Source organism: Massilia frigida (assembly GCF_011682175.1).
GTDB lineage: Bacteria > Pseudomonadota > Gammaproteobacteria > Burkholderiales > Burkholderiaceae_D > Telluria_A > Telluria_A frigida.
The window spans coordinates 1-57,671 of sequence record NZ_WHJG01000038.1 but is presented as its reverse complement, the minus strand read 5'-3'; the positions used below and the strand labels follow the sequence as shown (position 1 = coordinate 57,671).

Here is a 57,671-nt window from a genome sequence, read left to right as displayed (position 1 = left end):
ACGAAGCCCTGCGCTATTTGCAGGGGCGCGAACCGGGCACTGCCGCCGCGCCCGGCGATGGCTTGCCGGCATGGTCGAGCCGGGCCGATCCGGTCGGCGCCGCCTGCCAGCGCAATGTGATCGCCACCATCGGCCACGCCGCCTTCATCGACGACCGCCATGTGCCCGGCAACACCCGGACTGACGGCAACGATGCCGCGCGCGCCGCCGACACCTTCGGGCCGGTTCGCTTCGACGTCATGCAGGCCACCCGCCGCGTGGGCGACATGGAAGCCGACCGCAGCGGCGCTTTCGGCAATGGCACGCCCAGGCCGGACTTGAGCGGGCTCGACCTGCGCAACGACGGCCCCGACGGCGCGGGCAGCCTGTATCTGGCAGGCGCGGCCTACTGGGCGCACACCAACCCGATCCGGCGCGACAAGCCGGTCACGGTCAGCAGCATCGCGCTAGAACTCGGCGCTGCATCGGGCAAGGCGGCGGGCAAGGACGCCAGCGCGCTTTACCTGGCCGCCAAATACGGCGCCTTCAACGACCGCAACGACGATGGCAATCCCTTCATCACCAGCGGCGAGCGGCACGACAATACCGAATGGAGCGCCGACGGCAGCAGTCCGGCGGGCTTTTTTGCCGCCAGGGACGCGCAGGCGATCGGTCCCGCCATCGACGCCCTGTTCGCCGCTGCCGGCGCAAGTGGCGGCGCGACGCCAGGCGCCGCCGTCGCCAGCCCGGTAAGCAAGGGACGCAGCTACATCCTCCAGGCCAGCCATGATCTGGCGACCGGTAGCGGCAGCCTGCAACGCCACGCGCTAGCCATCGGCAAGGGCGGCGAGCCGGCCATCGCGCCGGCCCCGGACTGGGACGCATCCGACCTGCTGGGCGGGAATGCCGGCGCGGTTCCGCCGCTGCCGCCCTTGAACCCGGCGGCGCGCAAGATCTACACGCTGGACTACCGGCCGGACAAGACGGTCACGATTCCTTTTGAATGGCCCAGCCTTCCGCAGGAATCGCGCACGCTGCTCGACGTTCCCCTTGCCGGTGGCGCGGCGGACGGACTGGGCGAAGCGCGCACCGCCTTCCTGCGCGGCGAACGCGGCAGGGAAGCAGGGCGCCCGGGCGGCGTGTTCCGTCGCCGCGCGGGCGTGCTCGGCGACATCGTTCACAGCGTGCCCTTGCTGGTCGGCCCGCCGCCGGCATCGCGTTCCGACCCGGCGTATGCCGATTTCCACCGGCGCCACCAGGCGCGGCGCAGCGTGGCCTACGTCGGTGCCAACGACGGCATGCTGCACGCCTTCGACGCGGCCAGCGGCGCCGAACTGTTCGCCTACGTGCCCAATGCGCTATTGCCGGCGCTGCCGCTGCTCGCCAGTCCGGGCTACCGCCACCGGCCTTATGTCGACGCCAGCGCCGGTAGCGGCGAAGCGCTGGTGGACGGGCGCTGGCGTACCATTCTCGCGTCCGGCATGGGCATGGGCGCGCGCGGTGTGTTTGCGCTCGATATCTCCGACCCGTCCGCCTTCCAGGCCGGCCTGGGCGCGCTGTGGGAGTTTACCGAGCGCGACGACCCGGCCATGGGCCACGTGGCCGCGCCGCCGCTGGTCGCGCGCTTTCGCACCGCCGTCAGGGAGGGCGTGCCCCAGTACCGCGACTTTGTCGTCGTGGCCAGCGGCGTCAACAACGGCAGCGCCGATGGCGACGGTGCGCTGTTCCTGCTCGCGCCCGACAAGCCGGCCTCGCAGCGCTGGCGGCGCGGCGTCAATTACTACCGCTTCGACGCCCCGGCGTCCGACCCGGCACTGGCCAACGCGCTGTCGCCCCCGGCGCTGGCCATGGCGGGCGACGCCAGTGTGCGCCACGCCTACGCTGGCGACTTGCAGGGGCGGCTGTGGCGTGTCGATTTCAGCGGGCCGGCGCCATGGGGCTCGGCCGTCTCGCCCCTGTTCGACGCGCGCGACGCGGGTGGCCGGCGCCAGCCCATCGCGCACGCGCCCCGCGTTGTGTTCGCTCCCGGCGGCGGCTACCTGGTCCTGTTCGGCACCGGCAAATTCCTCGAACTGGCCGATACCCAGCGCAGCAGTTTCCTGCCGCAATCGTTTTACGCCGTGCACGATGTTGCTGGCAAGCCGTCTCCGCCGCTGTCGCGCGCCCGGCTTGTGCCGCGCACCCTGACCGGCACGGCGCGCTACGCGGTCACGGGCGCGCATGCCGAGCTGGGCGGGCCGGCCGCTGCCCTGGGCTGGTTTTTCGATTTCCCCCAGACCGCGCTGGACGGCGAACGGGTCGCCGGCAGCCCGCTGTCCAGGGCTGGAACGCTGATCGTCGACACCTTGCTGCCCGGCGCCGACCTGTGCACCGCGCCAGCGTCGCGCAGCTATGTGATCGACGCGCTGAGCGGCTTCGCCATCGGCGCCGACGGCCTGGCCCGCTCCGGGGAAAGCACGGGCGAGCGCTACACCGCCCTGGCCGGCGTGGCGCCGATGATGATTGTAATGAGCGCCAGCACGGGCGTGCGCACGGCCACCGGACGCGCCGAGGCGGCCCACACCTACGCCATCGTGCGTGCGCAGGAAGGCGGCAAGGCTGCGCCGGCGCAGCAGGTCGTCGTCCGGTTCCCGTCGCGCCGCCTGGGCTGGCGCGAAATACCCAACTGGCAAGACCTGCACGACGCGAGCAAGAAAAAATAATCACTTGAGCGAAGGGAGTCGGCTATGAAACGCAGTCAAGGCTTTACCCTGATCGAAACGATGATCGTGATGACGATCGTCGTCGTACTGGCCGCGCTGGCCTATCCCGGCTACCAGGACTTCATCATCAAGGCGCGCCGCGCCGAAGCCCAGGCGGTCCTGCTGGAACTGATGCAAAAGCAGGAGCGCTATTTCACCCAGCACAACCGCTACCTGGCGTTCTCGGCCGACGCCGGCAACCCGGAGCAGGGATACTTCAAGTGGTGGTCCGGCGGCAGCGCCAAGTCCAGCGCCTACGAGTTGCGCGGGCACGCCTGCGAGGGACAGCCGATTACGCGCTGCATCATCATCGAAGCCATTCCCGGCACCGACCGGGTCGACTCCACCTTCCGCGATGGCGATTGCAAAACCTTGACGCTCAGCAGCATGGGCGAACACACGGCCAGCGGCAGCGCCGCTGGCTGCTGGCCATGAACCATGCCCGGGCGGGCCGCGTGCCTGCCTTCTCGCTGGTCGAGCTGATGACGGTGCTGTGCATCGCCGCCATCGTGCTCGCCGTCGTCATGCCGGACATGCGCGCGCTGCTGCGCCACTACCGGCTCAACGCGGCGGTGAACGACCTCGCCGGCGCCATCGGCCTGACCCGCACGCAAGCCATGGCGCGCGGCCAGCGCGTCATGCTGGCGCCGGCCGATCCTGGCGGCGCCGACTGGAGCCTGGGCTGGGTAACATTTGTCGACCGCGACGCCGACCGCCGTCCCGGCGCCGCCGACGAACTGATTTCCATGCACGGCCCGGTCGGTAACGGCATCGTGGTCAGCGCCGTGTTCAGCAGCCAGAAATTGCCTGACTACCTGGCCTACAACCCTGCCGGACGCAGTTGCAGCGCGGCCAGCAGCGCCGCCGCGCGCTGGGGAACGCTCTCGCTGTTCCAGGACGGGCAGACGCGCCGCATCAAGATCAATATGCTCGGCCGCGCCCGCGTGTGCGACCCCGCGCGCGATGGCGCCGACTGCGCCGGCGAAGAGGAGGGGCCTTAGCCAGTTCCGGTCGGCCAGCGTTGCCACCAGTGCGCCCAGCGTTGCCACCAGTGCGCCCAGCGTTGCCACCAGTGCACCCGGCGTTGCCACCAGTGCGCCCAGCGTTGCCACCAGTGCACCCGGCGTTGCCGCCGGTGCACCCAGCGTTGCCGCCAGTGCACCCGGCGGGCGGGAATGCCTGTCTTGGCGTAAAATCTCGGTCAGCCATTTACGCTGGGATATCCGTGCAACTACTTACCGATTCTGCCGCCATGACACTGGCCCTCGACTGGGCTGCCAAAGGGCTGTACACGACCTCGCCCAATCCGAGGGTCGGCTGCGTCATCGTGCGCGACGGCGTGGTGATCGGCGCCGGGCACACGCAACCGGCAGGCCAGGCCCACGCCGAAATCGAGGCCCTGCGCGACGCCGAGGCCCGTGACCACGACGTGCGCGGCGCCACCGCTTACGTCACCCTGGAACCGTGCAACCATTACGGGCGCACCCCGCCATGCTCCGACGCCCTGGTGCGGGCCGGCCTGGGCCGCGTGGTCGCCGCCATGGTCGACCCCAATCCCCTGGTCGCGGGCCAGGGGCTGGCCAAGCTGGCTGCCGCCGGTATCGCCGTCAGTGCCGGCTTGCATGAGGCCGAAGCGCGCGAACTCAATGTCGGCTTCCTGTCGCGCATGCAGCGCGGCGTTCCCTGGGTCCGCCTCAAGACCGCCGCCAGCCTCGACGGCATGACCGCCCTGCACAATGGCGCCAGCCAATGGATTACCGGACCCGAGGCGCGTGCCGACGGCCACGCCTGGCGCGCGCGCGCCTGCGCCATTCTCACCGGCATCGGCACCGTCAAGGCCGACGACCCGCAACTGACCGTGCGCGGCGTCGATACACCGCGCCAGCCGCGCCGCATCATCGTCGATAGCCGGCTCGAGATCGATCCCGCCGCCCGCGTGCTGGCCGGCGCCCCCTGCTGGATCGTGGCCGCCGTGCCCGATCCCGCCCGGGAAGCCGTGCTGCGCGCCGCCGGCCACGACGTCATCCTGCTGCCCAACGAAGCCGGCAAGGTCGACCTGCCGCCCCTGATGCGCGAACTGGGCCGGCGCGACATCAACGAACTGCACGTCGAAGCCGGCGCCAAGCTGGGCGGATCGATGATCCGCGAGGGCTGCGTCGACGAATTGCTCGTCTACCTGGCGCCGAGCCTGCTCGGCGAAGCCCAGGGCATGTTCGCGCTGCCCGCCTTGAGCAGCCTCGACCAGCAACAACGCCTGCGCTTTCATAACGTTCACCCGCTGGGCGAGGATCTGCGCATCCTCGCCCGCTTTACCCACACCAAGGAATAGACCAGCATGTTTACAGGAATCGTCGCCGCCGTCGGCAAGATCAGCTCCGTCCAGGCACTCGAAGGCGGCCTTGAGGCGGGCGTCCGGCTCGACATCGATGCCGGCGGCCTGCCGCTGGCCGATGTCGCCCTGGGCGACTCGATCGCCATCAACGGCGCTTGCATGACCGTGGTCGCCAAGACAGATGCCGCCTTCAGCGTCGACGTCTCGCGCGAAAGCCTCAACTGCACGGTCGGCCTCGACGCGCCCGGCGAAGTCAACCTCGAAAAAGCGCTGACCCTGGCCGAGCGCCTGGGCGGCCACCTGGTGTCGGGCCACGTCGACGGACTGGGGCAGGTACACCGCTTCGAGGCCGTGGGCGAATCGTGGGAACTGGTCATCGACGCCCCGCACGACCTGGCCAAATTCCTCGCCTTCAAGGGCTCGGTCGTCATCAACGGCGTCTCGCTCACGGTCAACCGGGTGGAAGACCTGGATGCCGCATCGGGCAAGCTGTGCCGTTTCTCGATCAACCTGATTCCGCACACGATTTCCGCCACTACGCTCAAGCATTTGCGTGCAGGCAGCAAGGTCAACCTGGAAATCGACCTGATCGCCCGCTACGTCGAGCGCATGCTGTCGGTCGGCAAGGCCTGACCGGCCTCACTCCCGGCGGCCGGCCCACGCGGCCGCGCCGCTTCCGCTTCGTTCAACCGCGCTCCAGCGCAACCAAAAGCCGCCGATGACAATTACCCTGCGAGCTGTAACTGAAGACAATTTCGATGCCATCATCGAGCTGCCCTTGCTCCCGCAGCAGCAAGACTACCTCGCCAGCAACGCCTATTCGATCGCGCAAGCAAGCTTCTACCGCGACAGCTTCTTCACGCGCGCCATCTATCTCGACGACAAGCCGATCGGATTCCTGATGTACGTGTCGCTGGCGGACGATGGCCAGCCGGGCGCATACGCGATCTACCGCTTCATGGTCGACAGCGGCGAACAGGGCAAAGGCTACGGACGGCGCGCCATTGGCCTGGTGCTCGACGAAATCCGCAGCCGTCCGGATGCGACAGTGATCCAGATTTGCTACTGGCCGACCAATCCGACGGCAAAGAACTTCTACGCCAGCCTGGGTTTCGTCGAAACCGGGCTGGACGAGGAGGGCGAAATGTATGCCGAAATCCGCCTCGACGGCGCCGCCCCGCCCGCCGTGTAAGTCCAGCCGCTGTCAGGTCTGGCATGCGGGCACGGTGCCAGTCGATCCAGTCGTTCACACACAAAAGCACGCCCATGGCACACCTGCACACAGTCCTGTTCTCCGCCATGCTGGCCAGCGCTCCCGCCCTGGCCGCCGAACCTGCCGCCCTGCGCGACTATCGCGGCCTGGCCATCAGCGCTGACGGCAAGCGCATCGCCGCCCTCGAATCGCTCGACCCGGGCGGCCTGCCGCTGCGCCCGCACGCCATCGTGGTCGTGCGCGACGCCGCCAGCGGCGCCATCCTGGCCCAGTACGACCCCTGCGCCACTTGCACCTACGACCATCCCGCCTGGTCGCCCGACCGCCAATCGCTGGCCTTCATCAGCGCCGACGCCAGGGCCGGCAGCGCCACCGTCTACGTCGCCGGCGCCGCGGGCGCCATGCCGGTCGCCTCGCTCAAGGGCGTGGCCAGCAGCGTGCGCTGGTCGCCGGACGGCAAACTGCTTTCGCTGCTGGCCACCCCGGGCGCGAAAAAGCTCGCCGGTGCGGTCGAAGCGGGTGCGCGCCAGATCGGCGAAATCGGCACGCAGGACGACGCCCAGCGCCTCGCCCTTGTTGCCGCGCACGGCGGCGAACTGGCCATGCTCTCTCCGTCCGACAGCTACATTTACGAATACGACTGGACCCCGGACGGCAAAGGCTTCGCCGTCACCAGCGCCAAGGGCAACGGCGACAACAACTGGTGGGTTGCCACCTTGGGTCACGTGGACGCCGCCAGCGGCGCACTGCGCGTGCTGGCCGCCCCCAGGATGCAAATGACGATCCCGCGCGTCTCGCCCGACGGGCGCAGCGTGGCTTTCATCGGAGGCCTCATGAGCGACTTCGGCGCGGTCGGCGGCGACGTCTATACCGTGCCGCTGACGGGCGGCGAGCCGCACAACGTCACCCCGCGCTTCGCCGGCTCCTTCAACGGGCTGGCCTGGCAGGGCAGGCAGCTGCTCGCCTCGGCGCTGGTCGGCAGCGCGCACGCGGTGCTGGGCATCGACCCGGCCAAACGCAGCACGCGCACCCTGTGGTCGGGCGCCGTCGGCGCGGCCGGCGCGCGCCAGGGACGCTTCGTCTTCAGCGCCGATGGCGCCATCGCCGCCTCCGTGCATGAAGACTTCACACGCGCGCCGCGCATCGTCGCCGGACGCCTGCCGCAGCTGGCCGCCATCACGCGCGACAACGACGCCTTCGCGCCACAGGTGCGCGCCACCAGCGTCGAATGGAGCAACGAGGGCTTCAACATGCAGGGCTGGCTGCTCGCGCCGCTGGCGACCGAGCCGGGTAAAAAATATCCGATGGTGGTGCAGGTGCATGGCGGACCCGCATCGGCCGCCTCGCCGCGCTTCGTCTCCGACGGCGAACAAGCCAACCCGTTGCTGCGCGACCTGGCGCGCAAGGGCTACTACGTGTTCCTGCCCAATCCGCGCGGCAGCTTTGGCCAGGGCATGGCCTTCAGCAGCGCCAACAAGCGCGATTTCGGCGGCGGCGACTGGCGCGACATCCTGGCCGGCGTCGACGCCGTGCTGAAGCTGGCGCCGGTGGACGCCGGCCGCCTTGGCTTGATGGGACACTCCTACGGCGGCTTCATGACCATGTGGGGCGTCACCCACAGCGACCGCTTCAAGGCTGCGGTGGCCGGCGCCGGCATCGCCAACTGGATCAGCTACTACGGCCAGAACGGTATCGACCAGTGGATGATTCCCTTCTTCGGCGCCTCGGCCTACGACGACCCGGCCGCGTACCGGGCCGCCTCGCCGATCGAATCGATCAAGGCCGCCAAAACCCCCACCTTGCTGTACGTGGGCGAGCGCGACGTCGAAACGCCGGCGGTGCAATCGATGGAGTTCTGGCACGGCTTGCGCGCCATGGGCACGCCGACCGCGCTGGTGATCTACGATGGCGAAGGCCACGCGATCCGCAAGCCCGCCCACCAGCGCGACCAGCGCGCCCGCACGGTGGCGTGGTTCGAGCGCTATCTCAAGTAAGGAGCTGCGCCCGGCGCATCATTTTTCCGGATACAGCACCAGCTGCACGTAATTGTTCATGTCGAAGTAGCGCCGCGCGGCCTGCTTCAACTGTTCCGGCGTGATCGCCTCCACCTTGGTCGGATACGCCAGGATCTCGTGCGGATCGCTGCCCTGCAGCTCGGCCGTTTGCAGGCGGTTGATCCAGTAACCATTCTCGCGCAGCGATTTCTGGTGGTTTTGCAGCCAGTTCTGCTTGACCTTGTTCAAGTCCGCCAGGTCCGGCCCTTGCTCCTTCATGCGCGCAATCTCGGCCATCGCGGCGGCGATCACCTTGTCCACATTGGCCGGCCCGGTCGGCAGCGCGGCCGTGATCAGGTAATTCTCGTACGGGTATTTGCTCAAGCTGCCGCTCATGCCGCCGCCGTAAATCAGGGCCAGCTTCTCGCGCAGGATGTCGGTGATGCGGATGTTGATCACTTCCAGCATCGCCTGGAAGCGCATCGCTTCGTCGTCCGAGTACGGCGCCTCGCCGCTGAAGTTGAGCGATACGCTGCTCTTCGCTTCCGAGCCGCTGCGCACTTCCTTCTTCACCACCCCGCGCACCGGACGCACGCCGGCATCCTTGTAGCCGATCTCGATATCGCCCACCGGCAGTGCGCCCAGGTAAGTGGCCAGCAGCGGCTTGACCTTGGCCATGTCGAAACTGCCCACGAAAATGAAGGTCATGTCCTTGGCGCTGAAAAAGCGCGCGCGGTAGACCGCCAGCGCGCGCTCCAGATCGAGCTTGTCGAAGTCGCCCGGGCGCGCCGTGCGGCCCACGCGCGGATTGTCCTGGTACAGGGTGCTCACCAGCGTGTCGCGAAACACCGACTCCGGCTGCGCCATCGCATTGCGCGCCGCTTCCACCTGCTTGCCGATGAAGGACTTGTACAGGCCCTCGTCGCGCCGCACGCCCGTCATGCGCAGATACACCAGTTGCAGCATGGTTTCCATGTCGTCGTTGGCGGTGCTGCCGGTAATGCCGTCCACATGGTTCCCCAGCGTGACGTTGACCGTGGCGGTCTTGCCCGCCAAAACCTTCTGCAGGTCGAGCGGCGAATGGTCTTTCAGCCCCATCGTGCCCACCACCGCATTCGCGTAGCGCGCGTTGATGATGTCGGCCTCGCCGAACTGGGTCTGGCCGCCGAAGCGCGCCGCGCTCATCACCACCTCGTCGTTGCGAAAGTCGGTCGGCTTGAGGATCACTTTCACGCCGTTCGACAACGTCAGTTTGGTCAACCCCAGCGCCTTGTCTTCGCTCTGCGCGACGATGCTGCCACCGGCTGGCGGCTTGTCCATCAGCTCCGTGGCCAGCGTCTTTTGCTCCAGCGCGCTCACCGTCACTTTTTCGGCCGCCGCCACCGCCGCCAGCAGCTGGGCGCTGGTCGGCGCCGGCGAGTCGTCCTTGGCGCTGCCCATGTACACCACCAGCTTGGCCGAGGCGGCCGGAATGGTGGCGCGCGCGTAGCGGTTCATGTCGTCGAGGGTAATCGCCGGCAGCAGCTCGCGCACGTAGGCGTATTCGTTCTCGATGCCGGGGATGCTTTCCTGTTCGAGGAAATTGCGCACGTATTCGCTGACGTAGCTGCCCGAATCGGTCTTGTCACGTTCGTTGTAGGCCAGTTCGTAGTGGCGCATCATGTTCTTGCGCGCGCGCTCGAATTCCTGGGCACTGAAGCCGAACTGGCGCGTGCGCGCGTTTTCCTGCACCAGCGCCTCGATCGCCGGCGTGGCGCCGCCCTTGCCGAGCGAGGCGACGGCATTGAACGAGTTGTAGCGCGGTGTGAGCTTGCCCACCGAGCTGCTGCCGGCCATGAATGGCGGGTCGGCCTGCTGCGCCAGTTCCTGCATGCGCTGGCCCAGCATGCCGGTAAACAGCGCCTCGACCAGCTTTTCGCGGTAGGCTCCGAAGGTGCCCTTGTCGATCGCTTCCTTCACCGGATAGCGGATCAGCAGCGCATTGGCCGTCGCTTCCTTGTCGGTCACGACCAGCGCCTCGGTGTGGGCGCGCGTGGGAATGGCGGCGTAGGTGCGCGCGCGTGCCCTGGCCGGATTTTTCAGCTGTCCGAAATGCCGCTCGATGCGCCGCTGTGCGTCAAGCGGGTCGATGTCGCCCACCACCACCACCGCCATCAGGTCGGGCCGGTACCAGTCCTTGTAGAAGCGCCGGATGGCCTCATGCTTGAAGTGCTTGATGATGCGTTCCTGCCCGATCGGCAGGCGCCTGGCGTACAGCGAGCCGTTGTACAGCTTCGGCATCAGCACCTTGTTCATGCGGTCGTTGGCGCCTTTTCCGAGCCGCAGTTCTTCCAGGATGATGCCGCGCTCCTTGTCGATGTCGGCCGCGTTCATGGTCAAGCCGCCGGCCCAGTCCTGCAACACCAGGAAGCCCTTGTCGATGTTGTCGCGGTTGTCGGTGGGGATGGGCAGGATGTACACTGTTTCGTCGAAGCTGGTGTAGGCATTCAGGTCGGCGCCGAACTTGACCCCGATCGATTGCAGGTACGAGACCAGTTCGTGCTTCTTGAAATTGGTCGAGCCGTTGAAGGCCATGTGTTCGGTGAAGTGGGCCAGGCCTTGCTGGTCTTCGTCTTCCAGGATCGAGCCGGCCTTGACGACCAGCCGCAGTTCGAGTTTTTTCGCCGGCTTGGCGTTGTTCTGGATGTAGTAAGTCAGTCCGTTGGCCAGCTTGCCCACCTTGACCTGCGGCCCTACCGGTATCGCGTCGCCCGGCTTGATCGCGGCCTGGGCGCCGAAGACGCACACCATCAGGAGGGTCGCCGCACAAGCGGATCGAACGAAATACTTGGTCATTAGCGTCTCTGCAATGTTTTCTGGTAGAGCGCGGATTCTACTCCTTTGGCGCGTCGGCTACCGACCCGGGTAGCGACCCGGGTAGCGACGCGGGTAGCGTCAGGCGCGCGTCCGACGCCATCAGCGTCGCCATCGCGTTGGCGGCCAGCGGACGGCTGAACAGGTAGCCCTGGACCTGGTCGCAGCCGATGCGCTGCAAGAACGCCAGCTGCTCGACTGTCTCCACGCCTTCGGCCACCACGGTCAGCGACAGGCCGTGCGCCAGCGCGATGGTGGCCTGGGCGATGGCGGCGCTGCGCGGGTCGCTGATGATATTGCGGACAAAACTCTGGTCGATCTTCAGCTTGTCGAGCATGAAGCGCGACAGGTAGCCGAGCGAGGAATAGCCGGTGCCGAAGTCATCGAGCGAAATCGACACGCCCATGCCGGTCAGCTCGGCCAGCTGGATTTCGGCCGCTTCGCTGTCGCGCATCATGACGCTTTCGGTCAGTTCGATTTCCAGGTACTGCGGCGCCAGGCCGCTCTCGCGCAGCGCCTCGCGCACCACGGACGGCACCGTGCCGGCGGTGAACTGGTGCGCCGAGACGTTGACCGCCACCTTGAGCGGGGGCAGGCCGGCGTCCTGCCAGGCCCTGTTCTGCATGCAGGCTTCGCGGATCACCCAGTTCCCGATCGGCAGGATCAGGCCCGTGTCCTCGGCCAGCGCAATGAAGTCGCCCGGCCCGACCTGGCCCAGTTCCGGGCTGTTCCAGCGCAGCAGCGCTTCCATGCTGCACATGCGGCCGCTGCCCAGCGCCACCTGCGGCTGGTAGTGCAGCGACAGTTCCTTGCGTTCGATGGCGCGCCGCAGGTGCGTTTCCAGCGCCATCCAGCGCAGCGCGTGGGCGTTCATCTCGCCCTTGAAGAAGCGAAAGCCGTTGCGTCCCGCATCCTTCATGTGCGACAGCGCCACGTCGGCCGCTTTCAGCAGCTCGCTCGGGTTGGCGCCGTCGCGCGGGTAGATGCTGATGCCCACGCTGGTGGTGACGATCAGTTCATGGCCGTCGGCCTGGAACGGCAGCGCGATCTCGTCGATCAGGCGCCGTACCGCCACGATGATGGCGTCCGAGTCCAGGCATTCGGTCAGCAGCAGCACGAATTCGTCGCTGCCCAGGTGCGCCAGCGCGTCGGCGGGACCGGCCAGCATGCCGGCGCGGCGTGCCACTTCGCGCAGCAGGGCGTCGCCGGCTTCGTGTCCCAGGCTGTCGTTGATGCGTTGCAGGCGGTCGATATTAAACAGCAGCAGGGCGATCTGGCGGTCGCCGTGGCGCGCCGAGGCGATCGCCTGCTGCATGCGCTCGACCAGCACCGCGCGGTTCGGCAGCAGGGTCAAGGGATCGTGGTTGCTCAGGAAGTCGACCTGGTGGTGCGCAGCCTTGAGCGCGCTGATGTCGCTCGATACCGACACATACGCGTCGACCACGCCGCCGGCCCCGCGCACGGCATTGATGCTGATCCGCTCCGGGTACACCTGGCCATTCTTGCGGCGGTTGGTGATTTCGCCGCGCCACTGGCCGCTGGCGCTCAAGCTGGCCCAGATGGCGCGGTAAAAGGCGCTGTCGTGGCGGCCCGATTGCAGCAGGCTCGGATTGCGCCCTATTACTTCGGCTTCGCTGTAGCCGGTAATGTGCTCGAACGCCGGATTGACCGCGATGATGCAGGCCTGCGCATCGGTCATCATGATGCTCTCTTGCGTGCTCTCCAAAATGCGGGCCGACAGGCGCAAACGCTGTTCGCTGTCGCGCAGGGCGCGGTCGGCCTGCACGCGCGCGGCCGCTTCCAGCTGCAGCTGGGCGGCGTGGCGCTGCACCACTTCGTACAGGCCGAGATTTTCGTAGGCCACCGCCAGCTGGGCGCCGAGGGTCACGCCGATGCGTTCATCTTCGTGGCTGAACGGGGCCGCTCCGCGCGCGCGGGCGCAGTACATCCAGCCGTACAGGTGGTTGCGGTCGCGGATCGCCAGGCCCAGGAAGCCGTCCACCGCCGGATGGCCATCGGGCAGCGCCGCGCCGTCCTGCAGGCGCAGCGCCAGGTGCTGGTACAGCAGGGCGCCGGGCAACTGGCGCGGATCGAGCGCGCGCCCGGCCAGCCGCGCGCTGTCGACCCCGCGCGCGGCCAGGTGGCGCACCCGCTGTTCGCCGCTGTCGAGCAGGCACACGGCCACGCAGGCGCAATCGAGGATGGTGGCCGCCGCTTGCAGGAACACGCCGATCATGGCGTCCGCATTGCGCTCGCCCGTCAGGCGCAAGCTCATGTCTTCCATGGCGCCGAGACGCGCGGCCAGGCTGCGCAAGCCGCTCATGCGCTCCCCCAGCAGGGCGCCCAGGTCGGCGCCCAGGGCCGCATCGGTGGCGCCATGGCGCTGCAAGACGGCGCCCAGCGCCTGGCGCGCCGACACCAGCGCGTCGTCGAGGCTGCTGCCCATGTCCTCGGCCAGGCCTGGCGCGCCGTCATCGGGCGGCGCGGCCGCTTGCCGCACGCCGGCGCCGGCGGCCAGTCCCAGTTCACCGTGTACCGCCGCCAGGATGTCTTCCGGGTCGGCCGGCTTGGCCAGTACCCGCGTCACGCCGCAGCTGCGCGCCAGCGCGGTCGTTTCGCTCACGGCGTAGATGGCCGAATAAAAAATCACGCGGGTGGCGGCCAGTTCCGGGTCGGCGCGCAGCTGCTGCACGAATTCGTAGCCGTCCATGGCCGGCATCAGGATATCGGTGATGATCAGGTCGGGCCGCTCGGCGCGCACCTGGGCCAGCGCGTGCGCGCCGTCGTAGGCTTCGAGCAGGCGGTGGCCGGTGTGGCCGAGCAGGGCGCTCAGGTAGCGCCGGTTCGACGGCCGGTCGTCGACGATCAGGATCGTGGACATGCGCCTGGCTCCGGGTGCCGGGATGGGGCGGGATGAGAGTGAACAGGTGCTGGCATCGAGGGCTCCGGGCATCGCTCCGGCATGCAAAAGCACGGAAGACGAGGCCTGCTGTGATGATAATGCAGGTCGGCGCGCACTCTGCGGATTTGTTTCGCAATACGCGGTAAAACGTGACATTTGCTTATCATTCACGCCATATTGTTGTCTTGCAGCAACAAATCGGAGCATGCCCGGCTTGCGCCGCCGCGCCTGTTCGGAATCTTCCCAAGCTTAGGGCGGTTTAAGTCGGGTAAATCCTTTAAAATAGCGGATTACGCTCCAGCAGCCTGTCGCCCCAGAGGATCTTTCATGTCTATCTCCAGTACCCCCGAAATCGTTGAAGAATTGCGCGCAGGACGCATGGTCATCCTGGTCGATGAAGAAGACCGCGAGAATGAGGGGGACCTGGTGCTGGCGGCTGATTTCGTGACGCCCGAGGCCATCAATTTCATGGTCAAGCATGCGCGCGGCCTGGTCTGCCTGACCCTGACCGAAGAGCGCTGCAAGCAGCTCAACCTGTCGATGATGACGTCGAGCAACGGTACTTTTTACGGCACCAACTTCACGGTCTCGATCGAAGCGGCCGAAGGCGTGACCACCGGCATTTCGGCGGCCGACCGCGCCAAGACCATCCAGGTGGCGGTGGCCAAGCACGCCAGCCCGGCCGATATCGTCCAGCCGGGCCACATTTTCCCGCTCAAGGCCCAGCGCGGCGGCGTACTGATGCGCGCCGGCCACACCGAAGCCGGCTGCGACCTGACCGAGATGGCCGGCCTGACCCCGGCCTCGGTGATCTGCGAAATCCTCAAGGATGACGGCACCATGGCGCGCCTGCCCGACCTGCTGGAGTTCGCCAAGGAACACAAGCTGAAAATCGGCACCATTGCCGACCTGATCCACTACCGCGGCCAGAACGAGTGCCTGGTCGAACGCATCGCCGAGCGCACCATGCAGACCGCGTATGGCCAATTCCGCCTGATCGCCTTCCGCGACAAGCCGAGCGGCTCGGCCCACCTGGCCATGGTGCATGGCGACCTGGCCCCGAACCTGGACGCGCTGGTGCGCGTGCACCAGCCGGTCTCCATCCTCGACCTGCTCGACAGCGAAGCGACCACCCACTCGTGGACCATGGCGTCGTCGATGCAGGCGATCAAGCAAGCCGACCGTGGCGTCATGGTGCTGCTCAACTGCGGCGAGACGGCCGAACAGCTGTTCGCCCAGTTCGCGGCGCTCGACGCCGGCGCCAAGCCAACCGGGCGCGCCGCCAGCATGGACTTGCGCACCTACGGCATCGGCGCCCAGATCCTCAAGGACCTGGGTGTCGGCAAGATGGAATTGCTGGCCAGTCCGCGCAAAATGCCATCCATGACCGGTTTCGACCTGGAAGTGACCGGCTATCGCGCCCGGCCGGACGGCCAGCCGAACGGCGAGCCGAACGGCGAGCCGTCCGCCAAAGCGGCCGCCTGAAGCGGTACACTCTCATTCAATCACACATATAAAAGGGGTCTGCCATGACCGTAGGAACTTATGAAAGCAATCTGACCGGTGCAGGCCTGCGGGTTGGCATCGTCCAGGCGCGTTTTAACGCCGATGTGGGCCATGGCTTGCTGTCGGCTTGCCTGGCTGAACTGAAACACCTGGGCGTGAGCGACGAAGACGTGCTGCACGTGACCGTGCCGGGCGCGCTGGAAATTCCGCTGGCGTTGCAAAAGATGGCTGAAACCCAGCAGTTCGACGCCCTGGTCGCGCTCGGCGCGGTCATTCGCGGCGAAACGTATCACTTCGAGCTGGTCTCGAACGAATCGGGCGCCGGAATCACCCGCGTCGGCCTCGACTTCGGCATCGCCATCGCCAACGCCGTGCTGACCACCGAAAATGACGAGCAGGCCGAAGCGCGCATGGCGGAAAAGGGTGCCGAAGCGGCGCGCTGCGCCGTCGAGATGGCCAATCTGCTGATCGCGCTCGAAGAGCTGCAAGCCGACGAAGATTGAATTGTCCCTCCCAGAACACGTAGTTAAGAACAAACGGTAATAAGAAGGTAAGAACACCATGACAGAGAAAACCTTGCACGCCAACCCCAGCAAGAACCGCACGCCGCGTCACCGGGCGCGCGAGTTCGCCTTGCAGGGCTTGTATCAATGGCTGCTGAACAATGAAGACGCCACCACGGTCGTGACCAATATCCGGGCGGCGCACGGCTTTGAAAAAGCCGACGCCGACCATTTTGCGGTCTTGCTGTACGGCGCGATCAAGGATTCGGTGGCCCTGCGCGAAGCGTTTGCGCCCCTGATCGACCGTGGCGTGGCCGAGCTGTCCCCGATCGAGCACGCGGTGCTGCTGATCGGCGCGTTCGAGCTGAAGAACAACCTGGATATTCCTTATCGCGTTGTCATCAACGAGGCGGTCGAGCTGACCAAGTCGTTCGGCGGTATCGACGGGCACAAGTATGTGAATGGCGTGCTCGACAAGCTGGCGCCGAAACTGCGCGCCGACGAAGTCGCGGGCGACACGCGCCGCTGATCGCCGCTCCCCGCCATTGGCGCAAGCGGCCTCCCGCTCAGGCGGGAACCGGCAGCAGCCCGGCTGGACGGCGCCGTTTCGCCTTCAGCGGCAAGCGCACGCAAAAAAGCCCGATCCTGGTATCGGGCTTTTTTGCGTCCCCATCGGCTGGTACATGGCAATCGGTACAGCAAGATGCTGTGCTCCCCCAGTTCGGCCGTACCGCGCGCTTGCCCGTGCGCGGCCAGCAATTCCGGCCGGGGTGGCCAGCACGGCGTCGCGCCACCCGGACATAAAAAAGCCCGCTGCTTGCAGCGGGCTTTTTTACATCGCTCTCTATATATGGTCAGTCGATCACAAACCGGCGATCTGTTCCTGCGACGCTTTTTCGGCCATCACCGGCTTCGGTGCCACCGGCGAGGTAAAGGTCGGCACTTTCTTGCCGCTGGCAACCAGCTTGAGCTTCTGATACTCGTTCATCACGCGCGAGCCATAACCCTGGTCGGTTTCAAAGGCGGCGGCGCCCACGTAGGTCTTCAGGCCGGCTTCCACCGAACCGCCGCGTTTCACGTATTCCTTGAGGATCAGCGAGCCGACGCGGATATTCGCCACGGGATTGAGCGCAGCCTTGGTGCCGCCCATGTCCTGGAACTTCTCATGGTGAATCTTCGACATCACCTGCATCAAGCCTTGCGCGCCCACCGGGCTCTCGGCAAAGGGATTGAGGCCCGATTCGATCGCCATTACCGCGAGGATCAGCAGCGGATCGAGCTTGATTTCGCGCGCCGTCGAATAGGCGGTCGACACCAGCATATTGGCAGCATCGCCAGCCACGCGGTAGCGCTTGGACAGCCAGGTGGTGACGAACTCCTGTTGCTTGCGGTTCGCTTTGGCCGCCTTTTCGTCGAGCGCCAGGATCGGCGGCTCGTCGGGCGCCAGCACGGCGGGCGCTGGTGCCGGCGCGGGCGCCGTCATCAGGGCCGACAGGGCGGGTGCCTGCAGCGGTGCGCGCGTGATGGCGGGCGCCGGCTTGTTGGGCGCTGCCAGCAATTGCGACGCTTCGTGCGCCAGTTCCGGGCGCAGATAGAGCAAGGCCATCATGGCCAGTGCGGAAACACCGAAAAACGTCAGTGTGTGTTGCATTGTAGTCAAGAGACCACGCGCCGTTTTACTCACGGAAGACCACGTGAATGGCTGGCTGGCCATGGTTTGGGCGAGCTTTGCTGTCGCCCCGTTGAAACGATGTATCATCGAATTCCCCTTTGTCGCGGAAAAAGCCATCCCGGCACCGCGCGTTAGCGCAGCGGGCAGACTCATGCCGTGCATCAGAAATATCGTCTATCGCCGCCGCGTGGGCGCGCGATTAACGCCGTCATTGCTCGCTTCAGCTGGTCGTTCCCTGTGGTATTGGACCAGTAGCTAAACAACTTTTTCGGGGGAGAAGGCAGACGCCTATTGAAAACACTCCTTAAAATGTCATTGGGGCCCCGACCCCGTGAAGTTATGAGACAGGCTAGAATCGTGTCCGTGGACAGTGCCCGCTCATCAAGTAGGGCGAATTGTAGAAGCGGGTATATACTAAGTCAATACTAACACAAACGTTCTATATTACTTTTAGATCTAGCTTTTTGTGCTGCATCGCAGCAAAGTCCTATGAAATCAACCACTTGGCATGGCTAATTGAACAACCATGCTTACATGAAAAAAAGAATTTAAAACAGATGAATTACGTAGACTTGCGCGATTTCATGTCGAAAATGCAAGAAATGGGCGAATTAAAGCGCATTTCGATGCCGGTTTCACCTTATTTGGAGATGACGGAGGTGTGCGACCGCGCTTTGCGGGCTGCCGGACCGGCCATTTTGTTTGAAAAACCGACCGGCCACACGATTCCGGTCCTCGGCAACCTGTTCGGTACGCCGCGCCGCGTGGCGCTCGGCATGGGCGCCGACGATGTGAGCGAGCTGCGCAAGATCGGCCATGTCCTGGCCCGCCTCAAGGAACCGGAACCGCCCAAGGGCTTCAAGGACTTGATGGGGCTCGGTTCCCTGGTCAAGGCTGTGTGGGACATGTCGCCCAAGGAAGTGCGCGGCGCCGCCTGCCACGATATCGTCTGGGAAGGCGCCGACGTCGACCTGGCGCGCCTGCCGATCCAGCATTGCTGGCCGGGCGACATCGCGCCCCTGATCACCTGGGGCCTGGTGATCACCAAGGGCCCGAACAAGAAGCGCCAGAACCTGGGCATCTACCGCCAGCAGGTGATCGGGCCGAACAAGGTCATCATGCGCTGGCTGGCGCACCGCGGCGGCGCGCTCGACTTCCGCGAACATGGCATCGCCACCAAGGGCCAGCCGTATCCGGTGGCGGTGGCGCTGGGCGCCGACCCGGCCACCATTCTCGGCGCGGTCACGCCGGTGCCGGACAGCCTGTCCGAATACCAGTTCGCCGGCCTGCTGCGCGGCAGCCGCACGGTGCTGACCAAGGCGATCGGCAGCGAACTGCGCGTGCCGGCCTCGGCCGAGATCGTGCTGGAAGGGCATATTTACGCCGATCCGAACCATCCGACTGGCTACGAGCACGCGCTGGAAGGGCCGTTTGGCGACCATACTGGTTACTATAATGAGCAGGACAGTTTTCCGGTGTTTACCATCGACCGCATCACCATGCGGCGCGATCCCGTTTACCACTCCACGTATACAGGCAAGCCGCCCGACGAGCCGGCCGTGCTTGGGGTGGCGCTCAATGAAGTGTTCATTCCGCTATTGCAGAAGCAGTTCAGCGAGATCACCGACTTTTATCTGCCGCCCGAAGGCTGCAGCTACCGCATGGCCGTGGTGCAGATGAAAAAGCAGTACGCCGGCCACGCCAAGCGCGTGATGTTCGGCGTGTGGAGCTTCCTGCGCCAGTTCATGTATACCAAGTTCATCGTGGTGGTGGACGAGGACGTCAACATCCGCGACTGGAAAGAGGTGATCTGGGCGATCACGACGCGGGTCGATCCGATGCGCGACACGCTGCTGGTCGACAACACCCCGATCGATTACCTCGACTTTGCCTCGCCGGTCAGTGGGCTGGGCAGCAAGATGGGCATCGACGCCACCAATAAATGGCCGGGCGAGACCAATCGCGAGTGGGGTACGACGATCAGCATGACGCCGGAGGTGAAGGCGCGCGTCGATTCGATCTGGCAGGAGCTGGGTATTTAGGAGAAAACAGCACTGTTCCCCTGGCGCCGCGGTCGCCGGCCAGCTCGACCCGGCCGGCTGCGGATAACAACAATAGGACCGTGGAGCCACGAGCATGCGGCAGTTCGAGGCGGTCGTCGACTTTGGCGGCATCGTGGTGTTCGACGACAAGGGCTTGCAAGCCCACGTCGGCAGCATCGCCGAGGGCGACAATCTGTACCGGCGCTTCACGGCCACCGGCGATGGCGACAAGGTGGTGGAGCAGGGCATCGTGATGCCAATTATTGGCATCAACGACAGTTCCTACCGGGTACTGGTGCGCATGGACGTGGACGCGTCCGCCGTTCCTGACCAACTGATCATCGTGAGGAACGCGTCGTTTCCGCTGCGGGTGACGGGCCGCCTCATCATTGCGGACCTGGCTGTGTTCCTGGAGTGGTATCCGGAAGAGGGCTGGCAGCGCATCGATGTACCGCAGGGATGCTACGCGGCCGCGGTCAACGGTTGTCGCAAGGTGGAACATCATGTGGTGGTCGACTTTGGCTTCGAAATCGTCCTCACGCCGACCGACCCGCTTGCGCCTATGACGGCATCGCTGCGGCAAAGCATGCAGGTGCTCGAACTGCCGGGATGAGCCTGCAAGCTGTTCCCCACAAATTCTCCCGGTCGGTTATAATTGTCGCTGGCGGGCCCCTGCGCATTGTGGCATGGCTAACCTGGTCAGGTCGGGAACGAAGCAGCCACGGCCGTTAACCATAAGTGCCGCAGATCAGGCTCGCCTCTTTCGATCTCCCTGTTGTCCAGTCTCCGTCCTACCTTCCCCCAGCACAGTCGCAGCCCGTCCGCACAAGCGGTGCTTTCGCATTCGCGCGCGCTCTTGCTACAATGGCCTTTTCGGGGAGCGGGAATCCCCGCCGCGTTCGCTATCTACGGTAAAATTCAGCATGTCCTATCAAGTCCTCGCCCGCAAATACCGTCCCAAGAATTTCGACACGCTCGTCGGCCAGGAGCACGTGGTGCGCGCGCTGACGCACGCCCTGCAAACCGGCCGCCTGCACCACGCCTATCTGTTCACCGGCACCCGCGGTGTCGGCAAGACGACCCTGTCGCGCATCCTGGCCAAATCGCTCAATTGCATCGGCCCTGACGGCAACGGCGGCATCACTGCCGACCCGTGCGGCGTGTGCGATGCCTGCACCGCCATCGATGCCGGCCGCTTCGTCGACTATATAGAGATGGACGCCGCGTCCAACCGTGGCGTCGACGAAATGGCGCAACTGCTGGAGCAGGCCGTGTACGCCCCCTCGAACGCGCGCTTCAAGGTCTACATGATCGACGAGGTGCACATGCTGACCAACCACGCCTTCAACTCCATGTTGAAGACGCTGGAAGAGCCGCCCGAGCACGTCAAGTTCATCCTGGCGACCACCGATCCGCAAAAAATTCCCGTCACCGTGCTGTCGCGCTGCCTGCAATTCAATCTCAAGCAGATGCCGCCGGGGCATATCATCAGCCACCTCGATAACATCCTCGGCCAGGAAGGCATCAGCTTCGAGCAGCCGGCCCTGCGCCTGCTGGCCCAGGGCGCGCACGGCTCGATGCGCGACGCGCTCTCGCTGACCGACCAGGCCATCGCCTACGCGGCCGGCGAAGTCACGCTCGACGCGGTGCAGGGCATGCTCGGCGCGCTCGACCAGACTTACCTGGTACGCCTGCTCGACGCCCTGCTGGCACAAGACGGCGCCGACCTGATGGCGGTGGCCGACGAAATGGCCAGCCGCAGCCTGTCGTACAACGGGGCGCTGCAAGACCTGGGCACCTTGCTGCACCGGATCGCGCTGGCGCAAAGCGTGCCGTCTGCCGTACCCGAAGACTTGCCCGAACTGGCCGACATCCTGCGCCTGGCGGCGGCCTTCGACGCCCAGGAAGTGCAGCTGTATTACCAGATCGCCGTTCACGGCCGCAACGAGATCGGCCTCGCGCCCGACGAATACGCCGGCTTCACCATGACGCTGTTGCGCATGCTCGCTTTCCGCCCCGGTAACGGCGGCGCCGAGGGTGCGCCGCCGGCAGCTTCCGGCGCGGCCCGTTCGGCTACGCCGGCGCGTGCCGCCGCTGCTGCCGCCGCCGCGCCGGCACGCGCCGCCTCGGCGGCCGTCGCCAGCCACGCCGTGGCCAGTGCGCCGCCACCGGCGCCACGCATGCCGCCACCGCCAGCGCCGCCCGTGCAGGCTGCGGCGCCGGCCGCCAACGTGCCGGCCATGAACTCGGCGCGTGCCGCCATCAACGCCGCGCTGGAAGCGGCGCGTTCGGCCAGCCGTGGCCAGACCTCGTCGCCGCGCCGTCCGACCGCGATGTCGAACCAGGCCGCCGCCAACGCCGCCGCCGCTGCGGCGCCACCGCCAGCGGAGCCGGAACCCGCGCCGGCGGCGCCGGCCGCATCGAAGGCGCCGCCGCCGTGGGAGCAGGACCAGCCCCAGGCTGCCGCCCCGCCGCCGGCGCCGCCACCGATGCCGGAAGCGCACTATCCCGAAACGCAGGATGACGAGCCGCCATCGTGGGTCACCGAATTTTCCGACGACACCGCCGTCGCCCAGGAAGCGCCACCGGCTGCCGCCATGCGCGCACCCGCGCGTGCGCGCCCCGCTTACGTCATCACCCCGGTGCCCGAGATCGAGTGGGACGGCAACTGGCCCGGCCTCGCGGCCGGCCTGGCGCTGCGCGGCGTGTCGCAGCAACTGGCGCTGCAAACCGAACTGGTGTCGTGCGTGGTGGACGGTAACGTCACCACCTTCAGCCTGCGCGTGCCGATCGACACCCTGCGCGCCAGCGGCAATACCGAAAAACTGTGCGCAGCCCTGCAGGAACGCTTCGCCACGACCAAGATCCACCTGGAGATCGACATCGGCCAGGTGTGGTACACGGCCAGCGCCGAGGCGATCGCGTACCGCGAAGAATGCCAGCGCGTGGCCGAGGAAACCGTGGCCAACGACCCGTTCGTGAAAGACGTGATGCGCGACCTTGGCGCGTTCATCGTGCCCGGCTCGGTGCGTCCCGCTCCAAGCGCGTCCGCCTGAACCAACACCCCCTTATTGACTATTTTTTGAATCCCGGAGAACCACCATGATGAAGAACCAGCTCGCAGGCTTGATGAAACAGGCGCAAGCCATGCAGGACAACATGAAGAAGGCGCAGGAACAGTTGGCCAGCGTCGAAGTCGAAGGCCAGTCCGGCGCCGGCCTCGTGAAGATCGTCATGACCTGCAAGAACGACGTCAAGCGCGTCTCGATCGACCCGTCGCTGCTGGCCGACGACAAGGACATGCTGGAAGACCTGGTCGCCGCCGCCTTCAACGACGCCGTGCGCAAGGCCGAAGCGACGTCCACCGAAAAAATGAGTGGCCTCTCGGCCGGCATGCAGCTGCCGCCCGGCTTCAAGATGCCGTTCTAAATGTCCAAATCGCTCGACTTCCTGACCGAAGCGCTGCGCCGTTTGCCCGGCGTCGGCCCGAAGTCGGCGCAACGCATGGCCTTCCACCTGCTGCAGCACGACCGCGAGGGCGCCGCGATGCTCTCGCGCGCGCTGTACCAGGCGGTCGACGCGGTTCACCACTGCGCCCTGTGTAACACCTTCGCCGAAACCGAAGTGTGCGACCTGTGCCTCGACGACCAGCGCGACACCACCTTGCTGTGTGTCGTCGAAACCCCGGCCGACCAGATGATGATCGAACAGACCCTGACCTACAAGGGCCTGTACTTCATCCTCATGGGCCGCCTGTCGCCGCTCGACGGCATCGGCCCCAAGGACATCCACCTCGACAAACTGCTGGTGCGCGCCGCCGACGGCGTGGTCGGCGAGGTGGTCCTGGCAACCAATTTCACCAACGAAGGCGAGGCCACTGCGCACTACATCAGCGAAATGCTCAAGGCGCGCGGCTTGAAAGTGAGCCGCCTGGCGCGTGGCGTGCCGGTCGGCGGCGAACTCGAATACGTCGACCCGGGCACCATCGCGCGCGCGATGCTCGACCGGCGCAGCACCTGATGACGGCGCCGCCATTCAAGCCCGGCGCGCTGGCCGGCATCAAGGTGCTCGAACTGGGCACCCTGATCGCCGGTCCGTTCTGCGCGCGCATGCTGGCCGAATTCGGCGCCGACGTGATCAAGGTCGAAGCGCCCGATGGCGGCGATCCGATCCGTCAGTGGCGCATCCTCAAGGACGGCACCTCGCTGTGGTGGTCGGTCCAGTCGCGCAACAAGAAAAGCATCACCCTCAACATGAAGGATGAACGCGGCCGCGCCATCGCCAGGCAGCTGGCGCTGGAAGCGGACATCATCATCGAAAACTACCGCCCCGGCGTGCTCGAAAAATGGGGCATTGGCTATGAACAGATCAAGGCCCTGAACCCGGCCGCGATCATGGTGCGCCTGTCCGGCTTCGGCCAGACCGGCCCGATGAAAGACCAGCCGGGCTTCGGCGCCATCGGCGAGTCGATGGGCGGGCTGCGCTACGTGTCCGGCCATCCGGACCGCCCACCGGTGCGGGTGGGCGTGTCGATCGGCGACTCGGTGGCCGCGCTGCACGGCGTGATCGGCGCCATGATGGCGCTACGCCACCGCGACGCCAGCGGCGGGCGCGCGGACGGCGAAGGGCAGATGGTCGACGTGGCGCTGTACGAAGCCGTGTTCAACCTGATGGAGTCGCTGGTGCCCGAGTTCGACCACGCCGGCGTGGTGCGCGAGCGTACCGGAGGCGCGCTGCCGGGCATCGTGCCGTCGAATACCTACACCACCGGCGATGGCGAGAACATCGTCATCGCCGGCAATGGCGACGCCATTTTCAAGCGCCTGATGCTGGCCATGGGCCGCATCGACATGGCGGGCGACCCGCAACTGGCGCGCAACGATGGCCGCGTGCCGCGCAGCGCCGAGATCGACGAGGCGATTCAAGCCTGGTGCGCCACGCAGAGCATCGACAGCGCGCTGGCGACCTTGCAGGCGGCCGATGTCCCGGCCGGCAAAATTTATTCGGTGCGCGACATGATGAGCGACCCGCAATTCCTCGCGCGCGAGATGTTCGAGCAGCACCACTTCAGCGACGGCACGCCGGTCAAGCTGCCCGCCATCACGCCCAAGTTGTCGGCCACGCCAGGCCAGACCCGCTGGCTCGGCCCGACCTTGGGTGAACACACCGACGACATCCTTGCCAGCCTCGGCTATGACGCCGAGGCGATTGCCGCCCTGAGACTGGCCAAGGTGCTGTAGGCGCATCCCGGTCGCGGGCCGGCCGGGCTCGCAGCTAGCGGTGTCCGCCCTGGCGCCGCGCGGCGCGCGTTTGCGTGCGCTCAAACGCCATCGGCTAGCGGCTGCTATGGTGTGCTCTCCCAACCGAGTCCACCAGCATGCACCTCGTCGACATCACCATGTTTTATGCCGCGCAAGGCGGTGGCGTGAGCACCTACCTCAACGCCAAGGCGGCCTGGCTCGCGCAGCGCAGCCGCGTGCGCCACACCATCCTCAGTACCAACGTCGACAGCCGCGCCGGCACGCCGGCATTGCGGCGCGTTCCCGCCATCCCCTTTCCCGGCGTGCACGGCTTTCGCATGCCGCTCTCGATTGGCGCGCCGGCGCGCATCATGCGCGGTTTGCAGCCCGACCTGATCGAAGCCGGCGACGCCGGCCACGGCGCATGGGCGGCGCTGCGCGTGCGGCGCGAGCTGGGCGTGCCGGCGGTCGCCTTCTACCATTCCGATCTGGCGCGCCTGGTGCACGAACGCTTCGGCCAGGCCGCGCGGCGCGCCGCCTGCGCCTACCTGGCCCACCTGTACCGCCAGTTCGACCTGGTGTTCGCGCCGAGCCGGCTGATGATGCACCAGCTGGCCGCCATCGGCGTGCGCGACGTGGTGCACCAGCCGCTTGGGATCGACATCCACACGTTTTGCCCGCAGCGCCGCAGCGGGTCGCTGCGCGAGCGCCTCGGACTGGCGCCGGAAACGCGGCTGCTGGTCTACGCCGGCCGTTTCACCGCCGAGAAAAAGCTGGCGGTGCTGGCCGACGCCGTGCGCAAGCTGGGGCCGCCGTATCACTTGCTGCTGATCGGCGGCGGCGGTGCACTGCCGCATTGCGCCCGCACCAGCGTGATCGCCTTCCAGCGCGACCAGCGCGTGCTGGCCGGCCTGCTGGCCAGCTGCGATGTGCTGGTCCATCCCGGCGATTGCGAAACCTTCGGCCTGATCGTGCCCGAAGCGATGGCGTGCGGCTTGCCCGTGGTGGGCACGCGTGGCGGCAGCGTGGCCGAACTGATCGATGACAGCACGGGCATCGTGGTGCGGCCCAACAGCGTCGACAGCCTGGCGCAAGGCATCGACGCGATCTTCGGCAAGGACCTGGCGTCGATGTCGCGTGCGGCGTCGCGCAAGGCGCACGATTTTTACGACTGGAACCGCATCATGCCGCAGCTGATGAACCGTTACGCGGGCTTGCTGGCGTCGGGCGCGCGGGCCGACCTGGAGGCGGAGCGTGTCTGCGCCACCGAATGAGCCGGCGGCGCTGTGCGTCGTCATCCACGACGTCGCGCCGGCCACCTGGCCCGACTGCCTGCGCCTGCTGCAGGCCGTGCGCGCGGTGGCCGATATTCCCGTCACCTGGCTGGCGGTGCCGCGCTGGCATGGCGGCGAGGGGCGCTCGCCGGCCTGCGAGGCGGCGCTCGACAGCCTGCTGGCCGATGGTCACGAGATCGCGCTGCACGGGTACGCGCATCTGGATACGGCCGCACCGGACGCTGGCTGGCGCAGCCGGTTCCTGCGCGGCGTGTACACCGAAGGGGAGGGCGAATTCGCCGCGCTCGACGCGCACGAAGCAAGGCGCCGCATCGAACTGGGGCTGGCATGGTTCGATGAGCGGGGCTGGCCAGCCAGCGGGTTTGTCGCGCCCGCGTGGCTGCTCAGTGACGGTGCCTGGGAGGCGGTGCGCAGCTACCCGTTTCTCTACACGACTACGTGGAGTCACTTTCACGTTCTGATGCGGATACCCTTGGATTCATCGATTCCAGCGCAGTCCATGAATCCATCGATGCCGGAAGAGTCCTTGAATCCATCAACTCCGGGACAGTCCATGAATCCATCGATGTCGGAGCCGTCCGTGACTCCGCCGGTTCCTGCCCCTCTCTTGCATCCGTCGTGCCCGCGCCAGGGCGGCAGTCGGCGGGAACCCGCGTTCTCCGAATCGCCACCGCCGCCATCGTCCTCCGCCTTGCTATCGCCATCCCTGGTGTACGCGGCGCGCAACCGCGCCGGGCGCATCGTTTCCCCACGGCTCGCCTGGACACTCGCCCGGCTGATGCACGCTTCGCCACTGGTACGCCTGGCCCTGCATCCGCGCGACGCCCGCCACCCCGCGCTGGTGCGCCACGCGCAGCAACTCATCGAACACTTGCTGCAATCGCGCGTGGCGCTGACCAAGAGCGGCTTTGCCCGCCAATCGGCGGCAGGCGCTACCAGTACGGCCCCCAATAGCCGCCCAGCGACCAGTGCGACCGGCCCATACCGCCGTAATAATGCGGATAACCATAGCGCTGCAGATCGTCGCGCGCGCTGAGTTGCAGTACGCAATTGCGCCACGAATCCGAGCTGGACGGATAACCGAGCCTGGAACAAGCCGGACCGTACACGGTCATCATCCGCTCCATCTCCGCCTGCGCCGCAGCGGCCCGTTGCTGCGGCGTGGCACAGCCTGCGAGCAACAGCGTGACTATCCACACCGTCATGAGCTTACGCATCACTATCTCCTTTCGCACACCGACTTTGCGCATGGTCGTGTATCTCCTTGACATAGCTTAAGAGGGCTGCTGGATAGGGGGCGTGATCCATGTCAAACGGTCAAGGGGAACCTCGCACATGTTCCAGTCTCGCGCCGTGGTTGGCGTCAACAATGTTTGCGCGCAGCCTGATTTTTCTGGCAAGATGCCTTGCGAAATCAACCCCGGGGAATGTTATGCGTACGCGTGGAATCAAAGTCTGGTCCTTACGGCTGCTGCTCGGCCTGCTTGTTCTGCTGGTGCTCGCTGCGCTGGCCATGTGGCTGTACCTGCGCGCCAGCCTGGCCCGGCTCGATGGCGAGATGCGGGCGCCCGGCCTGTCGGCCCCGGTCACGGTGGCGCGCGACGAGCGCGGCGTGCCGCTGATCAGCGGCGAGCGCCGCGCCGACGTGGCCTACGCGACTGGCTTCGTGCATGCGCAGGAACGCTTCTTCCAGATGGATTTGCTGCGCCGCACGGGCGCCGGCGAACTGGCCGAACTGTTCGGCGCACGCGCCTTGCCGCGCGACCGTGCCAACCGCCTGCACCGCTTCCGCGCGCGCGTGGCCGCGTCGCTCAAGCTGCTCGCTCCCGCCGACCGCCAGCTGCTCGACCGCTATGTCGCCGGCGTCAACGCCGGCCTGGGGGCGCTTGGCGCCAACCCATTCGAATACGCCCTGCTCGGCGTCAAACCGCGTCCCTGGAGCGTCGAAGACTCGCTGCTGGTGGTGTGCGCGATGTACTTCGACCTGCAAGGCACGGTCGAACCGCGCGAACTGACCCGCGGCTGGATCCGCGACCACAGCGACCCCGCGCAGCTGGCCTTCCTGCTGCCCGAGGCCAGCAAGTGGGATGCCCCGCTCGACGCCGACGGTGTCGCGTTCACGCCGGTGCCGGTGCCGCCGCTGCCGCCGGCATGGTGGGGCAAGCCGCGTCAAGCCGGCGCCCACAAGAGCGCCGCGGCCGACTTCATCGACTCGGTCGGCAGCAACAACTGGGCGCTGGCCGGCAGCCGCAGCAAGGATGGCGTGGCGATCATCGCCGACGACATGCATCTCGGCCTGTCACTGCCCAACATCTGGTACCGCCTGGCGATTCAATACCCCGACGCCAAGGGCGCGCCGCGCCGCATCGTCGGCGTCACCTTGCCGGGCGCACCGCCGGTCATCATCGCCGGCAGCAACGGCCATGTCGCCTGGGGCTACACCAACAGCTACGCCGATTTGCTGGACCTGGTGATGCTGGGCCAGGACCCGCAGCACCCGGACCAGTTGCGCACTCCGGCGGGCTGGGAGAAGCCGGTCGGCGTGGTCGAAACCATTTTGGTGAAGGGCGCGCCAGCCGAGAAGATGACGGTGCTCGACACCTCGCTCGGTCCCGTGCGCGAGAGCGGCGGGAGGCCGTATGCCATCCACTGGCTGGCGCACGCGCCGGCCTCGCTCAATCTCGATCCGATCCGGCTGGAGACGGTCGACACGCTCGATGAAGCCCTGGCGATCGCAGCCACCATCGGCATCCCGTCGCAGAATTTCGTCGGCGGCGACGACAAGGGCAATATTGGCTGGACCATCTCCGGCCCGCTGCCGCGCCGCACGCAGCCGGGCAGCGGCGCCACCTTTCCGCTGGCGGTCGATGGCGGGCAGGCCAGTTTCGACGGTGCGCTGGCGCCGGCCGATTATCCGCGCGTGGTCAATCCGCCCGGTGGCCAGCTGTCCACCGCCAATAGCCGCCAGTTGAACGGCGCGCACGCGCTGATCCTCGGCGACGGCGGCTTCGATATCGGCGCGCGCAACCGCCAGATACGCGACGGACTGGCCGCACTCGGACCGAAGACCGACCTGGCGGGCGTGTACGGCGTGGCGCTGGACGACCGCGCGCTGTTCATCGCTCCGTGGCGCGAGCGCGCGATCAAGGTGCTCGATGCGGCGGCGCTGCAAGGCAAGCCGCAGCGCGCGCAGTTCCTGGCGCTGTTGAACAAGAGCTGGAGCGGACGCGCCAGCGTCGACTCGGTCGGCTACCGGCTGGCGCGCCACTTCATGTGGTCGGTGGGGAGCGTGCTGTTGGAGGGCGTCGATGGCGAGCTGGCCGCGCTGCATCCCAAGTCGAACATGGCGCTGGCGACATCGCGCTGGCCGGAAGTGGTCACGCGCCTGCTCGACGAGCAGCCGCTGGCCTGGCTGCCGCCGGGGCACGCGAACTGGCAGTCGGTGCAGCTAGAAGCGATCGACAGGGTGATCGCGGAACTGGCGGCCGACGGCACGCCGTTGGCGGCGGCTACATGGGGTCAACGCAATACGGCGGCGATTGCGCATCCGATTGCCTTGGCGGCGCCATTCATGGCACGCTGGCTGAGCGCACCGGCCGATATGCTCCCTGGCGACGCCAACATGCCGCGCGTGGCGGGCAAAAACTTCGGACAGTCGGAGCGGATGACGGTGTCGCCCGGGAAGGAAGAGCAGGGCGTGTTCAACATGCCGGGTGGGCAGAGCGGGCATCCGCTGTCGCCGTTTTTCATGGACGGCCACGCCGATTGGGTGAGCGGGAAATCGACGCCGTTGCTGCCGGGGGTGGCGCGGCATACGCTGACGTTCAAATGACCCGTCGCCCCCGCGCCAAGGCGGCACTCGGCGGGGGCGACGGATAGAAGACTGTGGGTTCCGGGAAGCCGTGATGCTATTTCATCGCCAGCGCCATCGCCCCAGCTTTATTGAGCATCAGCGTGATCGATTCATGCGGCGACGGGTGCCCCAGATAGAACCCCTGCACCAGGTCGCACCCGTACTCCTCCAGCAGCACCAGCTGTTCATCGGTCTCCACGCCTTCGGCCACCACCACCATTTTCAATCCATGCGCCATGGCGATGATGGCGCGCGTGATGGCGGCGTTTTCCGAATCCTGCGGCAGCCCGCAAATGAAGCTCTTGTCGATCTTGAGCGCGCGCACGTCAAAGCGCTTCAGATAATTCATCGACGAGTACCCGGTCCCGAAGTCGTCGATCGACAGATACACGCCGATCCCGCGCAACTGCTCCAGGGTCGCCATGGTCGCCTTGGCGTCGTCCATCAGCGTCCCTTCGGTCAGTTCCAGCTCAAGCATCTTGGGATCGAGCCCCGAATCGTGCAGCGCCGAGAGCACGATCTGGGTCAGGTTTTCATCCTTGAACTGCTTGGCCGACAGATTGACCGCCATGCGGATCGCGCGCCCGGTCACCTTTTGCCAGGCCTTGGCCTGGTTGCAGGCGGTGCGCAAGACCCACTCGCCGATCGGCACGATCAGCCCCGTTTCCTCGGCCAGCGGAATGAACTCGGTCGGCGAGATGATGCCGCGTTCCGGATGACGCCAGCGCACCAGCGCTTCGACGCCGACGATGTCGGACGAGCACACGTCGATCTGCGGCTGGTACAGCAAATACAGTTCTTCGTTCCTGAGCGCCTTGCGCAAGCCCACTTCGAGCTTGACGTGGCTCATGATCTGCATGGTCAGCGAGGAACTGTATAACTTGGCGTTGTTCTTGCCGCAGTTCTTGGCGTGATACATGGCGGTGTCGGCGAACTTGAGCAGCGAGTCGCAATCGTCGCCGTCTTCCGGGAACAGCGAAATGCCGATGCTGGCCGTGACAAAAATCTCATGCCCCTCGATCAGGAAGGGACGGCGCATCGCTTCCTTGACCCGGTGCGCCACATTGAGCGCATTCTCGACCCGCTCCAGGTCGGGAATGAGGATCGTGAATTCGTCGCCGCCCAGGCGCGCCAGGTTGTGCGACTGGTCCCCGCGCGAGACCAGGTCGCTCGGGCGGATGGTTTCGCGCAGGCGCTCCGAGACGATCTTGAGCAGATGGTCGCCCACGTTGTGGCCCAGGGTGTCGTTGATGCGCTTGAAGGCGTCCAGGTCCATGAACAGCACCGCGAACTTTTTCTTGCCGACCTTGGAGCGGTGCAGTTCGCGTTCCAGCGTTTCGAGAAACGCCTGGCGGTTCGGGATGCCGGTCAGGCTGTCGCAATAGGCCAGGCGGCGGATCTGTTCCTCGGTGCGGCGCCGCTCGCTGATGTCGCGCACCAGTCCAAGCACTTCGTCGGGACCGGTGGCCACCAGGCGCGCCTCGAAATGCTGCACCATGCCGAAACTGGCCAGTTCATATTCGACCGAGCGCACGTGCTGGGTATCGAGCACGCAGTGCATCTGTTCGAGCAGGCGCTCGGCGATGTCGCGCGGGAGCACTTCGGTGATGTGCTTGCCCACGCACAGTTCGGCGGGAATGGCGGCCGAGGCGTCGTGGCCCTGTTCGTAATCGAGGTAGACGCCGTCCTTGCCGAGCCGGAAAAAGGTGTCGGGGATGGCGGCCAGCACCGCGCGGTTGTGGGCGTCGGCGATGCGCAGCCGCACGATGGCGTCGCTGGCGCGCAGCACGTACAGCACGCGGTGGCCGAGGATCGGCCAGTTGATCGGTTTCGACACGAAGTCGGTGGCGCCGGCCTCGTAGGCGTTGGTGACCGCTTCGATGTCGTCGCCGCCGGTGACCATGATGATCGGTACCGGCGCCCCGGTCTCGATGCGGCGGATTTCGCGGCAGGCCGAAAAACCGTCCATGTTGGGCATGTCGACATCGAGCAGGATCAGGTCCGGCGCCATGCTCTGGTACAGGACGACGGCCTGCAGCCCGTCCTCCGCTTCGATCGCGTCCAGGCCGACCTGGCCGAGCATTTCGAGCATCAGCAGGCGCATGACCGGATCGTCGTCCGCCACCAGGACGACGCCGCGCTTGATTGGGGTAGCAGCCATTTTTAATGTTCCTTCTCTAGGAGGGCATTGAGCGAGTGGCACACGGCCTGGAATTCCCGCTCCATGTCGGTAAGGATGCCGGACGCGCCTTCGGTGGTGTCGGTGCGGCCCAGTGTTTCCATGTCTTTGCACATCTGCGCCAGCGTTTCGGCGCCGACGTTGGCGCTGCTCGACTTGAGGCTGTGCGCAACCTTGCGCAGGTTGCCCGGATCGAGCCCGGTAATGGCCTTGCGCAGCGTGCGCAGGTGCTGCGGGGTGTCGTCGACATACGCCGCAATCACTTTTTGCACCAGCGCGTCGCCGCGCTCCTTGCTCAGCGCCCGGATGTTTTCCAGCGCGTGGCGGTTGATGACGTCGCGCTGCGCCGCGCCCGGCGTGGCTGGCGCGCGCGCGGCCGCCATCCTTGGCTCGGCCTCGCGCAGCACGGGGTCGTGCGGGCCGGCTTCGCGCGGCACCGGCACGTGCGGCGCGGGCGCGGGCGCAGGCGCAGGCGGCGCCATCGCCGCGCCGCCGTGGTGCACGCTGGTGGCCAGCGGCAGCGCGATCCAGCGTCCCAGCACGGCGGCCAGCTCCTGCTGGCTGAATGGCTTGCTCAGGTAGTCGTCCATCCCGGCCGCGAGGCAGGCTTCCTGGTCGCCCTGCAGCGCGTTGGCGGTAATCGCGATGATGGGCAGGGTGCGCGCGCGCCCGCATTCGCGTTCGTGGCGGCGGATTTCGGCGGTGGCGGCAAAACCATCCATCACCGGCATCTGGCAATCCATCAGCACCACGTCGTAGCCGTCGGTGCGGGCGGCGGCCAGCGCTTCGGCGCCGTTGCGTGCGCAGTACACGCCCAGGCCGAGCGAGTCGAGCATGGCGGTGGCCACTTCGACGTTGACCGGGTTGTCCTCGGCCAGCAGCACGCGCTGGCGGCGCAGCTTGCGGCCGGCCGGCGCCAGCGGCGCGTGCGTCACCGGCCCTGGCACCAGGGCCGATACCGGCTTGCCGCGCGGACGCGTCATGATGCATTCGAACAGGTCGGCCGCGCGCGCCGGTTTGATCAGCTGGTAGGCCACGCCCGCTTCGCGCCGCTGCACCGGGTCGGCCGCCATCCGGTTGTCGCTGATGAGCATGATGCGGGTGGCGCTGGTGGCGGGGTCGCCCTTGATGCCGGCCGCCAGCGACAGCCCGCTGGTGCGCTCCAGGTCCATGTCGATGATCGCCACTTCGTAGGGGCGCCCGCCGTGGGACGCGGCCAGCAGGCGGTCGACCGCATCGCGGGCCGACACCGCGCTGTCGCTGGCGACCTGCCATTCGGCCAGCTGGTGTTCGAGGCTGGCGCGGCTGTCGGCCTGCTCGTCGACGATCAGCACGCGCATGCCCTCGGTCATGCGCAGGCTGGCGTCGAGCATGTTGGGGTCGACCCGGCGCTTGTCGAAGCTGACCGTGAACCAGAAGACCGAGCCCTGGGTGGGGGCGTTGTCGACCCCGATCTTGCCGCCCATCAGTTCGACCAGCTGGCGCGAAATGGCCAGGCCCAGGCCGGTGCCGCCGTACTTGCGCGTGGTCGAGCTGTCGGCCTGGGAAAAGGCGTCGAAGATCCGGCTGCGCGCTTCGCGCGAGACGCCAATGCCGGTGTCGTGCACCTCGAAGCGCAGGCCGACGCTGGCGCCGTCTTCGGTTTCGACATCGACCTTGGCCAGGATCTGGCCGCGGTCGGTGAACTTGAGCGCATTGCCGATCAGGTTAGCCATGATCTGGCGCAGGCGGTTGGGATCGCCGCAGATGGCGATCGGGATATCGTTGGCGATGGCAAAGTCGAGCGCGATCCCCTTGGCCTGGGCTTGCGGGGTGTAGATGGTGTTGATGTCGTCGAGCAAATCCCACAGGTTGAAGTTGATGTACTCGATCGACAATTTGCCAGCCTCGATCTTGGAAAAGTCGAGGATGTCGTTGATGATCACCAGTAAGTGTTCGCCGGAGCGCTTGACCAGTTTGGTGTAATTGCGCTGGGTGTCGTTCAGCGCTGTGCTCAGCAGCATTTCGGTCATGCCGAGCACGCCATTCATGGGAGTGCGGATTTCGTGGCTCATGGTGGCCAGGAAGGCGCTCTTGGCGCGGCTGGCTGCTTCGGCCGCGTTCTTGGCCTTTTCCAGCTGCTCGGTGCGCACGCTGACCTGGCGTTCGAGTTCGTCGCGGTGGTGGGTGAGGGCGGCGCCGCGTCCTTCGATCTGGGCCAGCATGGCGTTGAAGCTGTCGATCAGCAAACCCATTTCGTCGGTGCGCTCGTGCGGGATGCGCAGGTTGTAGTTCTGGCTGGCCGAGACCTTTTGCGCCGCATTGATCAGCTTGGCCACCGGGTCGGCGATGCTGGCCTTGAAGCGGCTGGCCAGCATCAGCGACATCATCAGCGAGCCGCCCATGGCGGCGGCGATCACGCCCAGGCTCTTGAGGATGTCGAGCCACATCAGGGTCAGGTCGGCTTCGATCATGACGATGCCGACCTGGTAGTTGCCGTTGATGATAGGGCGGTACAGGCGCATGCGGCTGGACCAGAAGCGGCTGCCCTGGCGGCTCGCCTCGGCCAGCACGTCTTCGTCCAGGTTCATTTCCGGGGCGCTCGGTTCCGGTTCGGCCTGGCCGCTGCGCACGTAGCGGGCAAAGAGTTTACCTTTGCGGTCGAACAAGACCGCGTTGGATATTTCGACCTTGGCCTTGAGCGCGGACAAGGTGGCGGTGGCCTGGTCGCGGTCGTTGAACATCAGGGCGTCGACGCTATTGGTGCCGATCACGCCGGCAAACGAGGAGAGCTGCATGCCTTCGTCCTTGCGGTGGCCAAGGACCGAGGTGACGGCGAAGGCGATGAAGACAAAGAACAGCGCGGTGCCGGTCGACAGGAACGAAATGATCGTCAGTTTTTTGTTCAGGCTTGAGCGTTCAAAGTTCAGCATGGGGACGACTCGGCAGAAGGTGGTGAGATCCGGGAAATATGTCCCGCAGGAAAAATATACGGGGATTGATCTGGCACGACTTTGACAAGGAACAAAGGTGTCGGGACGGTGTCAAAAAATGCGACAGGGGGAGCCGCATTGGTGCCGCTGGCGTCCGGCGTGTGACGACCGGTGCCCGCCTAGCCTGACAGGAGATTGACATGCTTACGTGGCGGTACTAACTGGGAGGCGCCCAAGATGACTACGGTATTTCTCGCGGGCTCGATCAAGATCAGGCATCTGCACGACGACGTGCAGGTGCGCATCATGAATATTCTATCGATGAATGACGACGTGATCGTCGGCGATGCGGACGGCGCGGACCGCGTCATCCAGCAGTTCCTGTTCGATCAGGGCGCCCGCAAGGTGACGATCTACTGCAGCGGTGACCTGCCCCGCAATAACGTCGGCGGCTGGCCTGTGTGCCAGGTCACGACCTACCATGCGAAGCACTCCCGTGCCTATTTCACAGCGAAAGACGTGGCGATGGCAAACGCGGCCGACCTGGGGCTCATGGTGTGGGATGGCATGAGCACCGGAACGCTGAGCAACGTCATCGAACTGCTGGCCCGCAAGCGTCATTCGCTCGTCTTCATCAGCAAGGATCAGCAATTTCATCGAATTCTGTCGGTCAATGACCTCCAGGCGCTGGTTGCCCGCATGGCCAGTGCGGCGCGCGCCAAAGCCGACACGAAAATTGCGCTTTCCTCGCGCATCGAGAGCCTCCGCTCGCGCGCCATGCAGGACAACATCCTGGCGCTTCGCGCTGCGCGATCAGACTCGTCCAGGCTGGCGCCTCTGGAGCCCGATTCCGTCCTTCCCTCTTAACACATGCTTGTTGGTCAGGTTGCGTTTCATTCGCTTGCCCGGCCCGACCCTGTCATTCGTGGCGGCGGACCCAGGCCCGGGTCGAGGCGCGCAAAGAAAAGGGACGCCGAAGCGTCCCTGTATTGACTCTGTGTGGCCTGTCAGCAACACCCACCGCGCTTGCCCGCGCCGCCATAACGCGCTTCCTGGCGCTCGCGGAAGAACGCCTCGTAGCTCATCATCGGCTGGCCCGGATGGGTCGCCTCCATATGCGCCACATAGGTGTCGTACTCGGGCAGGCCGACCATCAGGCGCATGCTTTGCCCGAGATAGCGGCCGGCCTGGGCCAGGCCGCTGCCGGCGTCGAGCAGGGTGCTGAACATGCTCATGCGGGCGTGGCCGCGTTGGCGACGAAGGCGGTTTCCTGCGAGCTCGGCGCGGCAGCGGCGCGCGCCTTGAGCACCGTGCGCGCGCCGAACACCAGTACCGACAACACCACGAACATGAAGAAGCCGGCCAGCGAGGCATCGAGGTAATCGTTGAACACGATCTGGTGCATCTGGGCCATCGACTTGGCCGGTGCCAGCACGGTGCCCTGGTCGATTGCCGCCTGGAATTTCTGGGCGTGGGCCACGAAACCGATGCGCACATTGTCGTGGAAAATCTTTTGCCAGCCGGCGGTCAGGGTGCAGGCCAGCAGCCAGGCGGTCGGGACCATGGTGACCCACGCAAACCTGGCGCGCTTCATCTTGAACAGCACGCAGGTGGCGAGGATCAGGGCGATCCCGGCCAGCATCTGGTTGGCGATGCCGAACAGCGGCCACAGGGTGTTGATGCCGCCCAGCGGATCGACCACGCCCTGGTACAGGAAGTAGCCCCAGGCCGCCACGCACAGCGAGGTGGCGATCAGGTTGGCGGGGATCGATTCGGTGCGCTTGAGCGACGGCGCGAAGGTGCCCAGCAAGTCTTGCAGCATGAAGCGCCCGGCGCGGGTGCCGGCGTCCACCGCCGTGAGAATGAACAGGGCTTCGAACAGGATCGCGAAGTGGTACCAGAAGGCCATCATGGTCTTGCCGCCGATGACGTTCGACAGGATGTTGGCCATGCCTACCGCCAGGGTCGGGGCGCCGCCGGCGCGCGAAATGATGCTGTGCTCGCCGACATCCTTCGCGGTCTGGGTCAGCATCTCGGGCGTGATGACAAAGCCCATCTGCGTCACGGCCGCGGCCGCCGATTCGGCCGTCGTGCCGAGCAGTGCGGCCGGGCTGTTCATCGCAAAGTAAATGCCCGGCTCGATGGTCGAGGCGGCCACCAGCGCCATGATGGCGACGAACGATTCCATCAGCATCGCGCCATAGCCGATGAAGCGCGCGTGCTGCTCGTTTTCAATCATCTTCGGCGTGGTGCCGGAAGAAATGAGCGCATGGAAACCCGATACCGCGCCGCAGGCAATGGTAATGAACAGGAAGGGGAACAGGCTGCCCGACCAGACCGGGCCGCTGCCATCGATGAATTTGGTCACCGCCGGCATTTTCAGGTCCGGGGCGACGATCAGGATGCCGATCGCCAGGCCGACGATGGTGCCGATCTTCAGGAAGGTCGACAGGTAGTCGCGCGGCGCCAGCAGCAGCCACACGGGAATCACGGAAGCGACGAAGCCGTAGCCGATCAGCATCCAGGTCAGTTCGGTGCCGGTGAAGGTGAACATGGGGCCGAGCACGGCGTGTTCCTGCACAAGCTGGCCGCCGATGATGGCCAGCATCAGCAGCACGAAGCCGATCAGCGACACTTCGCCGATCCGTCCCACGCGCACGTAACGCGAGTACACGCCCATGAACAGGGCGATGGGAATGGTGGCCATGACGGTGAAACTGCCCCACGGCGAGCCGCTCAGGGCCTTGACCACGATCAGCGCCAGCACGGCGAGAATGATGACCATGATCATGAAGGTGCCGAGCAGGGCGATGACGCCGGGAATGTCGCCCAGTTCCGATTTGATCAGGTCGCCGAGCGAACGGCCATCGCGCCGCGTGGAAATGAACAGGATGATGAAATCCTGCACCGCGCCGGCCAGCACCACGCCGGCCAGGATCCACATCATGCCGGGCAGGTAGCCCATCTGTGCGGCCAGCACCGGGCCGACCAGGGGACCGGCGCCGGCGATGGCGGCGAAATGGTGGCCGAACAGCACGTATTTATTGGTGGGCACGTAGTCGAGCCCATCGTTGAACTTGTAGGCCGGGGTCTGGCGCTTGGGATCGAGTCCGAGCACCTTGTCGGCGATGAACTGGCTATAGAAGCGGTAGGCGATCAGGTACACGCAGAGCGCCGCGGCGACGATCCAGATCGCATTGATGGCTTCGCCGCGCTTGAGCGCGATATAGCCCAGCGCGCACGCGCCGAAAACCGACAGCGCAGCCCAGCCGAGCTGGCTTGACAGACGTTTCATGGTGACTCCTCCAAGGTGTTTTTTTATGGTCCGTGCCGGTTTGACCGGTCATGGCCGGTGTTGATACCGTACAGTGTGATTCAGTATCGAATGGACGGTTCTCCCCGGCAAGCGCAGCAATACGCAGAGCAATACGTATTACTACGTAAGCAGACGGGTCGGAAGCGACGTAGAATGTGGCTCATTTCACAAAGCCGTCATCGGCAGGCCGGGCGCTGCATGAAGTTAAGGCAAAAGGTCATCTTTCTCGCGATCACGCCGCTGATCCTGGCGCTGTGCACCATCGCGCTCTTCGTGCGCCACCAGGCCATCACGCTGGCCCAGCAGCAGCGCGCCACCATCCAGCAAGCCTACTTGGCCAGCAAGGAAGCCGAACTCAAGCACTATGTGGACCTGGCGACGCGCTCGGTGGCGCATCTGGTCAATTCCGGCAAGCGCGACCAGGCCACCCTCGACGAAGCCAAGCGCATCCTGTCGACCCTGAGCTATGGCGACGATGGCTATTTCTTCGTCTACGATTACCAGGGCAACAGCCTGATGCACCCGCGCCAGCCCGAACTGGTGGGACGCAACCTGTGGGATATGCGCGACGTCAATGGCGAGCCGACCATCCAGCGCCTGATCGCGCGCGCCAAGGCCGGCGGCGGCTTGCAGCGCTACATCTGGGCCAAGCCCTCGATCAACAAGCCGGCGCCGAAACTCGGCTATGTGATTCCGATGGAAAACTGGGGCTGGATGCTGGGCACCGGCATTTATCTGGACGATGTGGATGCCGCGCTGGCCAAGATCGACGCCCAGCAGTCGCGCAATATCCAGGGCACCTTGCTGTGGATCGCGGTGCTGGCCATTGTCAGCGCGCTGGTGGTGGCCAGTTCCGGACTGGCCTTGAATATCAGCGAGCTGCGCGTGGCCGACGCCAAGCTCAAGGTGCTGGCCCAGCGCGTGGTCGAGTCGCAGGAACAGGAGCGGGCGCGCCTGTCGCGCGACTTGCACGATGGCATCAGCCAGTGGCTGGTCTCGATCAAGCTGCAGATCGAAGCGGGCGTGATCCGTCTCGGCGGCGATGCGGCCCAGCAGCAGGCCGCGCGCGCCAGTTTCGAGCATACCGCCGGCCAGCTTAACGATGTGCTGGGTGAAGTGCGGCGCATTTCGCACAATCTGCGCCCGGCCATACTCGACGACCTGGGCCTGGCCGCCGCGCTCGACCACCTGGCGCATGAAGCGACCCAGAACAGCGCGCTGCCGGTGCGTTTCCTGGCGCGCGGCGCCAGCGATGGGCTGGCCGACGTGGCCAACACGGTGCTGTTCCGCATCGCCCAGGAAGCGCTGACCAATATCGAACGGCATGCCGGCGCGCGCCAGGTCGAGATCACCCTGGCGCGTGAGGCTGGCTGCGTCACGCTCACCATTGCCGACGACGGCGCGGGGTTCGACGCGGCCAGCGTGGCGCTGCATCCCAAGCGCGGCATCGGCCTGCGCAACATGATGGAGCGCATGGACGCCATCGGCGGCAAGCTCGCCATCACCTCGGCGGCGGCGGGCACGTCGGTGCAAGCGTCGGTTCCGCTTCCACCCAACGCCAGGCGCTCATGACCGATATCATTCACATCCTGCTGGTCGACGACCATCCGCTGGTGCGCGACGGCTTGCGCGCGCGCCTGGAAGCGGTGCCGCATTTGCGCGTGGTGGCCGAAGCCGATGGCGGCGAGGAAGCCTTGCGCCAGGCTGGCGAACACGCCATCGACCTGGTGCTGATGGACATCAATATGCGCGGCCTGAGCGGCATCGACGCCAGCGCCCAGTTCCGCCTGCGCTACCCGGCCATCGCCGTGCTGATCCTGTCGATGCACGACAAGATCGAATACGTCAGCCAGGCCATGCAGGCCGGCGCGCGCGGCTATGTGCTCAAGGATGCGCCCGGCAAGGATATCGTGCTGGCCATCGACACCGTGATGGCCGGCGGTATTTACTACAGCGCCGCGCTGGCGCGCCAGCTGGCCCGCCCCAATGTGCAAGACAACCAGTTGTCCGCGCGCGAACAGGAAGTGCTGCAGCAGCTGGCGGGTGGCCAGTCCAACAAGCAGATCGCGCGCGCGCTCGACCTGTCGGTACGCACGGTGGAGACGCACCGCCTCAACATCAAGCGCAAGCTGGGCATCGAAGGGCAGGCCGAACTGATCAGATATGCCGTGCGCCACGCACGTTTTGAAGGAAACTAGTATCCTTTTGCAACGATGGGAAGTAATGATGCCGGACTGCTAACGCGGGCGCCACGAACGTGGGGCACGAACGTGGGGCACGAACGTGGGGCACGAACGTGAGGCACGAAGTGGTTGCTTCCGATCATTATCTCCACTAAGATTACCGAACCCCCTCAATCAAAGATGCCGATGGCTGCCTTCGACACAACACCGTTCCCGTTGGTAGAAATGCAAGCGGCGGCCAACGCGCAAAACGAGTGGCTGGCGCTGACCGTGCGGGTCGGCTACGGCCCCGGCCTGGACCAGGCCGCCGCCCTGCACGCGGTGTTCGGCGCGCCCGACCTGCTCACCGCCATCGCTCCGCTCGACTGCATCCTGCACCTCGCATCGCCCGCCGTGCTGACGCCGGCCCTGCTGGCGCTGATGCCGCCGCAGCGCGTGATCTTGGCCATCGATGCCAGCGTGTTCGGCGACGAAGCGCTGGTCAAGCAACTGCTGGCGCTGCACGAGGAAGGCTACCGCGTGCTGGTCGACGGCCACCCGGCCGAGGGCGTCAAGCTGCCGGCCACCTTGCGCGCGGTCGCGCTCGATTGCACCGCGGGCTTGCCGGTGGTACGCGGCGGCAAATACCAGGTCTTGTCCCTGTTCGGCCCGCACCTGGGGTATGGCGTGCACAGCGCGGCGCACTTTGCCGACTGCGCCGAGGCCGGTTTTGAATGGCTCAGCGGCGACTGGCCCCTGCATCCTGCGCCCAACGTCAAGCCGCATGACGGTACCTCGCGCAAGCGCTTGCTGGCCTTGCTCGGCCTGCTGGCGCGCGACGCCGAATCGCGCGAACTCGAACAATTGCTCAAGCAAGATCCGGCACTATCCTATCATTTGCTCAAGCTGGTCAATTCGGCCGCGTTTGCGCTCAGTACCCAGATCACCAGCTTCGGCCAGGCCATCAACCTGCTGGGCCGGCGCCAGTTGCAGCGCTGGCTGCAACTGCTGCTGTACGCGCGCCAGCAGCCCGACGGCATGGCCAATCCGCTGCTGCCGCTGGCCGCCTTGCGCGCGGCCCAGCTCGAATCCCTGTGCAAGCTGCAGGGCGGCGAGCGCGACGACCAGGATATTGCCTTCATGACTGGCGTGTTTTCGCTGCTCGACGTGCTGTTCGGCATGCCGATGGAAGATATCGTCGGCGCGCTCGGCCTGGCGCCGGCCGCGGCCGAAGCGCTGCTGCTGCGCGAAGGACGCCTCGGCGCACAACTGGGCATGGTGGAACAGCGCGTGCCGGCGCCCGCGCAACTGGCCGCGCTCGAGATCGACAACAAACAATGGTGGCAAAGCCAGCTGCACGCGTTTCACTGGGCGATCCAGGTCAGCAGGAATTTGTAGGATGCATGTCAGCGCCGCGACCGACTTCCTGACCAGTAGTGCCGCGCTGTGCGCCGCCGTACTCAAGCTGCGCGGCGAGCCGCTTGCCGCCGAGCTCGGGCGCATCGCGCGCGACTTGCTGTCCAGCCCGCACGGCAGCTTTGTCGCACCCGGGCAGGCGGCCGACGGCGCCGATCCCCAGCTTGCCTGCGAGGTTGCCAGCGGTGGCCACCAGTTCGGCCGCCTGGTGGTGAGCGGGCGCGCCGCCTACGACGAGGCCGACCGGCGCCTGCTGGCCGGCCTGGCCGGGCTGGCCGCCAGCCTGTTGCAGGTCAACGGCTTCGCGCTGCGCTCGACCCAGGCTTACCTCGACCTCGAAGCGGAGTTGTCGCACCAGGCGCAAATCCTCGACCAGATCCACGAGTCGGTGCTGACGATGGACCAGACCGGCTACATCACCAGCTGGAACAAGGGCGCCGAGCGCCTGTTCGGCTACACAGCACAGGAGGCGGTGGGGCGCAACATCCTGTTCCTGTACGCTGAGGAAGACACGGGCTTTCACGATGCCTTCGTGGAGCAGGGCGGACGCATGATGGAAGTGCGGCGCCGCAAGAAGTCGGGCGAGGTGTTCTGGGCCAGCCTGTCGCTCTCGCCCCTGCGCGACCGCGAGCAGCGCCCGGTCGGCCTGATCGCCTACCTGACCGACATCACCGAACGCAAGTACGCCGAAGAACGCCTGCACCACCTGGCCTACTATGACGCGCTGACCGGGCTGCCGAACCGCAGCCTGATGGCCAAGCTGGTCGACCAGGCCCTGATGGCGGCCCAGCGCAAGGGCGCCACGGCGTGCATCCTGTTCGTCGACCTGAACCGCTTCAAGATGTTCAACGACACCCTTGGGCGCGCCACCGGCGACGAGCTGCTGAAACAGGTGGCGCAGCGCTTCCGCCAGGTGCTGCGCGAGCAGGACGTGGTGGCGCGCCTGTCGGGCGACGAATTCGCGGTGGGCCTGTTCGACATCCGCGAGCATTTCGAGGCGACCACGGTGGCGCACAAATTGCAGGCGGCGCTGGTCGAGCCGTTCATCATCGACGGCAACGACCTGCGCGTGGGCGCCAGCGTCGGCATCAGCGTCTATCCGCAGGACGGCACGGATGCCGAAGCCTTGCTGCGCGTGGCCGACATCGCCACGGCGCGCGCCAAGCAGGGCGGCGATGGCGACAGCGTGACCTTCTACAGCCACGACATGAACCAGGGCATGCAGGAGCGCATGCGTCTCGAATCCGGGCTGCGCCAGGCGCTGGCCAATGGCGAACTGCTGCTGCACTACCAGCCCAAGTTCGAGATCAGCACGCGCGCGATGGTCGGCGCCGAAGCGCTGGTGCGCTGGCTCGATCCGCGCCGCGGCCTGGTGCCGCCGGCCGAGTTCATTCCGCTGGCCGAAGCGACCGGCCTCATCGTCCATTTGGGCGAGTGGGTGCTGGAAGCGGCCTGCGCCCAGGCGGCGCTGTGGCAGGCGGCCGGCCTGCCGCCGTTCCGCCTGGCCGTGAACGTGTCGGCGCGCGAATTTTCGGCCGCCTTGCCTGGGCGCGTGAGCGAGATCCTGGCGCGCTACCAGCTCGACCCGTCCTGGCTGGAACTGGAAATTACCGAAAGCACCTTGATGCACGACATCGAGCGCGTGATCGTCATCATGGACCGCATTACGGCGCTCGGCGTGAGCCTGTCGCTGGACGACTTCGGCACCGGCTATTCCAGCCTGTCGTACCTGAAACGCTTCCCGATCGACACCCTGAAGATCGACCGCTCGTTCACCACCGGCCTGCCGTTCGACGGCAACGACTGCGCCATTGCCAGCACCATCATCAGCATCGGGCGCCAGCTGCGCCACAAGGTGATAGCCGAAGGGGTGGAAACCTTGCAGCAGCTGGAATTTTTGCGCGACGCCGGCTGCGACGAAGTGCAGGGCTACCTGTTCTCGCGTCCGCTGCCGGCGGGCGAATTCGAACGCCAGCTGCGTGCCGGCTGGGTCGATCCCAGCTGATTTTTTCTGAGGTCTATGTAAATTTCTCGCTAGACATGGTTATCCCGCGCAGGCATGATATCAAGTTGTTATTGTTGCCAATAACATCTCGCTGGCGATTCCTCTTACTATCACCCAAGGATGACCATGTCCCATTCCACGCCGCTGGCCCGTCCCACGTTCGCGCCGGCCCAGCGATCCGTCACCGCCGTCCGTCAGGACGCGGGCGTCAACGCCGCCCTGGCCGGCACCATCGACCCCGCCATCCCGCATGCCGGACTGGCGCTGACCGGCACCGAGGGCGACGATACGCTGAGCGGCGATGTGCTGGACGACCGCATCGACGGATTGGGCGGCGCGGACCGGCTGTACGGCGGGAAGGGAAATGATGACCTGGACGGCGGCGGCGGCAACGACTCCCTGTACGGCGGCGACGGCAACGATACCTTGTCGGGTAGCGCAGGCAACGATGTACTCATGGGCGGCGAAGGTGACGATCTGCTCGACGGTGGCGATGGCAACGACACGCTTTCCGACAGCTTGGGCAACGATACGCTCGATGGCGGTGCCGGTAACGACGAACTCACGATCGGCTCCTGGAGTTCCGCGACAGGTGGCTTGGTCAGTGTCTCCGGCGGTGGCGGTGACGATAAGATCGTTGTCAATCCGGGCACGGCGACTAAAGGTGTGGACGTGTCGGGCGGCAGCGGCAGCGACATTTTTTACTTTTCGTCTAGCCAACACGCCGAAAGCGTCGTCATCAACGATTTTCAGACCGGCATCGGTGGCGATCAACTTGAGTTCAGCTCCATCACGGCATCCGCATCGACCAACCCGTTTGGCGCCAGCGGCTACCTGCGGCTGGTCCAGAGCGGAAACGATACGTTGCTGCAGATGGATGACGATGGCGCCAAAGGCACGGCCTTCGCCTTCCATACCTTGGCAACCCTGCGCGGCATTGTCGCCACCAGTCTCGATGCTGCCAATTTTGTGGCTGGAATCAATCCCGACGGGACCGGGGGCGGCCGTTTTGTCCTGGGTACCGCAGGCGATGATTACCTCCACGGCGGCCGGCATGGAGACACGCTCATGGGGGGCAGCGGTAACGACTTCATTGCCGGCAGGGAGGGCAACGACGTGTTCCATGGCGAGTTGGGCAACGATTCTATCGAGGGCGGCGAGGGCAATGACATGCTCCATGGCGAGTTGGGCGACGATGTCATCGAGGGGGGCGGTGGCCACGACCAACTGTACGGCGGCGAGGGCCGGGACTATCTGGCCGGTGGAGCGGGCGACGATCGCATCGAGGGCGGGGGCGGCGACGACAAGCTGTTTGGTGCGGAGGGCAACGACCTCATCAATGGCGGCAGCGGGAACGACACCATCGAGGACTTTGCCGGCGATGACCAGCTGAGCGGCGGTTATGGTAACGACGTCATCCGCAGCTATGTTGGGGCCGACACGCTCATGGGCGGCAATGGCAACGATAATCTGCTTATGTACATGGGCGACTGCGTGCTCGATGGCGGTGCCGGCGACGACACGCTTGATGGCGGGCTCAGTAACGGCCTCCTCAATGGTGGCAGCGGCAATGACTACCTGAAAATTGCTGTTGTTGGCGAGAGCGGCCTGTTCGGCGGTAGCGGAAATGACGTGCTCGACATGCAGCTTGCATACGGCCGTGTGGTGGCGTCGGGCGGGGCGGGCGATGACATCTTCAATCTCAGGGAGCCTGGCCGAGGCGCCATCGTGAGCGCCAGCGGCGGCGATGGTGTCGATACCTACCAAGTGAGCGGTCTTGGCCTGGGCAACAACATCACGGTCAAGGACTTCAGCGCAGGCGCCGGTGGCGACCGCATCGATGTCAGCCTGATGCCCAACTCAGGCGGTCCTGGCAACCCGCTCGCCACGGGCGTGCTGCGCTACGTTCAAAGCGGCACCTCCACCGTGCTGCAGTTTGACGCCGATGGCACTGCCGGTCCAGACACCGCCTACACCCTGATGACCCTGCAGAACGTGGTGGCCGCCAAGCTGATGGCAGACAATCTGATCTACGCCGAGGCACCGGCCCGCGCTGCCATGGCGCCGGTGGAACTGGTGGGCGTGGCGCCCGACTACGTGCACGTCGCCTAAGCACCCGCGTGCCGCATCGCTTGGCCCGTCGTCGCCAGCCTTGCGCCAGGGGCGTCGGTCCCCGGCTGGCGCGTTCGATCCCGCCACCCCGCCTTCCGGCCTGACCCTGGCCGGCACCGGCACCGGCACCGGCACCGGCACTGGGGACGCGGACAGCCTGACCGGCAGCGCGCTCGGCTACCGCATCCACGGCCGGTAACGCTGACCTTGACTGCGACGCCGGCCCTGGCCGCCGCGGCGATGGCGCTGGGTGCAACTGGTCGGCCTGGCAAGCGCCGGGTACCTGAGCGCTTCAGCGGACCACTGCCGCCTTTGTCATAAAATGTTACATATTCCTTAATTTTAACTCCTGTACATTCCAATCGGGCGGGGGCATGATGGACGTTGAACGCCATCAATCACCATCATTCCCCGGAGCCCCATGATCACTTCCAACGCCCGTACTGAGCACCATGCCGACCTGATCAGCAACGATGCCCTCCAGGCCAGTCCCGGCAACTCCGTGGCCGGCGCCGGCCTCAATCTGCAGGGTTGGCGCGGCACCGACGCGCTGTATGGCTTGGAGTTCAACGACACGATTTCGGGCAATGGCGGCTCGGACAAGCTGTGGGGCTACGGCGGCGACGACTACATTATCAGCAACGACCCGGACGACGACACGCCCGCCGGGTCCGACGTCCTGTTCGGCTTCGACGGCAACGATACCCTCCTCGGCGGCCGGGGCAACGACGCCCTGAACGGCAACTTCGGTAATGACTTCCAGGATGGCGGTGGCGGCAACGACGAGCTCAAGGGCGAACTGGGCAACGACACCCTGCAGGGCGGCGCGGGCCACGACACGCTCAACGATTTCGAGGGCAAGGACATGCTGCTGGGCGGCGCCGGGGTCGACTTGCTGTACTCCGAACGGGGCGGCGCCAGCCTGCTCGACGGCGGCATCGATAACGACTTCCTGTTCGGTGACGGCCAGGACACCTATCTCGGCGGCGCTGGCGCCGACCGCATCACGATCCGCACCCGGGCCGCCGAAGCGGCCGCCACCACCCTGGCCGACGGCGGCGCCGGCAACGACCTGTTCAGCGTGGCGTTCCTGAACCAGGGCTCGGCGCGCGTGACCGGCGGCGGCGGGCGCGACGTCTACCTGCTGGAACGCGAGAGCGGCCCCGCCGGCTACGTTGTCACCGATTTCGCCGGCGGCCCGCAAGGCGACCGGATCGATGCCAGCCGTCTGCTGGCCGGCATCGACCTGTCCCTGGGCGACCCGTTTTCAAACGAACGCGGTTATCTGAAGCTGGTGCAGGACGGCGCCGACAGCGTGCTGCAATTCGACGCCGACGGCGCCAAGGGCAGCGCGGCCGCTTTCAAGACCGTGCTGCGGCTCGAAGGCGTGAGCGCGGCGTCGGTGGCGGCGAACATCGCGACCAGCCAGGTCAGTCCGGACGGCATCGACAATGGCGAGACCATCGTCGGCGGCGAGCGCAACGACGACATTTCCGGCTCCTACCTGAACGACCGCTACGAAGGCAACGGCGGCAACGATACCATTCAGTCCGGGGCCGGCAACGACACCCTGCTCGGCGGCGCCGGCGCCGATGTGTTGTTGGGCGGCAATGGCGACGACCTGATCGAGGGCGGCGACGGCAACGACTACCTGGGCGGCGGCGTGGGCTCGAACATCGTATCCGGCGGCGCCGGCAATGACCAGCTGACGGTGGAGTACGCCGGCGACAACCTGCTCGATGGCGGTGATGGCAACGATACCCTGAACGCGGGCGGCTACCAGGCCACCCACTTCGGCACCACGCAACTGTCCGGCGGCGCCGGCGACGACCAGATTGACATATCCTCAGGTTCACCGGCGGTGACGCTGATCGCCAGCGGCGGCAGCGGGCGTGACACGTTTCGCCTGTTGACGTACGGGTTCGCGGAGAGCACGCCGCACATCACGCTGACCGATTTTTCGGTCGGTGCGGAAGCGGACCTGCTCAATCTGAACCTGTCGTTCACGTGGAGTTACACCGGCAACCCCTTCGGCGCCGATGGCTACCTGCGCCTGGAGCAGCGCGGCGCCGACACGGTACTGCGCGCCGACAACGACGGCGCGGCCGGCACGGACTACACCCTGATTGACATCATGACCTTGCGCAACGTGAGCGCCACCAGCCTGACCAAAGCCAATTTCGTGCAGGGCTACGACCCCGCGGCCGCCTTCTTCGGCCGGGTGCTGACCGGCACGGCCGGGGCCGATAGCATCAGCGGCGACGCACGCGCCGAACACTTCATCGGCCTGGGCGGCAGCGACACCCTGCTCGGCGGCGCCGGCGACGACCTGGTCGAAGGCGGCGACGATGGCGACCTGCTGCAAGGCGGCAGCGGCAACGACAGCATCTTCGGCGGCAACGGCGACGACACGCTGGCCGGCGAAGAGGGCAGCGACAGCGTGGTGGGCGGGCACGGCAATGACGTGGTGACGGGCGGCGCGGGCGACGACATCGTCAGCGGCGACGATGGCGACGACATCCTCACCGATGTCGAAGGCAGCAACGTGCTGACGGGCGGCTACGGCCGCGATACCATCGTCAGCACCGGCAGCGGCAGCGACAAGGTCGACGGCGGAGAGTACGAAGACACCGTCACCGGCGGCGTTGGCGATACGCTCGACGGCGGTGGCGGCGACGACCGGCTGTTCGCCGATTTCACGGGCGGCGCCAAAGGTTCGGTGCGCATGCTGGGCGGCTGGGGCGACGACGTGCTCACCTTCGGTCCCTCGCTGGCATTCCAGGACGTCCTCGTCAGCGGCGGCGAGAGCCTTGACACCTACCGGTTCGCACCCGGTGCCCACGCCGGGCAGGTTTATATCACCGATTTCCATCTCGGCTACCGCAACGACGTGCTCGACCTCGACGCCCTGATTCCGCAGGTCGTGGCCAACTACGTCGGCAATCCGTTCGGCGCGCTCGGCTACCTGCGCGTGCAGCAGCACGGCAACAGCACGCTGCTCCAGTTCGACGAAGATGGCGCCGCCGGCAGCGCGGCGAGCTTTCGCACCATCCTCACCCTCGACGCCGTCACGCCCGCCCAGCTGACCGCCAACCACATTGCCGGCGGCATGAATCCGAACGGCTCCGTGGATGGCATGCACCTGTCCGGCTGGCACTACGACGAGATTCTCAACGGCGGGCGCAGCAACGATGTGCTCGACGGTCAACAGGGCAATGACGTGCTGTACGGTTTCCAGGGGAACGACGTGCTGCGTGGCGGCTATCACAATGACGCCCTGCATGGTGGCGAGGGCGACGACCTGCTCGACGGCGAGGACGACAACGACATGCTGCTCGGCGACACCGGCGCCGACACCCTGAACGGTGGCCAGGGCGACGACAAGCTCGACGGCGGCGCGGGCAACGACGTGCTCGATGGCGCCAGTGGCCTCGACCTGCTGCAGGGCGGGCAGGGCGACGATGTGCTCGACGGCGGTATCGGCAACGACACGCTCGATGGCGGGGACGGCATCGACATCCTCAAGGCCGGCGATGGCGACGATAGCCTCGACGGCGGCGCCGGCAACGACGAGCTGAGCGGTGGCGAGGGCAAGGATGTCCTGCGCGGCGGCGCCGGCGACGACATCCTGAACGGCGGCAATGGCGACGATGCGCTGTTCGCTGGCCAGGGCGACGACCTGCTCGACGGTAGCGCCGGCAACGACACCCTCGACGGCGGCAGCGGCAGCGTGCAGCTCAACGGTGGCAACGGCAACGATGTGCTCAAGGTCAGCGGCAGCGGCAACAGCGGCCTGTTCGGCGGACGCGGGGCCGACCTGATCGAGATCGCCGCCACGCAACAGGCGCTGGCGGGGCGCGTGGTGGTGGCGGGCGGCGAGGACGCCGACACCATCGTCTTCACGCGCGGCGCGCTGGATAACACGGCGCTGACGGCCAGCGGCGGCGCCGGCATCGACACTTACGTGCTGCGCGGCGAAGGGCGCCTGGGCAGCCTGGCGGTGAAGGATTTCGCGGCCGGTGCCGGGGGCGACCGCATCGACCTGCGCGGCCTGGCAGCGCCAGACGGTGTGCTGAAGTTCGTGCAGAGCGGCAGCGCGACGCTGGTGAGTTTCGATGCCGACGGCGCCGCCGGCCCGCTGGCCGCAGTCACGCTGATGACCTTGCAAAACGTGCTCGCCAGCAGCCTGACCAGCGACAACGTGGTCGACGTTGCCGGCGCGCCGGTGCAACTGGTGGGCGTGGCGGATGCCTCTGCGGCCGCGTTCATCATCGGCTAAGCGCGGCAAACCAGGAACGCTTGCCACGCACCTTGTTCTTCACCGGCTCCTGGTGCGCGGCGGCGCGCCGGATGAACAGATTGTTACATTTTATTTAACCTTGACTTCTATACATTCCTATCGGGCACGGGCATGATTGCGGTTGAACGCCATCAGCCACCCATCTTTCCCCGGACCCACATGACCATTTCCAACGCCTTCACTGAGCACAATACCGACTTTGCCAGCAACGATGCTCTCCAGGCCAGCCCCAGCGCCACCCTGGCCGACGCCGGCCGCAATCTGCAGGGTTGGAGCGGCGATGACATTCTTTATGGCTCGGAGTTGAACGACACCATTTCGGGCAACGGTGGCTCGGACAGGATGTGGGGCTATGCCGGCGACGACTACATTACCAGTAACGAGCCGGACGACGACACCCGCGCCGGGCACGACGACCTGTTCGGCTTCGACGGCAACGACACCCTCCTCGGCGGCCGGGGCAACGACTCCCTGAACGGCAACTTCGGCAATGATTTCCAGGATGGCGGTGGCGGCAACGACGATCTCAAAGGGGAACTGGGCAACGACACCTTGCAGGGCGGCGCCGGCCACGACACGCTCAACGATTTCGAGGGCAAGGATATGCTGCTGGGTGGCGCCGGGGTCGATTTCCTGTACTCCGAACGGGGCGGCGCTGGCCTGCTCGACGGCGGCGACGACAACGACGTGTTGCTGGGCGACGGCCAGGACACCTATCTCGGCGGCGCCGGCAACGACCGCATCACGATCCGCACCCGGGCCGCCGAAGCTGCGGCCACCACTCTGGCCGACGGCGGCGCCGGAAACGACCTGTTCAGCGTTTCTTTCCTGAACAAGGGCACGGCGCGCGTGACCGGCGGCGGCGGGCGCGACGTGTACCTGCTGGAACGCGAGAGCGGCCCTGCCGGCTACGTTGTCACCGATTTCGCCAGCGGCCCCGAGGGCGACCAAATTGACGTTAGCAAGCTGCTGGCCGGCATCGACCTGTCGCTGGGCGACCCGTTTTCAAGCCAGCGTGGCTATCTGAAACTGGTGCAGGACGGCGCCGATACCTTGCTGCAATTCGACGCCGACGGCGCCAAGGGCACGGCGTCCGTCTTCAAGACCGTGCTGCGGCTCGACGGCGTGGCCGGCGCGTCGGTGGCGCCGAACATCTCCACCAGCCTGGTCATCCCGGCTGGCATCGACGACGGCGAGACCCTCATCGGCGGCGCCCGTAACGAGGATATCACCGGCTCCCACCTGAACGACCGCTACGAAGGCAACGGCGGCGCCGACGCGATCTGGGGTGGGGCGGGGAACGACACCGTACTCGGCGGCGACGGTGCCGATGTGCTGTACGGCGCAGAGGGCGACGACCGGATTGAAGGTGGCGAGGGCGACGACCACCTGCAGGGCGGCGCCGGCTCGGATACGCTGTTCGGTGGCGCAGGCAAGGACTTGCTGGAGGCGGACTACGGCGGCGACAGCCTGCTCGAAGGCGGCGATGGCAACGACCACTTGAGGGCGGGCTACGGTTACCAGCCCACCAAGACCGGCACAGTGAAACTGTTCGGCGGCGCTGGCGACGACCGCATCGAGATCTCGGAGGGGACAGCGGCGGTGACGGTGAGCGCAACCGGTGGCAGCGGGCGCGACACCTTCACCCTGTGGACGTACGGCACTCCGGGCACCATCGCGAACCTGACCGTGACCGATTTTTCGGTGGGCGCGGAAAACGATGTCATCGACCTGTTTCTGTCCCTGTCGTCGAACTATACCGGCAATCCGTTCGGCGCCGACGGCTACCTGCGCCTGGAACAGCGCGGCGCCGACACGGTACTGCGCTACGACCGTGACGGCGCAGCCGGGGCCAAAAACGCCATGACCGACATCATGACTCTGAGCAACGTGAGCGCCACCAGCCTCACCAGCGCCAATTTCAAACAGGGCTACGACCCCATGGCCGGCTTTTTCGGCCGGGTGCTGACCGGCACGGCCGGCGCCGACAGCCTCAGCGGTGACGAACGCGCCGAATACCTCAACGGCCTGGGCGGCAGCGACACCCTGCTCGGCGCCGGCGGCGACGACCTGATCGAAGGCGGCGACGATGGCGACCTGCTGCAAGGCGGCGCCGGCAAGGATAGCATCTTCGGCGGCAACGGCGACGACACGCTGGCCGGCGACGAGGGCAACGACAGCATGGTGGGCGGGTTCGGCAAGGATGTCCTGAGCGGCGGCGCGGGCGACGACTACCTCAACGGCGACGTCGACGACGACATTCTCACCGATGTCGAAGGCAACAACGTGCTGACTGGCGGCTACGGCCACGACCTGATCGTGAGCACCGGCAGCGGCAGCGACAAGGTCGACGGCGGCGACGGCAACGACACCATCACCGGCGGCGCCGGCGATACGCTCAGCGGCGGCTGGGACGCGGACCATATGTTCGCCGATTTTGCGGGCGGCGCCAAAGGCTCGGTGCACATGGTTGGCGACGGCGGCAACGACGTGCTCACCTTCGGCCCTTCGCTGTCCTTCCAGGACGTGGTGGTGAGCGGCGGCTCCGGCGCCGATGTCTACGCGTTTGCGCCCGGTGCGCGCGGCGGGCAGGTGTACATCACCGACTTCGATCTGAACTACCGCAACGAGGTGATCGACCTGGACGCCCTGATTCCGCAGGTCGCGGCCAATTATGTCAGCAACCCCTTCGGCGCGCTCGGCTACCTGCGCCTGCAGCAGAACGGCAACAGCACCTTGCTGCAGTTCGACGCGGACGGCGCCGCCGGCAGCGCGGCGAGCTTTCGCACCATTTTGACCATCGACGCCGTGGTGCCCTCGCAGCTGACCGCCAACCACATTGCCGGCGGCATGAATCCGAACGGCTCCGAGGACGGCATCCACCTGTCCGCCTGGCGCGAAGACGCGATTTTCAAGGGCGGGCGCAGCAACGATGTGCTCGAGGGCGGGGAAGGCCTTGACTTGCTGTACGGTTTCCAGGGCAACGACGTACTGCGGGGTAACGTCCGCAACGACACCCTGCACGGTGGCGAGGGTGACGACCTGCTCGACGGCGGGAGCGAGAACGACATGCTGCGCGGCGACGCCGGCACCGACACCCTGAACGGTGGCTATGGCGACGACAATCTCGACGGCGGCGCCGGTGCGGATGTGCTGGAAGGCTGGCAGGGCGCCGACCTGTTGCAGGGCGGCCTGGGCAACGACCTGCTCGACGGCGGCATCGGTAACGACACGCTCGGTGGCGGCGAGGGCGCCGACATCGTCAAGGCCGGCGATGGCGACGACAGCGCCGACGGCGGCGCCGGCAACGACGAGCTGAGCGGCGGCGAGGGCAACGACGTCCTGCACGGCGGCGCCGGCGACGACACTGTGAATGGCGGCAACGGCAACGATGCGCTGTTCGCCGGCCAGGGCGACGACGTGCTCGACGGCGGCGCCGGCAACGACACCCTGGACGGCGGCAGCGGCAATGTCCAGCTGAACGGCGGCAACGGCAACGACCTGCTGAAAGTGGTGGGCAGCGGCAACAGCGGCCTGTTCGGCGGACGCGGCGCCGACCTGATCGAGATTGCCGCGACCCAGCAGGCGCTGGCGGGGCGCGTGGTCGTGTCGGGCGGCGAGGAAGCCGACACCATCGTCTTCACGCGCGGCACGCTTGATAACACGGCGCTGACGGCCAGCGGCGGTGCCGGCATCGACACCTACGTGCTGCGCGGGGAAGGGCGCCTGGGCAGCCTGACAGTGAAGGATTTTGCAGCCGGCGCGGGGGGCGACCGCATCGACCTGAGCGCCCTGGCAGCGCCAGACGGTGTGCTCAAGTTCGTGCAGAGCGGCAGCGCGACGCTGGTGAGTTTCGACGCCGACGGCGGCGCCGGTCCGCTGGCCGCGGGCACGCTGATGACCTTGCAAAACGTGCTCGCCAGCAGCATGACCAGCGACAACGTGGCCGCAGGCGCATCGGTGCAACTGGTGGGCGTGGCGGATGCGGCAGCGCACGCGTTCATCATCGGCTGACCTACGCAAGTGAGGAACGATTGCCACGCACCTTGCCATGCGCAAGGGCGTGGCAAAGTCGCATCTAGACACTGCAGAGGGAACGGCGGATCATAGTGATCCGCGGATTGCGGAACGCTCGTCCTGCCTCGATTCAACCTTCTGTAAAGGAATTGCCATGTCCACTTTTCTCATGCAGTCCGAGGCCGACGGCGAGCTGTTGCGCCCGGCAAATTTTTTGGTGAGCGGCCTGACCCTGACCGGCACCGCCAACAATGACATCCTGCGCGGTGGCGCGCTGGATGACCAGATATTCGGCCTGGGCGGCGCCGACCTGATCTTCGGCAGCGGCGGCAACGACTATATCGACGGCGGCGACGAGGACGGCTCGGGCGACCGCCTGAACGGCGGCGATGGCGCCGACAGCGTGCTCGGCGGCGCTGGCGACGATGTCATGTTCGGCGACGCTGGCAACGACCTGCTCGACGGCGGGGCCGGTACCGACCAGATCAACGGCGGCGCCGGCGATGACCTGGTGCGCGGCGGCGAAGAGCGCGACTTCCTGCGCGATGATCTCGGCAGCAATATCCTCCTTGGCGGCCCGGGTGACGACAGCCTGAGCGCCACCGGCCCCGGGGCCGACCGGCTCGACGGCGGCGCTGGTAACGACGCGCTCGAAGGCGGCAACGGCAACGACAGCCTGGATGGCGGCGCCGGCCACGATTCGCTGTGGGTCAAGATAGCGGCGGGCAGCGGCGCGCCGGGCGAGTTGCTGCTGTCCGGCGGCGACGGCGACGACACGCTGGGCTTTCAGGCGGCCACGGCACTGGTCATGGTGCACGCCAGCGGCGGCGCCGGCAGCGATGCGTTTACGTTTTCCGGGGGCGTGCACGGCGAAACCATCGTCATCGACGATTTCGTGGCGGGTCCCGGTGGCGATAAGCTCAGCATCGGCGCAATGCAGCCCTTTTACAACAGCAATCCTTTCGGCGCCGCCGGCTACGCGCGCCTGCTACAGCAAGGCAGCGACACGCTGGTCCAGATCGACGCCGATGGCGCCGCCGGCAGCGCCGCCACGTTCCGCACCGTGGCCACCCTGCTCGGCGTGCGCGCGCAGGACGTTGCGCCGAATAATTTCGTCGAAGGCTACAACCAGGATGGCTCGCTCAACGGCATGAATCTGCAAGGCGGCAGCGGCAACGACTTCGTGCTGGCCGGCGTGCTCAACGACACCATCCGCGGCGGGGCCGGCGACGACACCGTGCTGGGAATCCTGGGCGACGATGTGCTGTACGGTGAAGACGGCATCGATAGCCTCGACGGCTTTGTCGGCAACGACCTGCTCGACGGCGGCGCTGGCGGCGACTACCTGATGGGCGGAGAGGGACGCGACACCCTGTTTGGCGGCAGCGGCAACGACCTGCTGTCGGGCCAGGAAGGCAGCGATCTGCTGTATGGCGGCGATGGCGACGACCAGTTGTTCGGCGAGGGCGGCGATACCCTCAACGGCGGCAACGGTAACGACAGCCTGTCCGCTTACTATGGCAGCTATGTGCTCGATGGCGGGGCGGGGGATGACCTGATCAACACCGCCGCCATCGATGGCCTGATCAATGGTGGCGGCGGCAACGACACCATCAAGGTGCAGACCGACGCCGACGTGGGCGCCTTCGGAGGTGCCGGCAACGACCGGATTGACATCAACGCCAATGATTACCTGGCGCAGGGGCGGGTGGTGGCCAACGGCGGCGCGGGCGACGACGCCATCATCCTGACGCGCCAGACGCAGAATTCGAACTTGGTGACAGCCATTGGCGGGGACGGCAGCGACCGCTTAGGCGTGGTCGGGAGCGTGGGGACGAGCATGTTCAGCGTGCGCGATTTCGAGGTCGGCGCGGGCGGCGACCGGATCGACGTGTCGGCCCTCTTGAGCGGCGCGGTGCCGCCGGGCGACCCGTTCGCCAGCGGCGTGCTGCGTTATCTGCAAAGCGGGAACGACACGCTGGTGCAGTTCGATGCGGATGGGGAGGCGGGTGCGCAGGCGGATTTTGTCACGATGATGAAGTTGCAGGGCGTGCTGGCCACGACCTTGACGGCGGAGAACCTGATTACCGCGGTGGAACCGGCGCTGGTCGGGTTTGCGGCCGTCGAGGCGGGATGGGCTTAGGGCAAATTGCCCTAAGCCGGGGGTTTTCTGTATAATCGGGTTCTGCAGGAAGCGTGGCCGAGCGGTTGAAGGCACCAGTCTTGAAAACTGGCGACGGTGTGAGCCGTTCGTGAGTTCGAATCTCACCGCTTCCGCCAGAAAATTGAAAGAACGCCCCACGAGTTGGGGCTTTTTTTCGCCTTCTCACGGGACAAATATTTCGTGTCAGTTCTTCTCGCGCAATCTCAACCGTTTTTTCAGGCACCCCCGGCCGCGAGCCGCGCGTGCATAGAGGAATGACCATGACAGTATATGCAATCGCACAGATTTCGATTACCAATCGGGACAGTTACAACCGATATCAAGCCCGCTTCATGGACGTCTTCGGGCGCTTCAAAGGAAGCCTGCTTGCGGCCGATGCAAGCCCGCAAGTCGTGGAAGGACCCTGGGACCGCGAAAAAGTGATCCTGATGTCTTTTCCTGATGAAGGTTCTTTTCATGAGTGGGCGCAGTCTCCCGAATACCAGGAAATCTCACTCGATAGAAAATCCGGCTCCGACGGTGTTGTCCTTTTGGTCAAAGGGCTTTCGTAAGGATGCAACTGTGGCGGACGCGACGCATGGAGTGCGGCCAGTGTGTGACGCGTCCGGGAATGTTAGCCGCTAAAAGTTTGATCAGATGGCCGTTGGCCCAGTCGTGACATCGACTGCGGCGGCCACGGTCAACTTGCGTCGCCAGGAATAGAGCGACGCCGGTGTCAGTCCATGCCGCCGCACGTAAGCGCTCCCCGCGCCGCAATCCCGACCGCGTGCCTCAAGGCGCGATATCCCGAAGTCGGTATCGCCTTCCCTGCTTGCCGTTCAAATTCAAACGGCAAGCGAGCCTCTTGCAAAACTAGCGGAACGGATGAAAATTGCTTGGCAGCGCAAGCGAAAAGGTGGGGGTGGGCGCCCATTTCTGGCATGATTTAGTTTCTAACGCTTAATCAAAACGCCCACACCATGA

General features: G+C 66.1%; 37 protein-coding genes, 1 tRNA gene and 1 other RNA gene (1 of these 39 running past the window's edge). 32 read left to right on the top strand and 7 right to left on the bottom strand.

Annotated elements, in window-relative coordinates:
- The 7 genes from F2P44_RS27035 to F2P44_RS36445 form a co-directional block, all read left to right on the top strand.
- Positions 1–2,681, top strand: the 3' portion of a protein-coding gene (locus tag F2P44_RS27035) for a pilus assembly protein (RefSeq protein ID WP_167091411.1). It extends 1,132 nt beyond the left edge of the window; the window shows 2,681 of its 3,813 coding nt (coding positions 1,133–3,813); the start codon falls outside the window, past its left edge; it ends in the stop codon at positions 2,679–2,681.
- Positions 2,682–2,705: 24 nt separating this feature from the next.
- Positions 2,706–3,155, top strand: coding sequence for a type IV pilin protein (locus F2P44_RS27030; protein WP_167091408.1), 450 nt, complete (start codon positions 2,706–2,708; stop codon positions 3,153–3,155).
- Positions 3,152–3,721, top strand: coding sequence for a GspH/FimT family pseudopilin (locus F2P44_RS27025; protein ID WP_167091406.1), 570 nt, complete (start codon positions 3,152–3,154; stop codon positions 3,719–3,721). The genes F2P44_RS27030 and F2P44_RS27025 overlap by 4 nt, the downstream gene beginning before the upstream one ends.
- Before the next feature lie 251 nt (positions 3,722–3,972).
- Positions 3,973–5,049, top strand: a complete 1,077-nt coding sequence (ribD, locus tag F2P44_RS27020) for a bifunctional diaminohydroxyphosphoribosylaminopyrimidine deaminase/5-amino-6-(5-phosphoribosylamino)uracil reductase RibD (RefSeq protein ID WP_187363441.1) — start codon at positions 3,973–3,975, stop codon at positions 5,047–5,049.
- A 6-nt stretch (positions 5,050–5,055) separates the two neighbouring features.
- Entirely contained in the window at positions 5,056–5,685 is a 630-nt protein-coding gene (locus tag F2P44_RS27015; RefSeq protein WP_167091402.1) for a riboflavin synthase, read from the top strand.
- A gap of 85 nt (positions 5,686–5,770) precedes the next feature.
- Positions 5,771–6,244, top strand: coding sequence for a GNAT family N-acetyltransferase (locus F2P44_RS27010; RefSeq protein WP_167091400.1), 474 nt, complete (start codon positions 5,771–5,773; stop codon positions 6,242–6,244).
- A 74-nt stretch (positions 6,245–6,318) separates the two neighbouring features.
- The gene (locus F2P44_RS36445; protein ID WP_167091398.1) at positions 6,319–8,259 is read left to right on the top strand and encodes a S9 family peptidase; all 1,941 of its coding nucleotides are present in this window, start codon (positions 6,319–6,321) and stop codon (positions 8,257–8,259) included.
- Positions 8,260–8,277: 18 nt separating this feature from the next.
- On the opposite strand, the gene F2P44_RS27000 is transcribed toward F2P44_RS36445, so the two are convergent.
- Both F2P44_RS27000 and F2P44_RS26995 read right to left on the bottom strand, forming a co-directional pair.
- Positions 8,278–11,094: a M16 family metallopeptidase gene (locus F2P44_RS27000; RefSeq protein ID WP_167091396.1), complete on the bottom strand. Its 2,817-nt coding sequence runs from the start codon at positions 11,092–11,094 to the stop codon at positions 8,278–8,280.
- 37 nt (positions 11,095–11,131) lie between these two features.
- Entirely contained in the window at positions 11,132–13,993 is a 2,862-nt protein-coding gene (locus F2P44_RS26995; RefSeq protein WP_229423777.1) for a two-component system response regulator, read from the bottom strand.
- 348 nt (positions 13,994–14,341) lie between these two features.
- Here F2P44_RS26995 and ribBA point away from each other — a divergent pair, with 348 nt between their 5' ends.
- Genes ribBA through nusB form a run of 3 tightly spaced genes read left to right on the top strand, consistent with a single transcriptional unit; the run spans position 14,342 to position 16,552 of the window.
- Entirely contained in the window at positions 14,342–15,499 is a 1,158-nt protein-coding gene (gene ribBA / locus F2P44_RS26985) for a bifunctional 3,4-dihydroxy-2-butanone-4-phosphate synthase/GTP cyclohydrolase II (protein WP_167091394.1), read from the top strand.
- Between the two features lie 44 nt (positions 15,500–15,543).
- Complete coding sequence (gene ribH / locus F2P44_RS26980; RefSeq protein WP_054263536.1) at positions 15,544–16,023, top strand: 6,7-dimethyl-8-ribityllumazine synthase; 480 nt, start codon at positions 15,544–15,546, stop codon at positions 16,021–16,023.
- 58 nt (positions 16,024–16,081) lie between these two features.
- Entirely contained in the window at positions 16,082–16,552 is a 471-nt protein-coding gene (gene nusB / locus F2P44_RS26975; protein ID WP_054263535.1) for a transcription antitermination factor NusB, read from the top strand.
- Between the two features lie 333 nt (positions 16,553–16,885).
- Here nusB and F2P44_RS26970 read toward each other — a convergent pair whose 3' ends face one another.
- Positions 16,886–17,683, bottom strand: a complete 798-nt coding sequence (locus F2P44_RS26970; protein ID WP_370662753.1) for a transglycosylase SLT domain-containing protein — start codon at positions 17,681–17,683, stop codon at positions 16,886–16,888.
- Positions 17,684–18,252: 569 nt separating this feature from the next.
- Here F2P44_RS26970 and ubiD point away from each other — a divergent pair.
- The 10 genes from ubiD to F2P44_RS26920 all read left to right on the top strand — a co-directional run bounded on the left by ubiD (position 18,253) and on the right by F2P44_RS26920 (position 30,104).
- Positions 18,253–19,737: a 4-hydroxy-3-polyprenylbenzoate decarboxylase gene (ubiD, locus tag F2P44_RS26965; RefSeq protein ID WP_167091388.1), complete on the top strand. Its 1,485-nt coding sequence runs from the start codon at positions 18,253–18,255 to the stop codon at positions 19,735–19,737.
- 94 nt (positions 19,738–19,831) lie between these two features.
- On the top strand, positions 19,832–20,350 hold the full coding sequence (locus F2P44_RS26960; protein ID WP_167091385.1) for a hypothetical protein: 519 nt from the start codon (positions 19,832–19,834) through the stop codon (positions 20,348–20,350).
- A 50-nt stretch (positions 20,351–20,400) separates the two neighbouring features.
- An RNA gene (gene ffs / locus F2P44_RS26955) (signal recognition particle sRNA small type) lies at positions 20,401–20,499 on the top strand.
- 161 nt (positions 20,500–20,660) lie between these two features.
- Positions 20,661–22,793, top strand: a complete 2,133-nt coding sequence (locus tag F2P44_RS26950; RefSeq protein ID WP_167091382.1) for a DNA polymerase III subunit gamma/tau — start codon at positions 20,661–20,663, stop codon at positions 22,791–22,793.
- Between the two features lie 46 nt (positions 22,794–22,839).
- Positions 22,840–23,166, top strand: a complete 327-nt coding sequence (locus F2P44_RS26945) for a YbaB/EbfC family nucleoid-associated protein (protein ID WP_167091379.1) — start codon at positions 22,840–22,842, stop codon at positions 23,164–23,166.
- Positions 23,167–23,757 (top strand): recombination mediator RecR, encoded by a 591-nt coding sequence (gene recR, locus F2P44_RS26940; protein ID WP_167091376.1) that lies wholly within the window; start codon positions 23,167–23,169, stop codon positions 23,755–23,757.
- Complete coding sequence (locus F2P44_RS26935; RefSeq protein WP_187363440.1) at positions 23,757–24,977, top strand: CaiB/BaiF CoA transferase family protein; 1,221 nt, start codon at positions 23,757–23,759, stop codon at positions 24,975–24,977. The genes recR and F2P44_RS26935 overlap by 1 nt, the downstream gene beginning before the upstream one ends.
- Positions 24,978–25,114: 137 nt before the next feature.
- Positions 25,115–26,251, top strand: coding sequence for a glycosyltransferase (locus tag F2P44_RS26930; RefSeq protein ID WP_167091373.1), 1,137 nt, complete (start codon positions 25,115–25,117; stop codon positions 26,249–26,251).
- Positions 26,232–27,308 carry a DUF2334 domain-containing protein gene (locus F2P44_RS35860; RefSeq protein ID WP_370662752.1) on the top strand — a complete coding sequence of 359 codons (1,077 nt, stop codon included), beginning with the start codon at positions 26,232–26,234 and terminating at the stop codon, positions 27,306–27,308. Before F2P44_RS26930 ends, F2P44_RS35860 begins: the two co-directional genes overlap by 20 nt.
- A gap of 396 nt (positions 27,309–27,704) precedes the next feature.
- The gene (locus tag F2P44_RS26920) at positions 27,705–30,104 is read left to right on the top strand and encodes a penicillin acylase family protein (protein ID WP_167091370.1); all 2,400 of its coding nucleotides are present in this window, start codon (positions 27,705–27,707) and stop codon (positions 30,102–30,104) included.
- A 76-nt stretch (positions 30,105–30,180) separates the two neighbouring features.
- On the opposite strand, the gene F2P44_RS26915 is transcribed toward F2P44_RS26920, so the two are convergent.
- Together F2P44_RS26915 and F2P44_RS26910 are read right to left on the bottom strand one after the other, a co-directional pair.
- Positions 30,181–32,286, bottom strand: coding sequence for a putative bifunctional diguanylate cyclase/phosphodiesterase (locus F2P44_RS26915; RefSeq protein ID WP_167091367.1), 2,106 nt, complete (start codon positions 32,284–32,286; stop codon positions 30,181–30,183).
- Between the two features lie 2 nt (positions 32,287–32,288).
- Positions 32,289–35,216 (bottom strand): hybrid sensor histidine kinase/response regulator, encoded by a 2,928-nt coding sequence (locus tag F2P44_RS26910; RefSeq protein ID WP_167091364.1) that lies wholly within the window; start codon positions 35,214–35,216, stop codon positions 32,289–32,291.
- 237 nt (positions 35,217–35,453) lie between these two features.
- Between F2P44_RS26910 and F2P44_RS26905 the strand changes: the two genes are divergently transcribed.
- Positions 35,454–36,083, top strand: a complete 630-nt coding sequence (locus F2P44_RS26905) for a hypothetical protein (protein ID WP_223165112.1) — start codon at positions 35,454–35,456, stop codon at positions 36,081–36,083.
- A 140-nt stretch (positions 36,084–36,223) separates the two neighbouring features.
- Here the strand turns inward: F2P44_RS26905 and F2P44_RS26900 are convergent, their stop codons facing one another.
- Both F2P44_RS26900 and F2P44_RS26895 read right to left on the bottom strand, forming a co-directional pair.
- Positions 36,224–36,451, bottom strand: a complete 228-nt coding sequence (locus F2P44_RS26900) for a YbdD/YjiX family protein (RefSeq protein ID WP_229423775.1) — start codon at positions 36,449–36,451, stop codon at positions 36,224–36,226.
- Positions 36,448–38,511, bottom strand: coding sequence for a carbon starvation CstA family protein (locus F2P44_RS26895; RefSeq protein WP_167091361.1), 2,064 nt, complete (start codon positions 38,509–38,511; stop codon positions 36,448–36,450). Before F2P44_RS26895 ends, F2P44_RS26900 begins: the two co-directional genes overlap by 4 nt.
- Positions 38,512–38,730: 219 nt before the next feature.
- Here F2P44_RS26895 and F2P44_RS26890 point away from each other — a divergent pair, with 219 nt between their 5' ends.
- The 11 genes from F2P44_RS26890 (at position 38,731) to F2P44_RS26840 (ending at position 57,259) form a co-directional block, all read left to right on the top strand.
- Complete coding sequence (locus F2P44_RS26890; protein ID WP_167091357.1) at positions 38,731–40,104, top strand: cache domain-containing protein; 1,374 nt, start codon at positions 38,731–38,733, stop codon at positions 40,102–40,104.
- A complete protein-coding gene (locus F2P44_RS26885; RefSeq protein ID WP_167091353.1) occupies positions 40,101–40,730 on the top strand; it encodes a response regulator in 630 nt (209 codons plus the stop codon). Before F2P44_RS26890 ends, F2P44_RS26885 begins: the two co-directional genes overlap by 4 nt.
- A gap of 171 nt (positions 40,731–40,901) precedes the next feature.
- A complete protein-coding gene (locus F2P44_RS26880; protein WP_167091350.1) occupies positions 40,902–42,092 on the top strand; it encodes an HDOD domain-containing protein in 1,191 nt (396 codons plus the stop codon).
- Between the two features lies 1 nt (position 42,093).
- Positions 42,094–44,115: a putative bifunctional diguanylate cyclase/phosphodiesterase gene (locus tag F2P44_RS26875; protein WP_167091347.1), complete on the top strand. Its 2,022-nt coding sequence runs from the start codon at positions 42,094–42,096 to the stop codon at positions 44,113–44,115.
- A gap of 126 nt (positions 44,116–44,241) precedes the next feature.
- Positions 44,242–46,227: a type I secretion C-terminal target domain-containing protein gene (locus F2P44_RS26870; protein ID WP_308610398.1), complete on the top strand. Its 1,986-nt coding sequence runs from the start codon at positions 44,242–44,244 to the stop codon at positions 46,225–46,227.
- Positions 46,228–46,267: 40 nt separating this feature from the next.
- Positions 46,268–46,426 carry a hypothetical protein gene (locus F2P44_RS26865; RefSeq protein ID WP_167091341.1) on the top strand — a complete coding sequence of 53 codons (159 nt, stop codon included), beginning with the start codon at positions 46,268–46,270 and terminating at the stop codon, positions 46,424–46,426.
- A 222-nt stretch (positions 46,427–46,648) separates the two neighbouring features.
- Entirely contained in the window at positions 46,649–50,506 is a 3,858-nt protein-coding gene (locus F2P44_RS26860; protein ID WP_167091338.1) for a calcium-binding protein, read from the top strand.
- A 180-nt stretch (positions 50,507–50,686) separates the two neighbouring features.
- Complete coding sequence (locus tag F2P44_RS26855; protein ID WP_167091335.1) at positions 50,687–54,541, top strand: calcium-binding protein; 3,855 nt, start codon at positions 50,687–50,689, stop codon at positions 54,539–54,541.
- 157 nt (positions 54,542–54,698) lie between these two features.
- A complete protein-coding gene (locus F2P44_RS26850; RefSeq protein ID WP_167091332.1) occupies positions 54,699–56,687 on the top strand; it encodes a calcium-binding protein in 1,989 nt (662 codons plus the stop codon).
- 47 nt (positions 56,688–56,734) lie between these two features.
- Positions 56,735–56,824 (top strand) — tRNA-Ser (locus tag F2P44_RS26845).
- 144 nt (positions 56,825–56,968) lie between these two features.
- Positions 56,969–57,259 (top strand): DUF1330 domain-containing protein, encoded by a 291-nt coding sequence (locus tag F2P44_RS26840; RefSeq protein WP_167091329.1) that lies wholly within the window; start codon positions 56,969–56,971, stop codon positions 57,257–57,259.
- The last annotated feature ends 412 nt before the right edge of the window (positions 57,260–57,671 follow it).

What these genes read in the sequence shown, in the direction of transcription:
- F2P44_RS27030 (WP_167091408.1), top strand. Translation starts at nt 2,706, where the DNA reads ATGAAACGCAGTCAAGGCTTTACCCTGATCGAAACGATGATCGTGATG.
- F2P44_RS27025 (WP_167091406.1), top strand. Translation starts at nt 3,152, where the DNA reads ATGAACCATGCCCGGGCGGGCCGCGTGCCTGCCTTCTCGCTGGTCGAG.
- ribD (WP_187363441.1), top strand. Translation starts at nt 3,973, where the DNA reads ATGACACTGGCCCTCGACTGGGCTGCCAAAGGGCTGTACACGACCTCG.
- F2P44_RS27015 (WP_167091402.1), top strand. Translation starts at nt 5,056, where the DNA reads ATGTTTACAGGAATCGTCGCCGCCGTCGGCAAGATCAGCTCCGTCCAG.
- F2P44_RS27010 (WP_167091400.1), top strand. Translation starts at nt 5,771, where the DNA reads ATGACAATTACCCTGCGAGCTGTAACTGAAGACAATTTCGATGCCATC.
- F2P44_RS36445 (WP_167091398.1), top strand. Translation starts at nt 6,319, where the DNA reads ATGGCACACCTGCACACAGTCCTGTTCTCCGCCATGCTGGCCAGCGCT.
- F2P44_RS27000 (WP_167091396.1), bottom strand. Translation starts at nt 11,094, where the DNA reads ATGACCAAGTATTTCGTTCGATCCGCTTGTGCGGCGACCCTCCTGATG.
- F2P44_RS26995 (WP_229423777.1), bottom strand. Translation starts at nt 13,993, where the DNA reads ATGTCCACGATCCTGATCGTCGACGACCGGCCGTCGAACCGGCGCTAC.
- ribBA (WP_167091394.1), top strand. Translation starts at nt 14,342, where the DNA reads ATGTCTATCTCCAGTACCCCCGAAATCGTTGAAGAATTGCGCGCAGGA.
- ribH (WP_054263536.1), top strand. Translation starts at nt 15,544, where the DNA reads ATGACCGTAGGAACTTATGAAAGCAATCTGACCGGTGCAGGCCTGCGG.
- nusB (WP_054263535.1), top strand. Translation starts at nt 16,082, where the DNA reads ATGACAGAGAAAACCTTGCACGCCAACCCCAGCAAGAACCGCACGCCG.
- ubiD (WP_167091388.1), top strand. Translation starts at nt 18,253, where the DNA reads ATGAATTACGTAGACTTGCGCGATTTCATGTCGAAAATGCAAGAAATG.
- F2P44_RS26960 (WP_167091385.1), top strand. Translation starts at nt 19,832, where the DNA reads ATGCGGCAGTTCGAGGCGGTCGTCGACTTTGGCGGCATCGTGGTGTTC.
- F2P44_RS26950 (WP_167091382.1), top strand. Translation starts at nt 20,661, where the DNA reads ATGTCCTATCAAGTCCTCGCCCGCAAATACCGTCCCAAGAATTTCGAC.
- F2P44_RS26945 (WP_167091379.1), top strand. Translation starts at nt 22,840, where the DNA reads ATGATGAAGAACCAGCTCGCAGGCTTGATGAAACAGGCGCAAGCCATG.
- recR (WP_167091376.1), top strand. Translation starts at nt 23,167, where the DNA reads ATGTCCAAATCGCTCGACTTCCTGACCGAAGCGCTGCGCCGTTTGCCC.
- F2P44_RS26935 (WP_187363440.1), top strand. Translation starts at nt 23,757, where the DNA reads ATGACGGCGCCGCCATTCAAGCCCGGCGCGCTGGCCGGCATCAAGGTG.
- F2P44_RS26930 (WP_167091373.1), top strand. Translation starts at nt 25,115, where the DNA reads ATGCACCTCGTCGACATCACCATGTTTTATGCCGCGCAAGGCGGTGGC.
- F2P44_RS26920 (WP_167091370.1), top strand. Translation starts at nt 27,705, where the DNA reads ATGCGTACGCGTGGAATCAAAGTCTGGTCCTTACGGCTGCTGCTCGGC.
- F2P44_RS26915 (WP_167091367.1), bottom strand. Translation starts at nt 32,286, where the DNA reads ATGGCTGCTACCCCAATCAAGCGCGGCGTCGTCCTGGTGGCGGACGAC.
- F2P44_RS26910 (WP_167091364.1), bottom strand. Translation starts at nt 35,216, where the DNA reads ATGCTGAACTTTGAACGCTCAAGCCTGAACAAAAAACTGACGATCATT.
- F2P44_RS26905 (WP_223165112.1), top strand. Translation starts at nt 35,454, where the DNA reads ATGACTACGGTATTTCTCGCGGGCTCGATCAAGATCAGGCATCTGCAC.
- F2P44_RS26900 (WP_229423775.1), bottom strand. Translation starts at nt 36,451, where the DNA reads ATGAGCATGTTCAGCACCCTGCTCGACGCCGGCAGCGGCCTGGCCCAG.
- F2P44_RS26895 (WP_167091361.1), bottom strand. Translation starts at nt 38,511, where the DNA reads ATGAAACGTCTGTCAAGCCAGCTCGGCTGGGCTGCGCTGTCGGTTTTC.
- F2P44_RS26890 (WP_167091357.1), top strand. Translation starts at nt 38,731, where the DNA reads ATGAAGTTAAGGCAAAAGGTCATCTTTCTCGCGATCACGCCGCTGATC.
- F2P44_RS26885 (WP_167091353.1), top strand. Translation starts at nt 40,101, where the DNA reads ATGACCGATATCATTCACATCCTGCTGGTCGACGACCATCCGCTGGTG.
- F2P44_RS26880 (WP_167091350.1), top strand. Translation starts at nt 40,902, where the DNA reads ATGGCTGCCTTCGACACAACACCGTTCCCGTTGGTAGAAATGCAAGCG.
- F2P44_RS26875 (WP_167091347.1), top strand. Translation starts at nt 42,094, where the DNA reads ATGCATGTCAGCGCCGCGACCGACTTCCTGACCAGTAGTGCCGCGCTG.
- F2P44_RS26870 (WP_308610398.1), top strand. Translation starts at nt 44,242, where the DNA reads ATGTCCCATTCCACGCCGCTGGCCCGTCCCACGTTCGCGCCGGCCCAG.
- F2P44_RS26860 (WP_167091338.1), top strand. Translation starts at nt 46,649, where the DNA reads ATGATCACTTCCAACGCCCGTACTGAGCACCATGCCGACCTGATCAGC.
- F2P44_RS26855 (WP_167091335.1), top strand. Translation starts at nt 50,687, where the DNA reads ATGACCATTTCCAACGCCTTCACTGAGCACAATACCGACTTTGCCAGC.
- F2P44_RS26850 (WP_167091332.1), top strand. Translation starts at nt 54,699, where the DNA reads ATGTCCACTTTTCTCATGCAGTCCGAGGCCGACGGCGAGCTGTTGCGC.
- F2P44_RS26840 (WP_167091329.1), top strand. Translation starts at nt 56,969, where the DNA reads ATGACAGTATATGCAATCGCACAGATTTCGATTACCAATCGGGACAGT.